This window comes from Pontibacter toksunensis, from assembly GCF_042686245.1.
Lineage (GTDB): Bacteria > Bacteroidota > Bacteroidia > Cytophagales > Hymenobacteraceae > Pontibacter > Pontibacter toksunensis.
Genome location: NZ_JBHUOX010000029.1, coordinates 1 through 57,671 on the forward strand (window position 1 = coordinate 1; position 57,671 = coordinate 57,671).

48 protein-coding genes, 3 tRNA genes and 1 riboswitch (1 of these 52 running past the window's edge) are annotated in these 57,671 nt (G+C 48.0%); of the genes, 23 read left to right on the top strand and 28 right to left on the bottom strand.

Features of this window, described 5'->3' with window-relative positions; all coding sequences use genetic code 11:
- Window positions 1-217: 217 nt before the first annotated feature.
- Complete coding sequence (locus tag ACFS7Z_RS23850; protein WP_377490717.1) at window positions 218-1,951, bottom strand: phospho-sugar mutase; 1,734 nt, start codon at window positions 1,949-1,951, stop codon at window positions 218-220.
- Between the two features lie 159 nt (window positions 1,952-2,110).
- Window positions 2,111-3,205 (bottom strand): 4-hydroxyphenylpyruvate dioxygenase, encoded by a 1,095-nt coding sequence (gene hppD, locus ACFS7Z_RS23855; protein ID WP_377490720.1) that lies wholly within the window; start codon window positions 3,203-3,205, stop codon window positions 2,111-2,113.
- 142 nt (window positions 3,206-3,347) lie between these two features.
- On the opposite strand from hppD, the gene ACFS7Z_RS23860 reads away from it, so the two are divergent.
- The 6 genes from ACFS7Z_RS23860 to ACFS7Z_RS23885 all read left to right on the top strand — a co-directional run bounded on the left by ACFS7Z_RS23860 (window position 3,348) and on the right by ACFS7Z_RS23885 (window position 7,965).
- The gene (locus tag ACFS7Z_RS23860) at window positions 3,348-3,746 is read left to right on the top strand and encodes a hypothetical protein (RefSeq protein WP_377490723.1); all 399 of its coding nucleotides are present in this window, start codon (window positions 3,348-3,350) and stop codon (window positions 3,744-3,746) included.
- Between the two features lie 332 nt (window positions 3,747-4,078).
- The gene (locus ACFS7Z_RS23865) at window positions 4,079-4,444 is read left to right on the top strand and encodes a methylglyoxal synthase (RefSeq protein ID WP_377490726.1); all 366 of its coding nucleotides are present in this window, start codon (window positions 4,079-4,081) and stop codon (window positions 4,442-4,444) included.
- A gap of 522 nt (window positions 4,445-4,966) precedes the next feature.
- Entirely contained in the window at window positions 4,967-5,500 is a 534-nt protein-coding gene (locus tag ACFS7Z_RS23870) for a hypothetical protein (protein WP_377490730.1), read from the top strand.
- 72 nt (window positions 5,501-5,572) lie between these two features.
- Window positions 5,573-6,148 (top strand): hypothetical protein, encoded by a 576-nt coding sequence (locus tag ACFS7Z_RS23875; RefSeq protein WP_377490733.1) that lies wholly within the window; start codon window positions 5,573-5,575, stop codon window positions 6,146-6,148.
- 74 nt (window positions 6,149-6,222) lie between these two features.
- Complete coding sequence (locus ACFS7Z_RS23880; RefSeq protein ID WP_377490736.1) at window positions 6,223-6,825, top strand: DUF4136 domain-containing protein; 603 nt, start codon at window positions 6,223-6,225, stop codon at window positions 6,823-6,825.
- 513 nt (window positions 6,826-7,338) lie between these two features.
- The gene (locus ACFS7Z_RS23885; RefSeq protein WP_377490739.1) at window positions 7,339-7,965 is read left to right on the top strand and encodes a hypothetical protein; all 627 of its coding nucleotides are present in this window, start codon (window positions 7,339-7,341) and stop codon (window positions 7,963-7,965) included.
- A 128-nt stretch (window positions 7,966-8,093) separates the two neighbouring features.
- On the opposite strand, the gene trpS is transcribed toward ACFS7Z_RS23885, so the two are convergent.
- The 7 genes from trpS to ACFS7Z_RS23920 all read right to left on the bottom strand — a co-directional run bounded on the left by trpS (window position 8,094) and on the right by ACFS7Z_RS23920 (window position 14,510).
- Window positions 8,094-9,068 (bottom strand): tryptophan--tRNA ligase, encoded by a 975-nt coding sequence (trpS, locus tag ACFS7Z_RS23890; protein WP_377490742.1) that lies wholly within the window; start codon window positions 9,066-9,068, stop codon window positions 8,094-8,096.
- A gap of 86 nt (window positions 9,069-9,154) precedes the next feature.
- On the bottom strand, window positions 9,155-9,751 hold the full coding sequence (locus ACFS7Z_RS23895; protein WP_377490745.1) for a copper resistance protein NlpE: 597 nt from the start codon (window positions 9,749-9,751) through the stop codon (window positions 9,155-9,157).
- 291 nt (window positions 9,752-10,042) lie between these two features.
- The gene (locus ACFS7Z_RS23900) at window positions 10,043-10,951 is read right to left on the bottom strand and encodes an EamA family transporter (RefSeq protein WP_377490748.1); all 909 of its coding nucleotides are present in this window, start codon (window positions 10,949-10,951) and stop codon (window positions 10,043-10,045) included.
- Window positions 10,952-11,180: 229 nt separating this feature from the next.
- On the bottom strand, window positions 11,181-11,936 hold the full coding sequence (locus tag ACFS7Z_RS23905) for a queuosine precursor transporter (protein WP_377490751.1): 756 nt from the start codon (window positions 11,934-11,936) through the stop codon (window positions 11,181-11,183).
- Between the two features lie 261 nt (window positions 11,937-12,197).
- Entirely contained in the window at window positions 12,198-13,115 is a 918-nt protein-coding gene (locus ACFS7Z_RS23910) for a ribonuclease Z (RefSeq protein WP_377490754.1), read from the bottom strand.
- A gap of 14 nt (window positions 13,116-13,129) precedes the next feature.
- On the bottom strand, window positions 13,130-13,507 hold the full coding sequence (locus tag ACFS7Z_RS23915) for an STAS domain-containing protein (protein WP_115567158.1): 378 nt from the start codon (window positions 13,505-13,507) through the stop codon (window positions 13,130-13,132).
- A 55-nt stretch (window positions 13,508-13,562) separates the two neighbouring features.
- A complete protein-coding gene (locus ACFS7Z_RS23920) occupies window positions 13,563-14,510 on the bottom strand; it encodes a phosphoribosylaminoimidazolesuccinocarboxamide synthase (protein ID WP_377490758.1) in 948 nt (315 codons plus the stop codon).
- 464 nt (window positions 14,511-14,974) lie between these two features.
- Window positions 14,975-15,082: riboswitch (SAM riboswitch) on the top strand.
- A gap of 265 nt (window positions 15,083-15,347) precedes the next feature.
- Between ACFS7Z_RS23920 and ACFS7Z_RS23925 the strand changes: the two genes are divergently transcribed.
- Entirely contained in the window at window positions 15,348-16,676 is a 1,329-nt protein-coding gene (locus ACFS7Z_RS23925) for an O-acetylhomoserine aminocarboxypropyltransferase/cysteine synthase family protein (RefSeq protein WP_377490761.1), read from the top strand.
- A 9-nt stretch (window positions 16,677-16,685) separates the two neighbouring features.
- A complete protein-coding gene (metX, locus tag ACFS7Z_RS23930; protein ID WP_377490764.1) occupies window positions 16,686-17,747 on the top strand; it encodes a homoserine O-acetyltransferase MetX in 1,062 nt (353 codons plus the stop codon).
- A gap of 237 nt (window positions 17,748-17,984) precedes the next feature.
- Here metX and ACFS7Z_RS23935 read toward each other — a convergent pair whose 3' ends face one another.
- A complete protein-coding gene (locus ACFS7Z_RS23935) occupies window positions 17,985-18,110 on the bottom strand; it encodes a hypothetical protein (RefSeq protein ID WP_377490767.1) in 126 nt (41 codons plus the stop codon).
- 201 nt (window positions 18,111-18,311) lie between these two features.
- Between ACFS7Z_RS23935 and ACFS7Z_RS23940 the strand changes: the two genes are divergently transcribed.
- On the top strand, window positions 18,312-18,980 hold the full coding sequence (locus ACFS7Z_RS23940) for a S8 family serine peptidase (RefSeq protein ID WP_377490770.1): 669 nt from the start codon (window positions 18,312-18,314) through the stop codon (window positions 18,978-18,980).
- An 86-nt stretch (window positions 18,981-19,066) separates the two neighbouring features.
- Here ACFS7Z_RS23940 and lysA read toward each other — a convergent pair whose 3' ends face one another.
- The 7 genes from lysA to bioB all read right to left on the bottom strand — a co-directional run bounded on the left by lysA (window position 19,067) and on the right by bioB (window position 27,246).
- A complete protein-coding gene (gene lysA, locus ACFS7Z_RS23945; protein ID WP_377490773.1) occupies window positions 19,067-20,209 on the bottom strand; it encodes a diaminopimelate decarboxylase in 1,143 nt (380 codons plus the stop codon).
- Window positions 20,202-21,533 carry an aspartate kinase gene (locus ACFS7Z_RS23950; protein ID WP_377490776.1) on the bottom strand — a complete coding sequence of 444 codons (1,332 nt, stop codon included), beginning with the start codon at window positions 21,531-21,533 and terminating at the stop codon, window positions 20,202-20,204. The genes lysA and ACFS7Z_RS23950 overlap by 8 nt, the downstream gene beginning before the upstream one ends.
- A 148-nt stretch (window positions 21,534-21,681) precedes the next feature.
- A complete protein-coding gene (locus tag ACFS7Z_RS23955; RefSeq protein ID WP_377490779.1) occupies window positions 21,682-22,890 on the bottom strand; it encodes a beta-ketoacyl synthase N-terminal-like domain-containing protein in 1,209 nt (402 codons plus the stop codon).
- A 94-nt stretch (window positions 22,891-22,984) separates the two neighbouring features.
- Window positions 22,985-24,301: an adenosylmethionine--8-amino-7-oxononanoate transaminase gene (gene bioA / locus ACFS7Z_RS23960; RefSeq protein WP_377490782.1), complete on the bottom strand. Its 1,317-nt coding sequence runs from the start codon at window positions 24,299-24,301 to the stop codon at window positions 22,985-22,987.
- Window positions 24,302-24,490: 189 nt separating this feature from the next.
- On the bottom strand, window positions 24,491-25,105 hold the full coding sequence (gene bioD, locus ACFS7Z_RS23965) for a dethiobiotin synthase (RefSeq protein WP_377490785.1): 615 nt from the start codon (window positions 25,103-25,105) through the stop codon (window positions 24,491-24,493).
- Window positions 25,102-26,235 carry an aminotransferase class I/II-fold pyridoxal phosphate-dependent enzyme gene (locus tag ACFS7Z_RS23970; protein WP_377490788.1) on the bottom strand — a complete coding sequence of 378 codons (1,134 nt, stop codon included), beginning with the start codon at window positions 26,233-26,235 and terminating at the stop codon, window positions 25,102-25,104. The genes bioD and ACFS7Z_RS23970 overlap by 4 nt, the downstream gene beginning before the upstream one ends.
- A 9-nt stretch (window positions 26,236-26,244) precedes the next feature.
- A complete protein-coding gene (bioB, locus tag ACFS7Z_RS23975; protein ID WP_377490791.1) occupies window positions 26,245-27,246 on the bottom strand; it encodes a biotin synthase BioB in 1,002 nt (333 codons plus the stop codon).
- Between the two features lie 417 nt (window positions 27,247-27,663).
- Between bioB and ACFS7Z_RS23980 the strand changes: the two genes are divergently transcribed.
- Window positions 27,664-28,473 carry a multidrug transporter gene (locus tag ACFS7Z_RS23980; protein WP_377490794.1) on the top strand — a complete coding sequence of 270 codons (810 nt, stop codon included), beginning with the start codon at window positions 27,664-27,666 and terminating at the stop codon, window positions 28,471-28,473.
- A gap of 99 nt (window positions 28,474-28,572) precedes the next feature.
- On the opposite strand, the gene ACFS7Z_RS23985 is transcribed toward ACFS7Z_RS23980, so the two are convergent.
- The 5 genes from ACFS7Z_RS23985 to ACFS7Z_RS24005 form a co-directional block, all read right to left on the bottom strand.
- Window positions 28,573-29,895, bottom strand: a complete 1,323-nt coding sequence (locus tag ACFS7Z_RS23985) for a toxin-antitoxin system YwqK family antitoxin (protein ID WP_377490797.1) — start codon at window positions 29,893-29,895, stop codon at window positions 28,573-28,575.
- Window positions 29,896-30,097: 202 nt separating this feature from the next.
- Complete coding sequence (locus ACFS7Z_RS23990; protein ID WP_377490800.1) at window positions 30,098-31,282, bottom strand: acetyl-CoA C-acyltransferase; 1,185 nt, start codon at window positions 31,280-31,282, stop codon at window positions 30,098-30,100.
- 172 nt (window positions 31,283-31,454) lie between these two features.
- Window positions 31,455-31,895, bottom strand: coding sequence for a PaaI family thioesterase (locus ACFS7Z_RS23995; RefSeq protein ID WP_377490803.1), 441 nt, complete (start codon window positions 31,893-31,895; stop codon window positions 31,455-31,457).
- A 197-nt stretch (window positions 31,896-32,092) separates the two neighbouring features.
- The gene (locus tag ACFS7Z_RS24000; protein WP_377490806.1) at window positions 32,093-33,064 is read right to left on the bottom strand and encodes an aerotolerance protein; all 972 of its coding nucleotides are present in this window, start codon (window positions 33,062-33,064) and stop codon (window positions 32,093-32,095) included.
- Window positions 33,061-34,032: a VWA domain-containing protein gene (locus tag ACFS7Z_RS24005; RefSeq protein WP_377490809.1), complete on the bottom strand. Its 972-nt coding sequence runs from the start codon at window positions 34,030-34,032 to the stop codon at window positions 33,061-33,063. The genes ACFS7Z_RS24000 and ACFS7Z_RS24005 overlap by 4 nt, the downstream gene beginning before the upstream one ends.
- 328 nt (window positions 34,033-34,360) lie before the next feature.
- On the opposite strand from ACFS7Z_RS24005, the gene ACFS7Z_RS24010 reads away from it, so the two are divergent.
- From ACFS7Z_RS24010 to ACFS7Z_RS24035, 6 genes are all read left to right on the top strand, one after another.
- A tRNA-Ser gene (locus tag ACFS7Z_RS24010) sits at window positions 34,361-34,447 on the top strand.
- A gap of 124 nt (window positions 34,448-34,571) precedes the next feature.
- Window positions 34,572-34,645: transfer RNA gene (locus ACFS7Z_RS24015), tRNA-Pro, on the top strand.
- Window positions 34,646-34,714: 69 nt separating this feature from the next.
- Window positions 34,715-34,788: transfer RNA gene (locus ACFS7Z_RS24020), tRNA-Arg, on the top strand.
- Between the two features lie 1,078 nt (window positions 34,789-35,866).
- On the top strand, window positions 35,867-36,778 hold the full coding sequence (locus ACFS7Z_RS24025) for an ABC transporter ATP-binding protein (protein WP_377490812.1): 912 nt from the start codon (window positions 35,867-35,869) through the stop codon (window positions 36,776-36,778).
- On the top strand, window positions 36,775-37,239 hold the full coding sequence (locus ACFS7Z_RS24030) for a hypothetical protein (protein ID WP_377490815.1): 465 nt from the start codon (window positions 36,775-36,777) through the stop codon (window positions 37,237-37,239). The genes ACFS7Z_RS24025 and ACFS7Z_RS24030 overlap by 4 nt, the downstream gene beginning before the upstream one ends.
- 75 nt (window positions 37,240-37,314) lie before the next feature.
- The gene (locus ACFS7Z_RS24035) at window positions 37,315-40,380 is read left to right on the top strand and encodes an ABC transporter permease/M1 family aminopeptidase (RefSeq protein ID WP_377490818.1); all 3,066 of its coding nucleotides are present in this window, start codon (window positions 37,315-37,317) and stop codon (window positions 40,378-40,380) included.
- 654 nt (window positions 40,381-41,034) lie between these two features.
- Here ACFS7Z_RS24035 and ACFS7Z_RS24040 read toward each other — a convergent pair.
- From ACFS7Z_RS24040 to ACFS7Z_RS24055, 4 genes are all read right to left on the bottom strand, one after another.
- Window positions 41,035-41,292 (bottom strand): hypothetical protein, encoded by a 258-nt coding sequence (locus tag ACFS7Z_RS24040; protein WP_377490821.1) that lies wholly within the window; start codon window positions 41,290-41,292, stop codon window positions 41,035-41,037.
- Window positions 41,293-41,423: 131 nt separating this feature from the next.
- Window positions 41,424-41,810 (bottom strand): response regulator, encoded by a 387-nt coding sequence (locus ACFS7Z_RS24045; protein WP_377490824.1) that lies wholly within the window; start codon window positions 41,808-41,810, stop codon window positions 41,424-41,426.
- A gap of 225 nt (window positions 41,811-42,035) precedes the next feature.
- Entirely contained in the window at window positions 42,036-42,473 is a 438-nt protein-coding gene (locus ACFS7Z_RS24050; RefSeq protein WP_377490827.1) for a sensor histidine kinase, read from the bottom strand.
- 70 nt (window positions 42,474-42,543) lie between these two features.
- On the bottom strand, window positions 42,544-42,888 hold the full coding sequence (locus tag ACFS7Z_RS24055; RefSeq protein WP_377490830.1) for a hypothetical protein: 345 nt from the start codon (window positions 42,886-42,888) through the stop codon (window positions 42,544-42,546).
- A gap of 507 nt (window positions 42,889-43,395) precedes the next feature.
- On the opposite strand from ACFS7Z_RS24055, the gene ACFS7Z_RS24060 reads away from it, so the two are divergent.
- From ACFS7Z_RS24060 to ACFS7Z_RS24070, 3 genes are all read left to right on the top strand, one after another.
- Complete coding sequence (locus tag ACFS7Z_RS24060) at window positions 43,396-44,235, top strand: SDR family oxidoreductase (RefSeq protein ID WP_377490833.1); 840 nt, start codon at window positions 43,396-43,398, stop codon at window positions 44,233-44,235.
- A 61-nt stretch (window positions 44,236-44,296) separates the two neighbouring features.
- The gene (gene uxuA / locus ACFS7Z_RS24065; RefSeq protein ID WP_377490836.1) at window positions 44,297-45,535 is read left to right on the top strand and encodes a mannonate dehydratase; all 1,239 of its coding nucleotides are present in this window, start codon (window positions 44,297-44,299) and stop codon (window positions 45,533-45,535) included.
- Window positions 45,536-45,573: 38 nt separating this feature from the next.
- The gene (locus tag ACFS7Z_RS24070) at window positions 45,574-47,547 is read left to right on the top strand and encodes a hypothetical protein (protein WP_377490839.1); all 1,974 of its coding nucleotides are present in this window, start codon (window positions 45,574-45,576) and stop codon (window positions 47,545-47,547) included.
- 127 nt (window positions 47,548-47,674) lie between these two features.
- Here the strand turns inward: ACFS7Z_RS24070 and ACFS7Z_RS24075 are convergent, their stop codons facing one another.
- Window positions 47,675-48,406 carry a LytR/AlgR family response regulator transcription factor gene (locus ACFS7Z_RS24075; protein ID WP_377490842.1) on the bottom strand — a complete coding sequence of 244 codons (732 nt, stop codon included), beginning with the start codon at window positions 48,404-48,406 and terminating at the stop codon, window positions 47,675-47,677.
- On the bottom strand, window positions 48,375-49,127 hold the full coding sequence (locus tag ACFS7Z_RS24080; protein WP_377490845.1) for a sensor histidine kinase: 753 nt from the start codon (window positions 49,125-49,127) through the stop codon (window positions 48,375-48,377). The genes ACFS7Z_RS24075 and ACFS7Z_RS24080 overlap by 32 nt, the downstream gene beginning before the upstream one ends.
- Window positions 49,128-49,700: 573 nt before the next feature.
- Between ACFS7Z_RS24080 and ACFS7Z_RS24085 the strand changes: the two genes are divergently transcribed.
- The 4 genes from ACFS7Z_RS24085 to ACFS7Z_RS24100 all read left to right on the top strand — a co-directional run.
- A complete protein-coding gene (locus ACFS7Z_RS24085; protein ID WP_377490848.1) occupies window positions 49,701-50,174 on the top strand; it encodes a TlpA disulfide reductase family protein in 474 nt (157 codons plus the stop codon).
- A gap of 7 nt (window positions 50,175-50,181) precedes the next feature.
- Window positions 50,182-50,796 (top strand): thioredoxin family protein, encoded by a 615-nt coding sequence (locus tag ACFS7Z_RS24090; RefSeq protein ID WP_377490851.1) that lies wholly within the window; start codon window positions 50,182-50,184, stop codon window positions 50,794-50,796.
- Between the two features lie 592 nt (window positions 50,797-51,388).
- Window positions 51,389-53,917, top strand: coding sequence for a TonB-dependent receptor domain-containing protein (locus ACFS7Z_RS24095; RefSeq protein WP_377490854.1), 2,529 nt, complete (start codon window positions 51,389-51,391; stop codon window positions 53,915-53,917).
- A 1,468-nt stretch (window positions 53,918-55,385) separates the two neighbouring features.
- On the top strand, window positions 55,386-57,671 hold part of the coding region annotated (locus ACFS7Z_RS24100; protein WP_377490857.1) for an SBBP repeat-containing protein (this coding region is incomplete at its 3' end). Its footprint extends 861 nt past the window's final position; 2,286 of 3,147 annotated nt are visible.

Sequence of the window (57,671 nt, forward strand, 5' to 3'; positions counted from 1 at the left end):
CACCCGAAGACGAAGGGGTGGTGCAGAAAAAAAATGAGCCCAACGGCATGGGCTCATGGAACACTACTTTAGGGCAGATGCCTGTCAGATAACCCTCAACTGTCAGAGCATATCTTGACTATTACAATTAATGTAAAACGAATCAAAAAAATGGCTAAACTGCCAGGTATGATATACCAGCAGTTTAGCCATTTGACATTTTTTGCAACAGAGAACCTTACTTCAGGTTCAGGTCCTTCAGCGTCTGCTCTATTTTCTGATTCAGCTGTTGGGCCGTCTCATCAAACGCCTCTTTAGAAGGCAATGGCTCATTCACGCTGACATAGAATTTAATCTTGGGTTCTGTGCCGGATGGGCGGGCCGATATCTTGCTGCCGTCTTCGGTCATGTACTGCAACACGTTTGAGCTTTCCATGTCAAGCTTACTTTCCTCTCCTGTGCGCATATTTTTGCGCGTCCCGAATTTGTAATCACTTATCTCCACTACTTTGGAACCGGCAATTGTTTGAGGCGGATTGCTGCGCATGTCGGCCATCATCTGCTGAATCTCCTCTGCACCACGCATGCCCTTTTTAGTGATGGATACAAGGTCTTCTTTATAGAAGCCGTATCTGGTGTACATCTCCACCATCATCTCAAAAAGACTTTGGCCATTGTCTTTAGCCACTGCTGCCATTTCAGCAATAAGTGCACAGGCAGAAATGGCGTCTTTATCGCGGACGAAGTCGCCGGCCAGGTAGCCGTAGCTTTCTTCGCCACCGCCAATGTATGTTTCCTTGCCCTCCAGGTTACGGATGATTTCAGCGATGTATTTAAATCCGGTCAGGGTTTCATACATCGTTACATTGTAGCTGTCGGCAATTTTCTTGATAAGGTCCGTCGTTACAATGGTTTTTACCACGTACTCTTTGCCTGTCAGTTTACCGGCTTTCTGCCATGCCTGCAGCAGGTAGTTGATGAGAAGAGCGCCTGTCTGGTTACCGTTAAGCAGCACAAACTCCCCCTCCAGGTTTTTCACGGCGATACCCACACGGTCAGCGTCCGGGTCAGTGGCCAGCACCAGGTCAGCATCCAGTTCGGCTGCTTTTTTCATAGCCAGCGTCATGGCCTCTTTCTCTTCAGGGTTCGGGTATACCACCGTCGGGAAGTTGCCGTTTGGCTCCGACTGCTTTTCTACCACTTGCACGTTTGTGAAGCCGAAGCGCTTCAGTATCTCCGGCACAAGCGTGATACCGGTACCGTGGATGGGTGTGAAAACAATTTTGAGGTCATGCTGGCGCTTGATGGCCTCCTGCGAAATAGATAGTCCCAGCACTTCTTTTATATAGGCTTCGTCTACCTCAGTGCCAATCATCTCGATGTTCTCCTGCTTCGGCTCAAACTTCACCTCATCAATAGAAGTGATTTTGTTTACCTCAGCAATGATGTTTTTATCATGCGGTGCAGTTACCTGTGCCCCATCATTCCAGTAAGCCTTATAACCATTATATTCCTTCGGGTTGTGCGATGCCGTAATCACGACTCCACTCTGGCAACCCAGGTGGCGTATGGCAAAGGATAGCTCTGGCGTAGGGCGCAGCGCCTCGAACAGGTATACTTTGATATCGTTGGCAGAAAAGATGTCGGCTACGATGCGGGCAAACTTATCCGAGTTATTGCGGCTGTCGTGAGCGATTGCCACTTTTATCTGCTGATCAGGGAAGTTTTGTTTCAGGTAATTGCAAAGTCCCTGTGTGGCCATTCCCAGGGTGTAGCGGTTCATCCGGTTGCTGCCCGCCCCCATGATGCCGCGCAATCCGCCGGTACCAAACTCCAGGTCCTTGTAAAAGGCATCAGAAAGCGCGTCATGCTCGTTGCGCTCCAGCATGTCGTTTATTTCTGATTTAGTGGCTGCATCATAGTTTCCGGATAGCCACTGGTCAATTTTAGTTCTTATAGCATTATCAATCATAGTTTTTATACTTGAGGATTTTACGCTTTGTTATGTAGACAAAATAATCACACCAGCCTTTTTGCACCCGAGGCACGTTCAAAAGAACTGGTGTGATGTATAGCAATATCAAAATAAAGGAATTTAGGCCAAACTACACGGCATTTACTTAAATTCTTCTCAAAGGTTGCCCCTTAACTCCTGCTCCCGCTCAATAGATTCGAAGAGTGCCTTGAAATTTCCTTTTCCAAATGACTTCGCTCCTTTGCGCTGGATGATTTCATAAAAAACAGTTGGCCTGTCTTCTACAGGCTTTGTGAAGATCTGCAGCAGGTAACCTTCCTCATCCCGGTCTACGAGAATATTCAGCGCCTTCAGCGACTCCATTTCTTCGTCGATGTTGCCTACCCGGTCGAACAGGTCATCATAGTATGTTTCCGGCACATACAGGAACTCCACGCCACGGCGCCGGAGCTCTGAAACTGTATGCAGGATGTCATCAGTGGCGATGGCAATATGCTGTACACCGGCGCCCCGGTAAAACTCCAGGTACTCATCAATCTGCGATTTCTTCTTGCCCTTCGCCGGCTCGTTTATCGGGAACTTTATATAGCCGTTGCCATTGGACACCACCTTCGACATCAGGGCCGTATACTCCGTACTGATGTCTTTATCGTCGAACGTAATCAGCAGCTTAAAGCCCATTACATTTTCATAGAACTCCACCCACTCATTCATGTGGCCCAGCTCCACATTGCCAACGCAGTGGTCCACATACTTCAGACCAACCGGTTCTACCTGCAGTTCAGTGGATTTGGCTTTATAGCCCGGCATAAATGGGCCGCTGTAGTTTTTGCGCTCTACAAAGGTGTGAATGGTTTCGCCATAGGTATGAATAGCGGCAATTTTTACCTCGCCATGCTCATCCTGCAGCGTTTTAGGCTCAATAGCTGGCTTTGCGCCACGTGCCACGGTGTCATTAAAGGATTTCTCCGCATCGTCCACCCACAGGGCAAGCACCTTCACGCCGTCTCCGTGCTGCAGCACATGCTTCGATATATCCGATGTCGGGTCAAGCGAGGTAGTGAGCACAAACCTTACTTTATCCTGCACCAGCACATAGGAGGCGCGGTCGCGGATGCCTGTTTCCGGTCCGGCATAAGCAATGAGATTAAAGCCAAAGGCTGTCTGGTAGAAATGAGCGGCCTGCTTGGCATTGCCCACATAAAACTCAATATGATCGGTGCCGTTGAGTGGCAGGAGGTCTGTTGCCATAGTTTTAGGGGTTATCAGGTGATTATTGTAAAAATACTGCTTTTATGGATTTATCAAAATCTGAGCGGCATCGGGTTAAATTATCATTCGATTACTTGCAATTGCTACAGCATGTTTCCAACTTTGTAAAAAACACGATCACATGAATGTAAATGCTCTAAACGATGCTATCGTTGCGATCCTGGGGAAAAAGCAGGAACTCAGTACCATGGATTATAACGATAAGCGCTATGATGATATTGAAGAGGAGTTGCACGACCTTGAGGATGACTTCAATGAGGAGTATGGCGATTACCTCGAAGATGTGTTGGAAGATGTGCATGGTAAACTGAAATCAGACGCTGATATTCTTCTGCCAACCGCTTACCTGGCCAGCACACTGGACCCGGAGGCTGCCCTCGAAGAGGATGAGCAGGAAGGCGTATGGGTTGAGTCTGACTCTTTTCCGGGGGTGGAGATGCGCCTCGTGATTGTTGCTAACCCGCCTCGTATACTTTTGATTCTGCAAGACCAGGAGCGTGTGCTCTGGACGGCAGAGTAAGCCGCTGAACAAAGCTAAAAAGCAGCATATAGAATAAAAACCGCTGTTAATTTTACCGCATCTTCTACTGCTCTTGTGCAATGGAAGGTGCGGTAATTTTTTGCTGTTATTCGTGCCGTATAACCTTCTTTGGAAGCATTAGAACAGCAAATCTAAATCAGGAATAGCACTGGTGTTAAGTTATCCATTCATTATCAATGTGTTAAATAAACCTGTTCAAGTTTATTATTTATTGATTTTTATGATGCTTTACATATCTTCGCTCTAATTTAAACAGAACAAGCCGACGCTTCTGAAACCTGATTGCCTGGCTTTAACTTAAACCGGAAAAGATGATGACCATTGCATTAGTTGCGCATAACAACAAAAAGACAGACCTGCTGAACTGGGTCAAAGAAAACCATAAGGCACTCGAAGGGCACACGCTCATCGGAACTACAAATACTTCACGGCTCATAAACGACCTGCTGGACCTAAACGTGCAGCCATTCGGCCACGGACCAAGCGGGGGTGACATTCTGCTGGCAGCACGCATACTGCAGGGCGAGGTACATAAAATCATCTTCTTTATAGATGTGGAAACACCTCACGGTCACGAGCACGACATTCAGACGCTGATTCGTACCGCCGTGCTGAACAACATTCCGATTGCCCTGAACCGCGCCTCTGCCGACCTTATTGTGCTGGAGCGGGGTTAAGACCTTTATTGCTGTTTAGTGTTTCAACTTGATGCACTTGCCATAGCAGTAGCTGAGGCGGGTGCTTTTTTTATGCTGTTGAAGCAGGAAAATATGTTTTTTCATACATCAGGAAGGTCCTTGTTTCAGGCTTCGAACAACTAAGCAGCCACACCCGGTACAATGGCTGGTACCTCTGTAAATATTGCACTTAATAAGAGCAGAAACAGCAGAAACCGAATTGACTTTTTCTAATACTCTTTTGTTGTATCACTACATTTCTAGAAATAATTCTGATTTACGAAAAATTTTATTCTGCCTTAAATCAGGCAATAATACACTATTAGAATTCTACAATGGTTTACAAGTGTAGGTATATAGATGCTGCTTCTGTACTTCGGTTAATACAATCAAGAGAATAATATATTGTGCTGTTACAAGCTGCTATGTAAGCCAACAATGATGTTTTATACTAAACACAGCTGCCATGTCGTCGTAGAAAAATATAGAAGATGTATATTATTAACTTACAACTATTTAGCTATGAAAACTACAGAAATGAGCGTGTGGAGAAGGATAGGGACAGCTCTTTGCCTGTTCCTGATGTTTGGCCTGATAGCCTGTGACAATGAAGATGACAATGATGCCGAACTGTTTGACGGCGACAGGTTCTACACAGACTTTAGTGCAGCCAATCTGTATGGGGATTGGGATGCTGATGATGATGATTTCCTCGACGAGGATGAATTCACGATGAGCTTCTACGAATCCTGGGACGTTGACAACGATGGAATGCTGGAGGAAACCGACTGGGACATGGCAGTGGCCGACTTTGGCTTAGTGGGAGCAGACTGGGATGCATGGGATGTAGATGCCGATGGTATGCTGGACGAGGACGAATTCAGAACCGGCTTCCTCACCTACGACTACTACGATACGTGGGATGCAGATAACGACGGTTTGATAATGGATCGGGAGTATGCAGACGGTGTTTTCGGTATATGGGATGATGATAACGACGGTGTACTGGAAGCAGCAGACTATGACATCTGGTTCAACAGATACTACGGCGTTTAATCCAGGCTCCTGAAAAGGAACAGAAATACCCATCTTTAATTTATTTTAAACTTAATCTAAATGAAGACGACTATGAAAGAGAATAAAAAAAGAATATTGAAGAAAATAATGAATGGCCTTTGTTTCACACTTGCAGCCGGACTGTTGGCCTGCTCCGGGGAAACCGCCACAGGTGTAGAGGACAATACTGTTATAGCTGAAACAGAAGAAGTGGTGACAGCAGACACCTGGGATACAAACGAGTTCAACTCCACTTTTGCCTCTACCAACTACTATGAGGACTGGGATTTGAACGATGACAACCTGCTGGATGAAAATGAGTACTACAGCGGCTTCTACAGCACCTGGGATGTAAATAATGACGACCGGCTGGACGAGAACGAATGGAACACAGCCGTAAATGACTGGGGAGTTGAGAACGAGACCTGGGCTGAGTGGGACACGACCGGCGACGGCATTTTAGATGACAATGAGTTCAGAACCGGCTTTGCCGATACAGGCTGGTATGATAACTGGGACGCTGACAATGACAATTTCCTGGGAGAAAGAGAATATACAGATGGTGTGTTCGGACTGTGGGACGATAACGCAGACGGCATGCTGGATGAGAATGAGTATGATGCCTATAACACGTACTACGGCGTCTAGTAAATACACAACTTTATAAAAGCACCTTTTAGAGGTGCTTTTATTATTTTTTATATAGATAAACCTAATAAGATATGAGAAACAGAAAGAACATCATACAGTTATTGATTTGCGCCTTCTGCTTTGCTGCCTTTGCTGGCTGTGCGCCAACCGTAAGCGTTACCACAGATTATGATCGCTCTGCAAATTTCAGGCAGTTCCAGACGTTTGGCTTCTTCCAGGAGAACCCTGAAGCGGAGCAGGACATTAACACCGGCACCTTTAATTCAGACCTGGATCGATACCTGAAAGCTGCCATACGCCAAACGCTGACCAAGCAGGGGCTTCGCTATGAGGCATCTAATCCGGACCTGAAGGTAGCCTATGATGTTTCCGTTCAAACAGAAACAGAAGTAAACACCAATTACGCTTTTGCACCAGGCTTCGGGTATGGCTACAGCTACTGGTACGGCTACCGTTATAACTATGGGTTTAACACTTTCCCTGCTACCTACCGGACAATCAACCAATACAAAGAGGGTACAGTGGTCATTGACCTTATCAATACAGAGACGAATGAGTTGGTTTGGCGCGGAGTAGGGGAAGGAGCCGTTGACATGACAGCGGGCATCAGCCAGGAGCGCATCAACACCATTGTCACAGACATCCTGAAAGAATACCCACCAAGGAGCAACTGATACAGCTTATTAATACTGAGTCAACACAACAGGGACTATCATTACTGGTAATCCCTGTTTTTATATTAATACATACGTCACAACAAAGCGTGCTATAAGGCGATTTTGAATGATGCACTGCTTGCAGATACTCCTGAACATAAGCTTTATTTACCTTTCATCTTGTGTGGGTTTCAATATACCTCTTTGAAAATGATATAATATAATTTATCGAGGTAACATAGATGAAGATGTTCAGTTAAATTGAGGATTATTGCATAGTCATGTTTAATTGGTTTGATGAATTTAACTTAATAGTATAAATATTTTGTTTGAATGATGTAATTATAGTGATGGTGTATTAGAATTTAAATAAGAGGAGGTATATGGCTTAAAGGCGTTTACGAATTTTAGCGTATGATATACTAAACAGAAACTGCGCTTCCCTTATCTTAGTTGTCATATATAGTCTTGGGGCAGTTTGATTTCGTAAAATAGAACATTAAATGAACGTTACGATAAATACATAAGGCTATGAAAACGAATAAGATAAACATAAATAATTTTTTAGGTACAGGGTTATGCTTCGCTTTACTGGCAGGTTCTGTTGCCTGTACTACTGATAAAGCTGATACTACAGAAGGAGAAGTTGTTGAGTCAACTGAAACTGTAGGGCAGGAGATAGAAGACACCTGGGACAGGAACCGCTTTAATTCTACCTTCACATCGAATGATACTTTTGCAGAGTGGGATGATGACGATGACAACATGCTGAACGAAAATGAGTTTAGCAACAGCATGTACAGGACCTGGGATACAAACCGGGATAATAACATTGACCAGAATGAGTGGGATACTGCAGCGCGGGATTATGGTATGACAGGCCGTAACTATACTGATGTAGACGCTAACAAAGATAATAAGGTAGATGAAAATGAATTCCGTACCGGAATGGCGAATGACACCAATAATAACTTCTACAGCAACTGGGACAGAAATCAGGATAAGATGATAGATCAGCAGGAGTATTCTGAAGGTGTATTCGGGCAGTGGGATAACGACAAGGATGGTTCCCTGACTGACACCGATTATAACGACCGTTACAACCGCTACTACGGAAACAACACCGCAGGTACGACAACCGGCGGTACAGAACAATAAACTGAAGAGTGTCTAATTTCCGGAGAGCATAAGCGAACGGTTTAAACCTCTTTACAACATAGGATTACAAATGAAAGGGGCAGCTGAAATTCTTCAGCTGCCCCTTTCATTTGTAAAATTTAGCGGTCTTAATACCCTAGCTTCTGGCGTACCCGCTGTAGCACAGGTCCAGCTATAGCCTTGGCTTTCTCTGCACCTTCATGCAGTTTCTTGTCTATTTCCGACAGGTTGTTCATATAGTGGTTAAACAACTCACGCTCCTTCGCATACTTACGGATGATGAGCTCATACAGTGCCTGCTTGGCGTGGCCATAACCGTATCCTCCGGCCTCATAATTACTGCGCATCGCTCCAATTTCTTCCGGTGAGGCCAGTAAGCTGTAAAGCTTAAATACGGTATCGTTTTCAGTGTCTTTTGGCTCTTCCAGCGGTGTACTGTCTGTGATGATGCTCATGATGATTTTGCGCAGCGGCTTGTCGGCTTCAAAAATATCAATGATGTTGCCGTACGACTTGCTCATTTTTTCGCCATTCAGGCCGGGCACTGTCATCACAGTTTCGTCTACCTTAGCTTCCGGAAGCACAAATGTTTCGCCGTATACATGGTTGAAGGCGCTTGCGATATCGCGGGTGATTTCCAGATGCTGGATTTGGTCTTTTCCAACCGGTACATAATTGGCGTCATATAAGAGTATGTCGGCAGCCATTAAAACAGGGTACGTGAACAAACCGGCATTTACATCAGCCAGTCCTCGTCTGTTTGACTTATCTTTGAAGGAGTGCGCATTGGCCAGCATCGGGAACGGGGCATAGCAGTTCAGGTACCACATCAGTTCCGTTACCATCGGCACATCAGACTGGCGATAGAACAAGTGCTTATCTGTATCGAAACCGAAGGCAAGCCATGCAGCCGCCACAGAATAGGTGTTGTGCCGCAGCACCTCCGCATCCCGGATGGAAGTGAGGGAGTGCATATCAGCGATAAAGTATAAAGACTCCTGGTCAGAGGCTTTCGATAGCTCCACAGCAGGAATGATAGCACCCAGCAGGTTGCCTAAGTGTGGGCGGCCTGTGCTTTGAATTCCTGTAAGATAACGTGCCATATGTAGTGGTGTAATTGTTCCGGCTGCAAATTACGGGAAAAAGCCGAAAATAGGCCAGCCAAACTTTTGCATTCCACCACAGGATGCTACTGCCGCTTCAGTATGAAGTTTTGCTGCCCCTTTATCTCCGCCTGCTGCCGGTCTAGTAATTTTACCTCTGTTTCACTAACCTGCAGGAAGTACATGGGGTCAATTTTGCCTGATGTAGGGATAAGCTGCAGCACAACCGCATTCGGGTCCTGCTTGTTCCCTTTGGCCAAGAACCACTTGCCCGAACTCGTCAGTACGTTTTTGTCAGCTGGTTTTCCCAGGTAAGTCTGCTTTAGGGAGAAGGAGCGGTTGGAACCGTTCGCATCACCGGTTAATTCGAGTTCTGAAATTATACCCTGGCAATCAGAGCAGGGAAGGGTGCCGGTAAAGTACCCTGCTGGGGCAGCCATTGCTGGTGCAACTGCTTTACTCTTTGTCTTGCCCTCAGCCTTAGCAGTTGCTTTCGCTGGTGATGTCTTCGCTGGTGATGTCTTCTTCGCTGTGGCTGCCTTAGCAGCAGGCTTAGTGGCTTTTTTATTGCCTTTTGCTAATGACTTCCGCCACTCCTCATAGCTCTGTACTTCCTGTGCTTGTACCTGTTGCTGGCTTAGTGCCACTGAGAATAGGACTAATAACGCGAATATTGTTTTCATGTATCGCTCTATAGATTGGATGTAACAAGTTTATTTACCACAGCAGTTATACAGTATGTGATTGATGCGGCCAAGTATAACATAGGATACAAATTTGAAGCCATATTACTTCACCAGCCGGCACGCTGATTATTTAACTTGAATTTCGCTGAATTTATTGTGCTATAAATCCAGATCTGTGTTGCCTGGTCTGCGAAATATGTTCGTATCAGATACACTTCAGGCGAAGAAAATAATTCCTCCTGGTGCTTTTTTATTGTATTGTTTTGGTATAACCTATGAGTAATGCTGCTATGCCAGCGTTACTGCTTTGCTTCTTTTCTGGCGAAGCGAGTTTATGTTAGAAAGCACAATGGCAGCTAAAATCAGTGCTACCCCTAGCCACTGCACTGCCCATACCTCTTCTTTTAATATGATGTTGGACATAAGCACGGCCACCGGTAGTTCGGCAGCACTTAGGATGGCACCTAATCCCAAACCTGTTTCAGGCAGGCCGTAAGAATAAAAGAGCGGAGGAATAACAGTACCGAATAAAGCTAACACCAGTCCCCACTTAAATAGCCCGCTTGTTAAAGCACCGTTCGTCAGAAACACGGGAGGAAAGATGATGAATATGAGTACGCAGGCACCTGTCAGGATCAGTGCGCTCTTGGTAGCAGGGTGCAGGTGATTGCCTACTGCGCCGTTTATCATCAAAAAAATGCTATAGCAAAAAGCTGCCAGCAGCCCGTAACCCATGCCTGCTAAGTCAAAATCAGGTAAGTCCCCGGAAAACAAACGCCCTGCCATGGCTGTGCCTATCAGGATCAGGGCAACTGTACCCAGCTGTACCAGGGAGGGTAATTGGCGCTTGTGGATAGCCTCTAAAAGCAGGCTCATCCAGGTAAACTGCATCAGGAGGAGGATCGCAATGGAAGCGGGCACAGTCTGCACCGACTTATAGTAGAAGATGCTAACCAGGCCGGTGCTGGTTCCCATCACCACCAGTTTGAGTTTTTCCCTGAACGTTGTGCTGCTGCTTTTGCTGCTAAACAGCTTTCGCAACAACACAAGAGTCCAAAGAACAACCAACCCAAAAAATACCTGGGCGCCCGTTACATCGCCCAAGGTAAAGCCTTCTTTATATGCTAATTTTACGAACGTTGACAGAATGCCAAAGCTACACGCGCCAAGAAAAACCAGAACGATTCCTCTGAACATAATCGTCTCCTTCAAAAATAAAACCTTAAAATAATAGAAATAGAAGAGGCTGCTGCCCCCGATTAAAGAGAAGGGCGCACTCTTACAGGTCGTGTAAAACGTAGCCTGTAATAAAGATCTGTGTATGTGCTAAGTAGTCTGGCATTTTATTTTGCAAGGCCGCAAATGTAAGCACAACAAAGCCTTTTAACCAACTTTATGTATAGATTTCTAAGATAGAAAGTCTCCTCTAGCCTTCAACCTGTGCCTCTTCCATTAGTTTTTCAGCCTCTCTTTCACCTAAATAGCTATCGATGAGGTAATGGGCAACATAGAGAAGCGGTGTGAGCACGATGGCTATAGTAAACTTATAGATGTAATTAATCAAGGAAACTGAGAGCACCTGTTCCATAGGCCAGTTGCCGAAGAGAAAAAAGGCTACAAACAGTACCACAAAGGAATCTATAAGCTGTGACGCCAATGTGGAGCCAGTTGCTCGGAGCCATATCTTTTTGCTGCCCGTAAACCGGCGCAGCCAGTGAAACACGGTGGCATCTAAGAACTGCGAAAGCAGGAAAGCTACCACGGAACCAATGATGATCCCCAACCCCTGACGGTACACACTATTGAAGGCGATGTTTATATTAAAAGGATTGCCTTCTGCATCCGTACTGTTCACATCTAACCAGAAAGGAGCAGGCGGCAGGCCTGTGACTATAGTAATAACGAGGAAAGCATAAAGAATAAGCAGCACGGTGAGTATACTGACTTTTTTAACACCAGCTTTGCCGAAATACTCATTTATGATGTCGGTGGTGATGAACACGACTGGCCAGATGATAACCCCTGCTGTCAGGTTAAAATCAAGTTTTGCTCCACCCAGTACGGGTATCTGGGCGCCAGGCAAGCCAAAAATAGCCTCCCCTGAAAAAATCTTCACCCCAATCAGTTCAGCCAGCAGAGCATTCGATATAAAAATACCGCTCAGCACCAGGAAAAGGTGCATACGCCTTTTTTCAGAAGTAGAAATTTGCTGCTGCATTGCGGAGTAAATTAAAGGTAGGTTTAACCCAGCTGCAAGTTAATATTAATAGGTAAATCTATCGTTGTGGATATATAGCCTGTATTGCGAAGGGCTTCATTGAGATGCATTTAATAGCGGTACAATCAGAGATGTTTAGGATCGAATTAACTGCTGTAGAGGTAAACCTCAGAAGTCCTTAAGAATGCATAACCTAACAGAAACTAGCTTAGAATGCTATAAGCGCTACTCCCGGATACATAAAATACTTCCTTCTGTAGCCAGGTCAGTTTGTGGAAAAACTTCCTGTGCCTCTGTAAGCAGAGGTGTGAGGTCTTTGTAGCGAACGGAAAAGTGGCCTATGAGCAGACGACGTACCTCTGCCGCCGCAGCTAATTCTGCCGCCTGACGGGCTGTACTATGAAAGGTGTAGTTTGCCCGCTCACGCAAATCATCTGTAAAAGTAGCTTCATGGTAGAGCAGGTCCACGTAGCGGACATATGGGAGTAGCTCAGGCTTGTAGCGGCTATCGGAGCAGTAAGCATAGCTTCTGCTGCGTTTTGGCTCCATGGTCACGTCTCTGTTGTAAACCAGAACATTGCCCTGCTCATCTGTCACGTCTTCACCCCATTTCAGGCCAACCAGTTGCGGAGGTGTGAGATTAGGGGGGAGCTTTTCTTTGATTAGAGGGCGTGCCTTCTGCTTTTCCCGGAACAGGAAGCCACAGCAGGGCACCCGGTGCTCCATCGGAATGGTGTATACCGTTATCTGCTTGTTCTCATAAATCTTTTTATGGCTGGTAGTGTCCAGTTCCTGAAAGATAAGCGGAAAGCAGAGGTTGGTGCCTGAGTACTTAAACTGTAAGCTTAGGATTTCTATAAGGCCGGGAGGACCAAACAAGTATAACGGTGTGTGGCGGCCCTGAAGGTGCATGGTGGACAGGAGGCCAGCTAGTCCAAAATAATGGTCACCGTGGAGGTGACTGATGTAGATATTGCAGATGCGCTGATGCTTTATCTTGTATTGCATCAGCTGCATCTGCGTTCCTTCACCGCAATCAATCAAATGGTACTGATTGTCTATGGTAAGTACCTGTGCGGTATGGTGTCTGTTTGCCGATGGTGTGGCCGACGAACTGCCCAGAATCCTGAGTTCGAAATCCACAACGGGCGGTATACTTAGTCTTCCTTGTTAGTCAGGTCCTGCTCAATTTCGTGCAGGAACACACGGTCAATGGCTTCCTCTACTGTTGGCAGAATATTAAGCACAGACTCTAACTTAGAAATTGTAATTAATTTCATAACGTGGTCCTGTAAACCAGTCAGAATCAACAGGCCACTAGATGAGTTGCAAAGGCGGTTGGCGATTAAAATAGAACTAAGGCCTGAAGAGTCTGTATATTTTACGTTGCTCAGGTCAAGAATCAGATTGGTGATGCCCTCTGCGTTTAACTTCACAAACTCAGATTTCAGGTCTGGCGCTATGGATGTGTCCAGCTTCTTCTCATCTATCGTGATAATTGTATAGTTTTCTTTCTTATCAATCGTGTACTTCATATGATCTACCTATAAGGATTTAAATGCGAATGTACCAAAATCTACTTTAATATACTTAATGTTTGGTGTTAAAATTATCACTAACAATATGCTGTTCTATCCGTGATAGCACATTTTCATAACTGTTCTTCTCAAATTTCTGGCCTGTAAATACCTCATACAGCTCGATGTAACGTTCTGAAATGCTCAGTACTATCTCATCCGTCATTTCTGGTACCATTTGCCCGTTTTTTCCCTGAAAGCCATTTTCAATCAGCCACTGCCGCACAAATTCCTTTGATAACTGCCGTTGTGGTTCTTCCTGCTTCTGCCGCTCTTCATAGCCATCGCTGTAGAAATAACGGGAGGAGTCGGGGGTATGGATTTCGTCTATCAGGAGTATTTCTCCGTTGTATTTCCCGAACTCGTATTTTGTGTCAACCAATATCAGGCCATGTTGTTTAGCTAATTCAGTGCCACGGGCAAATAATGTGCGCGTATATTGCTCTAATTTAAGGTAATCCTGCTCTAATACAAGGTTTTGCGCTAAAATTTCTTCTCTCGAAATATCTTCATCGTGCCCCTCATCGGCTTTGGTGGTTGGCGTTATAATCGGCTCCGGCAGCCTGTCGTTTTCACGTAAACCTTCCGGTAGCGTCACGCCGCACAACATGCGCTTGCCTGCTTTGTACTCGCGCCAGGCATGCCCTGCCAGGTAGCCCCTGATAACCATCTCCACCTTAAAGGGCTTACACTTATAGCCGATGGTTACATTCGGGTCTGGGGTGGAAATCACCCAGTTCGGCACAATGTCGGAAGTAGCCTTCAGGTTAAGGCTGGCAATCTGGTTCAGCACCTGTCCTTTGAAAGGAATGGCCCTTGGCAGTACCACATCAAAAGCAGAAATACGGTCAGTGGCAACTATGGCCAGTTTGTCTTCAAAATAATACACATCGCGAACCTTGCCTCTGTAAAAGCCGGTTTGGCCGGCAAAGGAGAAATTGGTTTCTTTTATGGCCTCCATAAATACAGTGTTGTTTTAAGCAGGCAAAGGTAATTATATTTTAGCCGCCCGGAAATATTTCTGCAGGTTGCTGCCAGCTGCCTGATAAGCCTAAAATATAGGCACGGAATAATATTGTATTATACTGAGATGGCGGGTTTGGGTTTTAGATTATCGAAGCTATCTTTTATATGCTAAGCAGATAACAGCTTGCTGCTTATCCTGCGCCTTCTGCAGGGGGCTGAAACTCTCTTTTTCAAGCATCAACAGAATAGTATAACTGTAGCGGCAAAAAGCATGTTCTTCTCTGCCATTCCGTTACATCACCTTGCTGGCTTCAGTGGTAAAGCAACTAAAATAGTGTGCTGCCGTAGGACTGAAAGAAATCGCGGACAGAGAGGATCTAAAAATTTTATATTTTATTTGGATTTGCTCCTTTGGCGCTTTATAATTGCAACATCAAGTCAATTATCCCATCGGGATTTGATTTATAAAGAAGAGTGGAGAGACAGGCTCTGAGAAACTCTAGCAACCTAACTAACGAGGTTAAGGTGCTAAATCCTGATTCCGGAACATCCGGAAGAATATAAATTGATACGATCATGAATAAGGGAATCAATTCAAGACTACATTTTTTATCATCCTCCCTGGCAGCCTTTCTGTCGCGGCAACTTTTTTTAGCCCGGCCTGCAAAACACATGCGCAACTCCCCGTGTGCCATGCGTTGCTGTTGTTGCTAAGCTAATCCTTTCGCTATACCTTATCGGTCACAGGCATACCCCCTGTAACACCATTTTCTTCTAACATTTTCGGACTTTTTCTTCAAACCAATCTTTATAATCTATAAACTGAACAGCCATGTCTAACACACTCCACTTCGAAACACTACAGCTACACGCAGGCCAGCAAATCGATCCGACCACACAGTCTCGTGCCGTACCCATTTACCAGACCACCTCCTATGCCTTTAAAAATGCAGAGCACGGGGCTAATTTGTTTGCCCTGAAGGAATTTGGCAACATCTATACCCGCATTATGAACCCGACCACAGATGTGTTCGAGAAGCGGATAGCTGCCCTTGAAGGCGGAGCTGCAGCTGTGGCAGTGGCATCAGGACAGGCCGCACAGTTTCTTGCACTGAGCAACATTATGGAGTCCGGTGATAACTTTGTGTCCACAAAGTTTTTGTATGGCGGTACTTACAACCAGTTTAAAGTATCGCTGAAGCGCCTGGGTATAGAATCGCGCTTTGCTAAGAACGACGAGGTGGAAAGTTATGAGAAGCTGATCGATGACAAGACGAAGGCAATTTATTTAGAAACAATTGGCAACCCGCGCTTTAATATTCCGGATTTTGAGGCAATTGCTGCGCTGGCACGAAAGCATGATTTACCGCTTATCGTGGACAATACTTTTGGCGCTGGCGGTTACCTGTTCCGCCCGCTGGAGCATGGGGCCAACGTGGTGGTGGAGTCAGCCACAAAATGGATAGGTGGCCATGGTACCAGCATTGGGGGTGTGATTGTGGATGGCGGTAACTTCAACTGGGGTAACGGCAAATTTCCGCAGTTCTCTGAGCCATCGGAAGGCTACCATGGCATGAAGTTCTGGGATATATTCGGTACAGACGGGCCTTTCGGTAACATCGCTTTCGCCATACGTGTCCGTGTAGAAGGCCTGCGCGATTTTGGGCCGGCTCTTAGTCCGTTCAACTCTTTCCTGTTGCTGCAAGGCCTCGAAACACTTTCGCTGCGCCTCGAAAGGACGGTACAGAATGCGCTGGAACTGGCACAATGGCTGGAGCAGCATGAGCAGGTGGAGTCAGTGAATTACCCGGGGCTGGAGAGCAGCAACTACCATGGACTGGCGAAGAAGTACCTGAAGCGTGGCTTTGGGGGCGTGCTCTCGTTTAAAATTAAAGGAGGAGACAGACAGCAGGCAGAGGCTTTTGTGAACAGCCTGAAACTGGTGAGCCACTTAGCCAACGTGGGTGATGCCAAAACTCTTATCATTCACCCTGCCTCTACCACGCACCAGCAGCTGTCTGATGCCGAACAACTGGAGGCTGGTGTAGAGCCAACGCAACTGCGGGTGTCAGCAGGTATTGAACACATTGAAGACATTAAAGCCGATTTTGAGCAGGCTTTTGCTAAAGTACAGGAGGTTCAGTCGGAGCCCGCGTTATAACAATAGAATATGCTATCACATCACGTTTTTGAATACAATAACACTTTTACGCTGGAGTCGGGTGCCACATTGCCCGGCTTCCAGCTTGCCTATACAAGCTATGGTACGCTAAACCCACAGCGCAGCAACGTGGTGTGGGTGTGCCATGCCTTGACCGGCAGCTCTGACTTTACCGACTGGTGGTGTGACCTCTTCGGGGAGGGAAAGCTGTATGACCCGCAGGAGTGGTTTGTAATCTGCGCCAACACACTGGGTGGCTGCTACGGTTCTACCGGGCCGTTCAGCATTAACCCGGAAACGCAGCAGCCGTATTTCCATACCTTTCCGCAAGTTACTAACCGTGATGTGGTATCTGCTTTCGATCTGCTGCGGCAGGACCTGGGGCTGGAACAGGTGCATACCCTGATAGGAGGGTCTCTGGGAGGACAGCAGGCACTGGAGTGGGCCTTGCTGAAGCCTGATGTATTCGAGCGACTGATTCATGTGGCCTCCAATGCACGCCATTCTCCCTGGGGCATCGCCTTTAACGAAACGCAGCGCATGGCTATCCGCCAGGACCCCACCTGGGCAACAGCAAGTGAGACAGCCGGATTAGAGGGTTTGAAGACAGCCAGGGCGATTGCCATGTTGTCGTACCGGCACTACAACACGTATGCTGCAACGCAGCAGGAACCTGGCAACAGCATCACCGATGATTTCCGGGCTTCCAGCTACCAGGTGCACCAGGGCGAAAAAATAGCTAAACGCTTTAATGCTTACACCTATTGGCTGCTTTCCAAAGCAATGGATTCTCATAACGTTGGCCGCGACAGGGGCGGGCTGGAGCGGGCACTGGCGCAGCTAAAAGCACGGACACTTATCGTGGGAGTGAACACAGACCTCCTGTTCCCGGTGGGGGAGCAGCAGTTTTTGCACGAGCATGTAGCTCTGTCCTCCTTCTACCTCATTCAGTCCGACTATGGGCATGATGGCTTTCTGGTGGAGTTTCCTCAGCTAAAGGAGGCCATTGTAACTTTCTACGAAGAAGAGGAGAGGCTGGAGGAGCTGTCTTACGAACGCGAAGAGCGGTAGAACGGAGTGGAGGTGTAGCATAGCAGGCTTTATAATGCTGCTGTTGCGTGTTCATTAAATACAGGGTACTCTATAAACTACAACGGAAGAAGCAGTTTATAGAGCTGGTAAAGCCTGCTGCTTTCAAGGCAGAAAAGTGTATGTAAAATTTGTCTTTACCTTCTGCCTCTGTTACACTTTTTTAAGATTAGCAGAAGCCTCTTTGGAGCATCCGTGGTACTCACAACCTGACCTGCACTATAACTCTAAAGTGCAGGAGCAGTCAACTGTTCCGCGGGCAGGATCTTCAGAAGCGCCGGGAGCATGGTTCAGAAGAAGCGCAAGCAACTGAATGGCAGGCTCTGGCAGATCTTTGGAGCTCATTTCTATAGTAACAGAATAACTATAATGAACAGCAAAAAGTGATATTTGTTCTTATTAATTGATATTGTGCAAAATATTGGAAAAATTGTAGTATTTGCTTAATCTGCACTAATAAATATCTGTATTAACAGACTTTTTTTTAGCTTTAAAATAGGTTTGACCGTACTATAAATATCAGAAGGCGATATAATTTGTACGGATATGAAAAGAACCATTATTCCTATTTTCACCTACCTCACTCTACTCTTAGTTTTTACATCCTGCAGGCAGGACGGACCTGCACCAATACGAAACATAAAAGCTGGTCCAAATTTATTAAAAGCACAGGCAGGACAGGCATTTACAAACTATACATATTTCACTAATCAACAGCAGAAGACGCTTGGAAATGTGTATACGAAAGTCGTGTTGGTTTCTTTTGTGAGCGGCTTGTCTGCTGAGCAGGAGCAGCAAACATTGGCGCAGTATGGGTTTGTTAAAAATAAAAGCGGGCAGTTAGCAACGGGCGTAACGCTGCTGCACAGCATTGAACTGGTAGATGGCTTGAACTGCAACCAGGTTGAACAGGCTTTGCAGCATTTGGCACAGGACCCTAACATCAGCTATGCGGCACCTTATTTCAGAGACGGCAATAGTTTGGTTGGTGTCAGCAACCAGGTTATTGTTACCATGGAAAAAGGAGAATCTGCTGCACTCCAGCAACTCGCGGAACAGTACAATGCTCAAGTGCTGAAATCACTTGGAAATGATGTGTATCTATTAAAAGTAGACGATTCTTCTAAAGGCAATGCATTAGCCTTTGCAAACTACCTGCACGGTCAGAAAGGTATTGCGCAGGCAGAACCAGACTTCATCGTATCGCTGGATTAAATTGAAGGTAGGTAAATAAACAGGTACAAAAAGAAAGCCCGGCTTCTGATCAGAAGCCGGGCTTTCTTTTTGTACCTGTTTATTTCTTAAAGGTATACTGCCTTTGCTTTGTTGCGCAGATTATACGAAGAGGCCATCACTTCACCATATGCACCTGCTGTACGTATGGCTATCAAATCACCTCGCTGAGTTTCAGGAAGCATAACAGCTTTGCCAAAGCAGTCTGACGACTCACAGATAGGACCCACCACATCGTATCGGGCCTCTGTTTTATCGCTTGTCAGGTTCTCTATCTTATGGTACGACTGGTACAGGGCGGGGCGTATAAGCTCCGTCATGCCAGCATCCAGAATAGCAAAGTTGGTGTTCTGGCCATTCTTAATATAGAGTACCTTTGATATCAATGTTCCGCATTGTGCCACCAGTGCACGTCCCAGTTCAAAATGCACTTCCTGCCCCGGACGTACATCGAGGAACTGGTTGAAAAGTTCGAAGTAAGCTTCAAAATCAGGGATAGGCTGTTGCTCCGGGTGATAGTAATCCACACCAAGGCCCCCGCCAACGTTGATGTGCTGCAGCTGTATATTGTGCGCCAGGAACCACTCCTGAAACTCATTCACCCGCGTGCACAGGTTTTTGAATACCGTAAGGTCCGTAATCTGGGAGCCGATATGGAAGTGGATGCCGATAAGCTCCAGGTGCTTCAGTTTCTGCAGTTGCTCCAGTACACTTTCCAGTTCCCAGGCATTTATACCAAACTTGTTTTCCTCGAGGCCAGTGGTAATGTACTTGTGCGTATTGGCGTTTACATTAGGATTAATCCGCAGTGCTATACGCGCCATACGGCCTTTCTTTTCCGCCAGTTCGTTCAGTACCTCCAGTTCATGGCTAGATTCGCAGTTGAAGCAGAAAATATCCTGATCCAACGCGTAATTAATTTCTTCATCGGATTTACCTACGCCTGCAAAAACGACATCTTTCGGTGCAAAACCGTTTTCGATGGCTGCTTTTACTTCATTTCCGCTTACGCAGTCAGCCCCGAAGCCATACTCACGCATGGCGTCCAGCACAGGTGCGTTGGCGTTTGCTTTCAGGGCATAATGCACGTGGTAATTATACTTGTTGGCTTCCTGCATGGCGGCTTGCAGCGTCTGGCGCAGCAGGTTCAAATTGTAGGCATAAAAAGGAGTAGGCTGTTGTTGTAACTCCTCTAAGTTCAGGTTAAGCATTATGTGCGTTTCTCTCAAAAATTCCTTCGTTCAATTTTGTCAGGGCCTCTACCTTGTTGCTGGTGTCTATCAGCAGGCTGATGTTGTTCTTGCTTCCGCCGTAAGAAATCATGCGTAGCGGAATCTCGTCCAGCGCCTCGAATATCTTCAAGGCAGAGCCACTGCGTGCAGAGATAAAATCACCTACTACACAAATTATCGTTTGCTCCTTATCCACTTCCACCTGCCCAAACGTCTCCAGCTCTGCAATTATTTCACTCAGGAACTTATCGTTGTCAATGGTTAGGGAAACAGCTACCTCTGACGTTGTGATCATGTCAATTGGTGTTTTGTAGCGCTCAAACACCTCGAATACGCTACGCAGGAAACCATACGCCAGCAGCATACGCCCCGATTTTATTTTAATAGCGGTTATACCGTCTTTAGCGGCCACTGCTTTTATGCTGCCACCTGTGCTCTCCGAGGAGATGGTGGTGCCCTGTGCCTCAGGTTCCATGGTGTTAAGCAGTCGTACCGGTATGTTCTTCTGTTTTGCCGGTGTCACGCTGCTTGGGTGCAGAATCTTAGCCCCGAAGTACGCCAACTCTGCCGCCTCATCAAAAGACAGTTCTGCAATAGGGTAGGTGTTCTTCACGATGCGCGGGTCGTTGTTGTGCATGCCACTGATGTCGGTCCAGATCTGGATTTCGTCGGCATCTGCAGCAGCGCCTATCAGGGAGGCAGAGTAATCAGAGCCACCACGCTTCAGGTTATCGATTTCTCCAAAAGCATTGCGGCAAATGTAACCCTGCGTAATGAACAGCTTGGCATCGGGATACTGCGCCAACTCAGCCTTCAACTGCTTTGCGATGTATGGTGCGTCCGGCTCTTCGTTTTCATCAATTTTCATGAAGTTAAGGGCAGGCAGCAGTACAGACGGAATTCCATTCTCCTCGAGGAAGAACTGGAACAGCGCCGTTGAAAGCAGTTCCCCCTGCGCCAGCACCGCACGCTCTTCATGAATGGTGAACAAGTCCTGCGTAAAAGCGCGAAGATGATCAAAATGATTCTTTAGAAGTTCGTTCGCCTGTTTCTTCTTCTCAGTGGAGGTGTAGAGTTCCTCTACCACCTGTTTATATTTATCGTGCAGCGCATCAATCAGCGCGTTCGCTTCCTTGTTTTTATTCTGGTACAGCGTTTCGGCTATTTGTACCAACGCATTTGTGGTGCCCGACATAGCAGACAACACCACCAGTCTAGGCTCATCGCTCTGGATGAGCGAGGCAACTGCCCTCATTCTCTCAGCAGAACCAACAGAGGTGCCACCGAATTTCAGAATTCTCATTTATGTAATTGAAAAATGAAAGATTGTTATAGCGTAAAATTAGCAAAAAAGCAGCGCAATAACTTAGGTAATCTACATTATACCAGCAAAAAAAGAGGCTGGCTAAATTAGCGGCTTAGAATTTTCAACCTTAACAGAGTCTTTCTATTTATTTCCTTGACAGAATTACACTAGCAGCGTTGCCTCCAAACCCAGCGGCATTTACCATGACACGTCTAAATTGGGAGGTGCTTTGACTGGGTAGAAGGGTGTGGAAAGGAATAGAAGGGTACTGCTGGTGTTTCAGAATATGAAGTGCGTATTGTAAGCTTAGGGCACCTGAGGCACCGAGGGTGTGGCCCAGTAACCATTTGTTTGTTGTGATGGCTGGAGCAGTTGCGCCGAAGACAGCCTCTATGGCAGCCAGTTCTGCTCTGTCGCCGGCACGGGTGCCGGGGGTGTGGGTAATAATGAGGTCTATGTGGCGGTTGTGCTCCGGTAGCTGCGCCAGAGCATGCCGCATCGACTTCTGAAAATTAATACCTTCTGCAGATATACTGGTTTTACTTGCAATTTTTTCAAACCCTACACCAATAGCTTCTACTACCACATCGCCTGCCTTTACCTCTTGGCTCATTACCTGCTCCAGAGCAAAAACAGCGGCTCCTTCGCCTAAAACAAAGGTATTCTGCTTCTCAACGGCATAAGGCTGACAAGGGTATGGCTGTTCAGCCAGCTTTGAGTAAATGCCAACGGCTTTCATCTGGGACAGCGTGAAGGGGGTGAGCGGCGCCTCGGTGCCTCCCGCCAGAAACCTCTTCGCCATACCAGCCTTTAGCCAGGCCACACCGTTGGCCACAGCCATTAATGCGGTGCTACAGGTAATAGAGTGGCTGATTTGCGCGCCGCCAGCATTCACGGCATGTGCCACCCAACTGGAGAGGTTGCCTAAGGTGGTGGTAGGGGAGGAACTGGAAGAAAGCGCACCTTCGTTACTTTGCTGATAGCCACTGAAATGCTGTTCGAATAAACCCGTGGCACCTCGAGATGAACCAATATTGACACCTAAATCATCGGCAGGAGCAGTACCTTCTTTGAGCCAGCCTGCTTCCGCAGCGGCCTGCCGTGCGGCATAAATGGCCAGCAGCACCGAGCGGTCGAGTTGCCTGTAGTTGTGGTCTGACTGGAGTAGTTTTTCAAGTTCTGCTTCGGCTGAAGCAGGAAGGGCGGCAACCGGTACAACCTGCCCGTGATGCGACACAGTGGAAAAAACCGGTGTGCCCGCTGCGTAGGCGGCAGCAACGGACGCTGCATCATGGCCTAGTGGGGTGATAAGGCCTGTTCCTCTGATGATGATATGTGATTTCGCTGCTTCCAAACCCTGGCAAAGGTAAAAGATTATTGGCAGACTGTGTGCCTTTGCTCAGAAAGGAACTGATGGACTTTCAAAATCAGGCTCTACCTGTTCCAGGTTAATCGTGCAGCATTGTATGGTCCGGTGGGGGGTAAGGTCTGTTGCCGGCCACAACCTCCTGCATACCTTCTATGGTTTGGTATACCTGCCGGAGTTGGTCCGGTGTGATGCAATAAGGCGCAATGATATAGATGATATTGCCAAGCGGACGAAGGATAACACCATGATCCAATGCAAAGCTGTAGAGCGTATCCCGGAGGTCGCTGAAGTAGGAGGTGGTGGTATCCTCAAACTCCACTGCCAGGATAGTTCCCTGCTGACGCACCTCCCTGATGTAGGGCAGGGGCTTCAGGCGTTGTGCAAAGGCAGCGTGCTGGCGGCAGATGCGGCTGATGTTCTCCTGTGTCTCTGGTTGTAGTAGTAAGTCCAGGCTAGCCAGGCCCGCAGCACAGGCGACTGGGTTACCGGTGTAGCTGTGGCCATGGAAAAGCGTTTTGCTTTTGTCTTCATGCAGAAAAGCCTCGTAAATTCTCTCGTTGCAGGAGGTCGCGCCGAGTGCCATGGTGCCTCCTGTCAGCCCTTTTGAAAGGCATACTATATCCGGTTGGTGCGCCAGGTAATCGGAGGCAAAGGTGCGGCCGGTACGGCCGAATCCTGTCATTACTTCATCAGCTATGGTGAGGATGCTGTGCTGCCGGCAGATTTGCAGGAGGCTATCCAATACTTCCGGTGTATACATCACCATACCTGCTGTGCCCAGTACCAGTGGCTCATAAATGAAAGCAGCTATATCTCCGCCAAGGGCGTAAGCCTCTAGTTGCTTTACTGTCTCTTCCTCCTTTCCACAAACAGGCACATCCACAAAAGCAACCTCAAACAGGTATGACCAGAAGGGAGCTGTAAACGTACTGCGTGCGCTCACAGCCATGGCACCAAATGTGTCGCCGTGGTAGCTGTCGCGGAAAGCGATGATTTTCTTTTTAGGGGTTCTGAGGTTGTTCCAGTACTGGATGGCCATCTTCAATGCCACTTCCACAGCCGTGGAGCCGTTGTCTGAGTAAAACATGCGGCTCTGGCCCTTTGGCAGGATTTGCAGCAGGCGCTCAGCTAATTCCACTGCAGGCGTGTGCGTAAACCCGGCAAAGATTACATGCTCCAGCGTTTGCAGCTGCTCCGCCACTTTACGGGCAATGTATGGGTGCGCGTGCCCATGCAAATTCACCCACCACGATGACACGGCATCAATATATCCTGTACCATCTTCCGCGTACAGCATAGCACCTTCTCCACGAACAATCGGAACGGGTAAGGCAGCTGTTTTCATCTGCGTGTAAGGGTGCCAGATTACATTTCTGTCGCGCTCGGCTAAAGTCATGTTTTTATGTATGTTGATGCTGAATTTCAGGTTTTACACGAGCTGCTGCACACATGCTGTTTATGCTTCGGGCAGCAACTGCCGGGATTTTTCACCACAAGAATGCTGGCTAATGAAGACAGCAAGGGCCGTTTTGTGTTTAACCCAAGGTTAAAAGTGTAGAGTTCTATCCAGATTCCGATTCCTTTTTTACAAATAAGACTTAAATTCCTCAGCGTATGCCGCTACAGCTTCTTTGCAAAACTCTGCTTCCTGCCGGATAGACGGTAGTTTGCGCAGTCCGGTATACTTCACTATAAAGTCCTCGGAGGCAGCGTTCTCTTCGCCGTTGAAGATGATGCCGGCCACCTGAACTTTCCGGTAGCGCAATACCTCCGCCGTGAGCAAAGTATGGTTAATGCTGCCCAGGTAGTTTCGCGAGACTAGCACTACCTCCAGCCCCAACTGCTGCACCAGGTCCAGCATCAGGAAGCGCTTGTTGAGGGGCACCATCAGGCCTCCGGCGCCTTCCACTACGAGGTTGTTCTCTGTATGCGGCAGCTTCATACTATGCACGTCTATCTCTATCCCTTCTGCAGCAGCGGCGCGGTGTGGGGAGGCAGCCATTTTCAGGCGGTAAGCTTCCGGGTGAAACACGGAGGCAGCGTTAGATACCAGGCTCATAACAGTGTCGGTATCTGTAAAGTCCAGGCCACCTGCCTGCACAGGTTTCCAGTAATCGGCCTGTAGGGCTTCAGTCAGGATGGCGGCAGCAACTGTTTTGCCCACATCCGTTCCGATGCCGGTAATAAAATAACTTTTCATAATCCTTTGGCTATGGCCTTCACGAGGCCGTCAATTTCCTGTAATGTATTATATGCATGTACTATTACCCGAAGCCGCTCCTGGCCTTTCGGCACTGTCGGGCTCAGCACGGGGCGCACATCAAATTGCTCTGCCTGTAAAAACGAAGCAAACTCTTTCAACTTCGCGGTTCCACCATCCTCCATAAAAACAGAAAGAATGACACTTTCTGCGGGAGTACAGCGGATGCCATGTATCTTATTCAGTTGCTCAGATAAATGGCGGGCCAGCAACTTTACCTGCCGGCGCTCTTTTTCCAGTTCCGGCAGCAGGCTATAAGCGCACTTTAGTGCTACCAGCGCATGTGTCGGCAAGCCGGTGGTATAGATAAAGGCACGGCTGTAGTTGATAAGGAAATCGCGCAGCACCTGCGGCCCTACCACAGCAGCCCCGTGTGCGCCCATTGCTTTGCCATAGGTGATTACCTGGGCAAACACCTGGTTTTCCAAACCCAGTGCCACCGTTAATCCCTCACCCTTTTCACCGTAGAGGCCCACAGCATGTGCCTCATCCACTATCAATGCGGCATTCGCAGCCCCGCACAGTTGCGCCAACTCTGAAAGCGGTGCCTTATCACCCTCCATAGAGTACACCGATTCCACCACCACAAAAACCTGCCCTAAAGCAAGCCTCAGCTTCTGCTGCAGGTCCTGCACATTATTATGCCGGAAACTGTAGCTTTTCGCGAAGCTAAGGCGCAAACCATCTTTCATAGAAGCATGACTGGCCTCGTCGTAAAAAACGGTGTCGCCGCGCTGAGGCAAGGCAGACAAAAGACCGACGTTAGCCACATAGCCGGAGTTAAACAGCAAGGCTGCCTCCCCACGGTGATACTGGGCTATCGTTTTCTCTGATTCTTCGAATAGCGTATTGTTGCCAGATAAGAGCCGGGAGCCGGTTGCCCCCAACGGTAAGTGGCTGTACTGCTGCTCTGTTTCCTTTATAAGTGCCCGAAGTTTTTGGGAGCGGGCCAGGCCTAGGTAATCGTTAGAACAGAAGTCGGTGAGGCCGGAGGTTGTTTTTAGCTGGCGCAGGTTGTCCTGCGCCGCCCGGTCCGCCAGCTTTTGCTGTAATCGTTTATGCAGGTCCATAGGCGGCTGTTACACCGTCTCTGGTTGTATTTCTTCTTTGAAAGATTTTCGCGGGGACAGGCCCAGCAGTTGGAACATAGCTTTGTCCTGGTCGAAATCAGGATTAGGCGTGGTCAGCAGCTTTTCTCCTGTAAATATGGAATTTGCGCCAGCAAGAAAGCAAAGCGCCTGCTCTGTGACGTCCATCTGTTCGCGGCCAGCCGAGAGGCGTACCATTGTTTTCGGCATCAGGATACGGGCTGTGGCAATCATACGCACCATTTCCCAGACAGATACACGCGGCTGATTTTCCAAAGGTGTCCCTTTTACCGGTACCAGCGCATTAACCGGCACCGATTCCGGATGCTGCTCCAGCGTAGACAGGGTATACAGCATGCCAATACGGTCTTCGTCTGTCTCTCCCAAGCCGATGATGCCGCCGGAGCAAACAGAGATGCCCGCTTTCCGCACATTGTTGATGGTTCCTAAGCGGTCATCGTACGTGCGGGTTGTAATTATTTTGTCATAGTGCTCTTCGGATGTGTCGAGGTTATGGTTGTAGGCGTACAGGCCGGCTTCTTTCAGCCGCTCTGCCTGGTACTCATTCACCATACCCAGTGTACAGCATACTTCAAGGCCAAGTTCATTTACGCCTTTCACCATGTCCAGCACCTTATCAAAGTCGCGGTTGTCGCGCACTTCGCGCCAAGCAGCACCCATGCAGAAACGGGTAGAACCGCCTTCCTTCGCACGGCGTGCTGACGCCAACACCTGCTCCTGTTGCAGCAGCTTATGCACGTCCACGCCTGTATTGTAACGGGCTGCCTGCGGGCAGTAGGCGCAGTCTTCAGAACAACCACCGGTTTTCACAGATAAAAGCGTACAAACCTGCACCTCGCCAGTTGCCTGGTACTGCTTGTGCACCTGGGCTGCTTCCACTATCAACTCCAGTACTGGTTTATAATAAATTGCTTTTATCTCCTCCAGACTCCAGTCGTTTCGGAGGTCTGTGTTCAGTCCGTTTTGGCTCATGCTGCTCGTGTTTAGGTTACGAAGGTAATTTGAAGATTTAGGAATTAAAAATCAAAGATATGGGCAGGTTTAGTGGATAATAAGCTAAGTAGTTCAGCAGGTGGTGGTTTTCTGTGGAAAAATTGGTTTGTGAATTTGTTGACATTCTTATGCTACAGGGCCTTTCTGAATTTTTAGCTACGGTCTGTGCTGCTTGCTCGGTTCATGGTGTTTTTTAAGCCATGCAAGTAACTTTTTATATGCTTTATTGAACTTGGCTAATTAGCTGGGCTTGACATTTAAAGCATTAACACAGCGTTGGATATGCTACGGATTGAAGGCGATAGGATATACTTCTGATAATAAAACTGAACTATTTAAAATATAACAGTATATTAGATTAATTCTAACTGAAGCTTCATTTGAAAATCTTCGCTTATGTTATCCACTCAATCAGTACAACCTATCGAAAAGCGCCCAAAGGGAATCAGAATTTCACCAATGGTGATCACAAAAACGCTGGCATCCATTGTTGTTTTTCTAATCATCGCGTACGTGGCCGGCATGTATTATGAACATCGTTTTCATCCCCAGTACCCAACACTTGCTTATCAACTGGTGCGGACTTTCGACCTGAATTGGGAAGAGAATGTACCAGCCTTTTTTTCAACTGTTATATTGCTCCTGGCGTCGTTACTGCTGTATGCAATCTATTATCTGAAAAAAACTCATGATAATGAAAAGAGAAAATGGGGTGTACTGAGTTTTGTGTTTCTTTTTATGGCTGTTGATGAGAACCTTCAAATTCATGAGTACATGAGTGAAGTTGTAAGACCAATGCTCTTCAGCGATTTTTCTGGGTTACTTTATTGGGCGTGGGTGGTGCCTTATGCAGTATTAGTGCTGGCAGCAGTAGCGTTCTTTATGCCTTTTGTACTGGGGCTACCTACAAAAACCAAAGTACTCTTTATTTTTTCAGGTGCTATGTTTGTGGCAGGGGCTATTGGGATGGAGCTTTTTGAAGGATACTTTTATGTCAGGTACGGGTATACTCACATCTACAACCTGGTGCTTTATTGTTTGGAAGAAATGCTGGAGATGAGCAGCGTGGTGATTTTTATCTATGCTTTGCTGGACTACCTGACATTGTTGATGGCGCATTTTTATTTTGGTCACAATGAACACCAGGTAGGGATGGCGGAACTTGAACACAAGTCCGAAACATCTGATATGACTGTTACACCTTAAGCCTGGCCTCCTTGTCCAGACCTAGAAGAACGATTTACACATCAGAATCTATCTTAAAAAAAGCACCCCTCTCAGGGTGCTTTTCGATATTTTGCAGGTTTAGTTTGCCTTCTCCTCCTCCTGTACCTGGCCGTTGCGGTATACAACCGTCTTCAGTAGTTTTCCTGCCTCATTGAAGTACTTCCAGCTACCTGTTTCCTTGTTGTTTCGGAACTGACCTGTAACCTCCGTTTTGCCGCTCTCAAAGACCTGCTTGTATGGGCCAAAACGCAGCCCGTCCTTATGGTTGGTTTCAGACTTTAGCTTGCCCGACGGATAAAATTCTGTACGGACGCCTACTGCCTTATTCTTCTCATACTTTACCGTTGTTTTAACTGCACCGTTCTCATAATAGGTCAGGCGGTCGCCGGTAAGCAGGTCGTCTTTGAACGTTTCACTTACCTGTACCTTTTTACCAGGAGCATCGAAATATATTTTCCAGGTGCCGCTGCGCTTCTTGTCTTTGAACTGCTCCTCAGCCTTTATATTGCCGGAGGCGTAGTAGGAGGTAAGCTTGATGTCGCTGCCGTCATTGCTGTAATTAGCTTCTTCACGCAGGCTGCCGTCTTCATAGAAGAATTGCGTCAGCCCGGAAGGGTTGCCGTTTTTATAGTTAATCACACTGCGCGGTTTGCCGCTTTCGAAATATGCTTTTGATGGCCCGTGCATTTTGCCTGCCACAAAGCCTCCCTCTGTGCTTATATTCCCGGATTTATAGTAGCTCTTGAAAGTCCCATCCTTCTGTCCGGCCACGTTGTTTACCTCCGTTTGCAGTTGCCCATTGTCGAAGTAGGTTTTGTAGGAGCCTTCCAGCATACCGTTTCGGTATACAGCATCTGTTTCCAGGTTACCATTCGGGTGATAGGTTTTGGCAGGTCCATTTTGCTTGCTGTCCTGGTAGGTTATTTCTGATTTTGGTTTACCGGTAGGGTAATACTCGCGCACCAGCCCCTCCGGGAAACCGTTCACGAACGAGGTTTCTGTCTTGAGGGTCCCATCAGGGTAGAAGGTTTTAAATGCCTTGCTCTGCTTATCATTTTCGTAGCTTCCTTCCTGCAGCAGCCGGCCGTCTGGCTGGTACGCCTTGAACGGTCCCTGCTTTACATCCATAATATACGTTAGCTGGAGCTTTGGACTGCCACTCGGGTAAAACTCTGTATAAATACTGTCTTTTTTTCCCTCCACAAACTTCATCAGCGCTTCGCGCTCTCCGGTAGGGTAGTAGCGGTTGTAATAACCTACAATAGCGGAATCCGGCATGATGTAGTACTCCTCCTTTACCAACGTATGGGCTTCGTCGTGGAAGGTGGTAACTTTTGTCTGTGCTGTGGCAAAGTTTTGCAGCAGGCACAGTGCAGCGGACAACAGCAGTAATTTATACATGAGTGGTTTTAGCAGTTTGGTATATGAAAGCGCCTGAATTAGCTTTTGCACAGTACGTTGAAAGGAACAACAACAAACAGGCGCTAAGGATTCAATCAGGTGCAGCTTCCCGGCTAAGCTTTATGATATGCTGATACCTAAAAAAAGAAGCCTTACGCAATGAACGTAAGGCCTCCTGCAAATTGTATGCCCGAAGGCTATCTTACATTTTTTCGATTACGATTGAAGAGGCGCCGCCACCGCCGTTGCAGATACCTGTCACGCCGATTTTACCACCTTTCTTGTCCATCACGTTGCACAGGGTAACCAAGATGCGGGCACCAGAGGCTCCGAGGGGGTGGCCGAGTGATACAGCACCACCAAACACGTTCACGTTGCCACCCTCCAGGCCTAATTTCTGGTTATTAGCGATGGATACCACAGAGAAAGCTTCGTTTATTTCGTAGTAATCTACTTCAGACGCATCCACACCGGCATGCTTCAGGGCTTTTGGTATAGCCAGCGAAGGGGTGGTGGTAAACCAGATGGGGTCCTGCTCTGCATCGGCAAAGCCCAGTATCTTCGCAACTGGCTTCAGGCCAAGCTCCTCAGCTTTCTCCTTGCTCATGAGTAGCACTGCAGCAGCACCATCATTCAGGGTGGAGGCGTTGGCAGCGGTTACTGAGCCTTCTTTATCAAACACCGGGCGCAGGCCAGGTATTTTGTCGTAGTTTACTTTTCTGAACTCTTCGTCCTCCGACACCACAATCGGATCTTTACCACGCTGTGGAATCTCCACGGGCACGATCTCATCCTTCAGTAAACCGGCTTCAGTCGCCTCAGCTACTTTTTTGTAGGAGTTGATGGCATACTCATCCTGCATCTCGCGGGTAATCTTCATTTCGCGGGCGGTGTTTTCAGCGGCATTTCCCATATGGAAGTCATTGTATACATCCCACAAACCGTCTTTCAGCAAGCCGTCTGTCATCTGGCCGTGGCCAAGCTTGGCACCAAAGCGGGCTTTCTCCAGGTAATAAGGCACATTCGACATGCTCTCCATACCACCTGCCACAATCACATCTTTATGCCCCAGCATAATCGCCTGCGAAGCGAACATGATGGCTTTTGCACCAGAGGCGCATACTTTGTTCACCGTGGTACACTCTACTTCGTGTCCGAGCCCGGCAAAAATGGCGGCCTGTCTGGCAGGCGCCTGGCCTACGTTGGCAGAAATCACGTTACCCATAATTACCTCCTGCACAAGGCTCTTATCTACACCTGCTTTTTCGAGGGCTCCTTTGATGGCGGCGGCACCCAGCTGTGTTGCCGAAAGGCTGGCCAAAGCACCTCCGAAACTACCAATCGGGGTTCTGACAGCCGAAATAATATATACTTCTTTCGTTTGCATAGTTTTATAATTGCTTTTTTGTCAGGTGAAGTTACCATGTTTCAGGCGTAAAACCAAACGATCGTTAGGCAATGGCAGCTGCCCTTATTTCAATCCCGGACCTAAGCTTTAACATTAAACCTACCATCCACTTAAGTGTTTTCCCAAGTCTTTTAAACACTCCCGGCTTCTGTCAGTCCGCATACCCATCCAGGCTCTCCAGCGGCTGATTTGTTTTCATAAACTGTCCTGTTCCGAAGGCTACTTCTTTTCCCCGGTCATTGTAAAGTGTCGATTCGGCTACATAAAGGTTTTTGCCAGTTGAACGAAGTGTGCCCACAGCTTTAAGATTGCCACCTGTAACGGGGCGCAGCAGGTTTAACTGGAAGGATGAAGTGACTACAAAAACATCCTGTACGACAGAGGCCACGGCAAAGTAGGCGGCGTCATCAAGTAGTTTGAAGTAAATAGCGCCGTGCATGGCATTCGCGCCATGAAAATATTTTGGCTCTATTGGTAGTGTCAGTTCCGCTCCGGAATGGCTCACGCTGATGCTGCTGCCACTAAAAAACTCCTGCACTTTTGCCTTATGGTAGAGCCGCTCCAGCCGGCGGTAATGTTCTGTTGCTTCCATGGTTTCTATCTCTTCTGATTGCCCGGCAAGTATAAGCAATCTGTAACAGAATCAGCAGGCAGCTTTGTAAGAGTTAAAAACTGTGAAGCAAGAATATGGGGTAGGAGGATCCGGTATAGCAGTAACAGTGGGGAAAAAGCCAATGTTTTTGCATCTGAATCAGGCATACGGAGCAGCAAGAACCAGAACATTACTTTTTACCAGTTCGGTTTAGTGCGGTCCGGTGACTTCGTTGATTTTTTAGGCAGTTGTTGAATGTACTGAAGCTCGGCACTCCGTATAGCATCCAGCAACAGCCGTGCCTTTTCAGGGCTCATGTTTACTTGCTGAAGCCGTGCCCTCCGTGTTTGTGCCCGTTGATCATCTTCTGAAACTCCCTCCGCACTGTTGCTGCGTGGCCACTGCTGCGCATCAGTCTGCCCGTCTGGGTTCATTCCTTCTGTTTCACCCTGGGAGCTTCCGCTGCTCTGTTCTCTTTCCTGGTTGCCTGTTTGCTCACTACGGTTATTGTTCTGGATGCCCGAACCGTTATTACGGGGTTGTGGCTCACCACTTGTATCAGGCTGCGGTTTTTCTATTTCTTCCTCTGTATCGCCGTTAGCGTCCGGGGTATTTTCAGGCTGTGGTTCCAAAGCCTCTTCTGCCGGAGGGGGAGGCGCGATACTATCCTGTTCCGCCTGGGTTTCTGCGGGTGCTGGAAGTTCATCTGCAGCAGTGTCTTCAGTTGCTTCTGGGTGTAGTGTGAGGTGCTTTTTCAGGAGCTCAAAATTGTATCGGGCGGCCTCGTTTTGCGGCTCTGCTATCAATGCCCCTTTGTAAAGCGCGAGCGCCTGCCTGTACTTTTTCTGTTTAAAAGCAATGTTGCCGAGCTGCAGGTGTGCAACTGCTTTAAGGTGCTGTGAGGGGTGGTCTGCCAGCAGGCGGTACTCTGCTGTCGCCTGCGGCAACAGGCCTGCCTGATAATAAGCATGAGCCAGGTTCAGCTGCAACTGATTATCCTTTACCTCCAGGTCGTGGAGCAGGTATTCATAGGCGGCAATGGCCTCCGTATAATCCTGTTGCTTATAGGCTGTGGCGGCGGTTTTGGCATACTCGTTCAGGCGTGAGATGGTATTTAACCCACCGCTCAGCAAGGAAACAAGGAAGAAGACGAATAGTATCGGCTTCATATGCGAATCAGTTTGATAGTCATTAAAACATCCAGCACGATCAGGACCAGCGCCAGCGCCAGCGGGTAAATATACTTATTTGCCGTCACATCAATGGTTTTACTCTCCCGAAGCTCGCCCTCAATGTTGTTGATGGCGCTGACAAGCCTGCTCACCTCACTTACCCGGTCGCTTACCTCAAAGTACTGTCCCCCGGTTAGGCTAGCCAGCTGCACGAGGGGCTCCGGGTTCAGGTAAGTAGTCACGGTACGGTTCTCACTGTCCTGCAGGTAACCACGGCCTACGGGTATCCGGCTGCCATCGGTGGTGCCGATACCAAGAGTATACACCCTGATATTCTGCTCCCGCAGCTGCTCTGCCAAGGCCTCAACTTCTCCCCCAAAATCTTCTCCGTCACTAATCAGTACCAGCAACCGGGCTTTCTGTTCGTCGGCCTCCGGGTTATTGTCCTGCCGCAGTTTTTCTAAAGTCAGCTGTAGCAAGGGTGCATAGTCGGTGCCGGAGTGGGGCAGGAGACTGGTGCGGAGCGTCTGGGTGTAAAGCTGCAAGGCCCTTTGGTCGTAAGTGAGCGGACTCTGAACAAAGGCTTCGTCTGAAAAAACCATTAGGCCGACTCGGTCGGAGTTAAAGCGAGTAATCAGACGCTGGATTTCATGCTTGGCTTTCTCCAGTCGTGATGGCTGCACATCCGTAGCATTCATCGACTGCGACAAGTCTACAGCGATGTACAGGTCTTTGCCAATGGTCCTGATTTCTTTCTTCATTGCTCCAAAGGAGGGACCGAGTATGGCGATGATAATGAGCAGCACATACAGGTGACGCAGCACGAACTTAACCCACACAATGTGGGGCCGCTGACGAAAGAAAAGCGCTACCCGCCGTACACGCAGCAAATAGCCTACATAGAGTCCAAAGAAAAGGACGCCGAAGAGTATTTCGAGCAAGGTGATCGTTTGGTACCAGGTCATTTCTTATCTAGAGCGGCAGCCTGAATGGTGTCTGTACTTCTGAAGTTGCCATTACAAATATACTTGTTTAGCCTCCACAGCAGGGCAGGAGAGGCTTCTTTTTTAAACTGTATCCTGTTTTACAACGAGTGGATTCCTGTTTTCTGCTTTGGTTATTGTAGGTAAATATATTTTTCAAAAACCATGCCCGCAGCAAGCAGAAAGAAATCAGCTAGTTAACCTGGGTTGCCGGAACAAAATGAAGAGCGTTGGCTTAAATTTTCAGGGCAGCTATTGCAGCATAAAGGGTAATGTAGTATGTTTGCAATCTCATTAGCAGAATGAGCCCGGAGAGGTGGGTGAGTGGCTGAAACCAGCAGTTTGCTAAACTGCCGTACTCGTAAGGGTACCGGGGGTTCGAATCCCCCCCTCTCCGCAAGTGAATGAATAAAAAAAGTTGCAAAAACATTTTGAGACTTCGGAAAACTTCACTTATCTTTGCACCGCAATTAGTTGAAACAGCAACACCAAAGCTGTTTAAATTGAAAGCAAAAACAGTTCGGGGTGTAGCGTAGCCCGGTATCGCGCCACATTTGGGATGTGGAGGTCGTAGGTTCGAATCCTGCCACCCCGACTAAAAAATTTCGGAAGCAATTCCGAAATTTTTCGTTTAAGGGATAGGGGAAACTCTTTCAAAAACGATGGTCTCGTAGCTCAGCTGGATAGAGCAACTGCCTTCTAAGCAGTAGGTCTTTGGTTCGAATCCAAACGGGATCACATTGAATACAAATAAAAACCCTCTCTACTGGCTGTAGAGAGGGTTTTTATTTTGATTTGCTATACATGTAGAACAAGCTGTTCTACATGTTTTAGATTTTGTTCTACATGTGAAACTTTCGAATTCCTTCGAAAGTTTATATAAATTTTAATGCCACTTATACTAAGAATAGCCTTTTAACTATTAACAGGATTGGTATAGCAGCAGAAGGGGCAGCACAGGCTGATGCTGACAATTTTTTTGTAGAGAGGAAACAATGAATGCTATGTGCTGAAATTATCAATTAATAAGAATTGAGATTCTATTTTTTCTAAACAATCACTGTGAAATCATGTTGCCAAAGTAGCCAACTTTATGGGGTTAAAACAGTCATCAATCTTTTTGCCCTGATGGTACTGCGGTACAGGAAAAAACACACCCTTATTTGTTATTGATTTTGCTTTAGGTGCATGTTCTTCCTTTATGATAGATGGACTACCTTTGTATGAATTTATATGGCCGTCTTCGTCGGTTATCGCCTAGAAACCATCAAATAAGTCCTTATTCCTGTCAAGTAGTACTTCCCTAGCAACCTCTCTATTGAACATCCTATGTTTGTACGACGTCCCTTAGATACACTTTTCCCTTTTGTTGATCAGAGAGATAAATTATTTGCTATATAGGTTCAAAACCTAAACACCATTAAGGCGCTTACAGCGGCTGAAGACAATAAGAAAGCACCTAAGCTTCTGTTTATGACTTACCAAGTACAGATTTGATTTATATCACAGCTGTGGGAGAGCGTCTACTTTTAGCAGATGGATTACCAAGGCACTATTGCTGGGGCAAAGGATAGCTACTGTTTGTATTTAGCTGTTCTACACAGCCATGTGAACTTCCTTCTATTGACTGTCTCACTTCTACCGTATGAAAGCTACTTTTGACTTTAGCAAACTTAGACTATTTCGTCATATCTTTTAAGCCTTTCGTCACATTTAGTTGATGTCCTTCTACATTTTGTATACCCTTGCTCATAACAGATCAGGGTGCTACAATTTTATGCATCACTATTACCATAAGACTATATAAAATACAACTATGAAATTAACAATCAAAAACATTTCCAAGGCTTTTCCGAACGGAATCCAGGCGCTAAAAGATGTTAGTCTGTCCATTCCAGCAGGTATGTACGGTCTGCTGGGACCTAACGGCGCAGGCAAGTCCACGCTCATGCGCATCCTAGCAACACTACAGGAGCCGGACCAGGGAAGCATTCAGCTCGGTGATATTGATGTGCTGCACCAGAAGGACGAGGTGCGCAAGACGCTTGGCTATCTGCCCCAGGAGTTTGGAGTATATCCGAAAGTAAAAGCGGAAGATTTGCTCGATCACTTCGCCGTACTCAAGGGAATCGCCGGCCGCCTGGCGCGTCGTGAGGTCGTAGAGGCGCTGCTCCGGCAGACAAACCTTTGGGAGGTGCGCAGGCAGAAGCTCGGCGGCTTTTCTGGCGGTATGCGGCAACGGTTTGGGGTGGCAGTAGCTCTGCTGGGAAACCCGAGACTGATGATTGTGGACGAACCTACGGCCGGGCTGGACCCGGCTGAACGCGTGCGTTTCCTGAACCTGCTCAGTGAACTGGGTGAGAATAGCGTGGTGATTCTCTCCACCCATATTGTAGAAGACGTAAGTGAGCTGTGTACCCGGATGGCCATCATCAACCGGGGTGAGATTCTGCTGGAGGCCGAGCCGCTACGGGCTGTAGAGGAACTGCATGGGCGAATCTGGACCCGGGTAGTTGAGAAGCGCACGCTACTTGAGTTAGAGCATGAGCATAAGATTATCTCCACAAAGCTGCTCAGCGGGCGCACCATGGTACACATCTACAGCAACGAGAGGCCCGGCAACGGCTTTGAGCCAGTGGAGCCTGACCTGGAAGACGTGTACTTCAGCACCATGGCGGGTTACTTTGGACATCGCTGTGAGCAGCCGGAGAAGGAGGTAGTGTCATGAAGTTCTGGGAGTTCTTCCGCTTTGAGCTTACCTATAGGGTTCGCAGCGTCTCGACCTGGATCTACTTTTTCGCGTTCCTGGGCCTCTCCCTGTTGATGGTGGAAAATGTCCTGGTACAGGAGGCGAAGGGAAGCGGCAACACAGGAAACAACTTCCACGTCAATGCGCCTTTCCTGATTTCCTTTGCTATGGTCTTTTTAAGCATGATCGGTATGGCTGTTACGGCAGGGCTGTTCAGCGATGCCGCCGTACGGGATTTCCAGACGCGTATGTACCCGCTCTTTTTTACTGCTCCTGTCAGTAAGGCTGCCTACCTGGGCGGCCGCTTTCTGGGGACCTTCGTCATCAACGCGCTGCTAACAATGCTCTTGCCCCTGGGACTGATACTTGGACTGCAGCTACTGGACCTGGAGCCAGAACTGCTCGGCCCTTTCCGACTCGAAGCTTTCCTGCAGCCTTAATTTGCTATCTTGCTGCCCAACATGTTCGTCACCGCAGCGATTCTGTCCGCCATCGCGGTGCTGAGCCGGCGTGCATTGGCAAGTTACGTCGGCGGGTTGGTCCTTTTTCTTGGCAGCCTGTTTGCCGCAGAGGCACTAGTAGAGCAAACGGCACTCCGGGAGGTGGCGGCGCTCATAGATCCCTTCGGTTTCCTGGCGGTACGCGAGCTGATCACTTATTGGACACCCTTTGAGCGGAACACGCAGCTTGTCGAGCTGAGTGGTGTGCTGCTGTGGAATCGGTTGATTTGGGTCACTTTTGGTGTTTGCATGCTCGCCTTCCTCTATGTCCGCTTCCGGTTTGGGCACGAAGCAGAGCGGGGAACTAAAAAACAGAAGGCCACTTTAAGCGGCCAGGAGGTGGTACTGGAACGGACAACTCCCCTGATTGTACCGTTTACTGTGAAGGCCTATACGTTTGATGTGCGGGTCCGTCAGGTGCTTACCATCGTGCGGCGCTCTTTTGGGGAGATTTTCGCCAGCCGGTTTCTGCTCTTTATCGCGGTGGCATGCCTCCTCTTTCTCTTTGTTGCCGGCTGGGATGCTTGGGTCGTTTTTGATACCCCCACCTGGCCCGTTACCTATGTGGTTGCCCGGGAGGTTTTGGGGCAGCTTCCCCCTCTCATTTACATCTTGGTGGTCCTTTTCTCCGGGGAGCTGGTCTGGCGCGAGCGGGAGGTGGGCATGAGCGAGATTACGGATGCGATGCCGGTGCCGAACTGGGTCCTGCTCTTTGGAAAGTTCGGAGCACTCATCCTGGCGCTCGCAGCACTGCAGGCTGTGCTGATGGCGGGAGGTATCCTGTTGCAGGCGCTCAAGGGCTACTACAATTTTGAGCTCGGGCTATATGTGCAGATTCTTTTCGGAATACAGTTGGCCGACTACGCACTGTGGGCGGCGCTGGCGCTGCTCGTGCACGTGCTTGTGGACCAGAAGTATATTGGCCATCTGGTTTTCGTGCTTTATTATGTCTTCTTCAGCTTCGGAAGGCGCCTGCTGGGAATCGAGCATAATATGCTGCTCTATCCCGCTGCCCCCGGCTGGACCTACTCGGACATGAGCGGTTTCGGGCCTTTTCTCTCACCTTACATGTGGTTCAAGCTCTACTGGGGAGCCTGGGCGCTGCTTTTCGCGGTGTTAGCCAACCTCTTATGGAGACGTGGCTGGGAGAGTGGCATGCAGCGCAGGCTGCGAGAAGCGGGTACGCGTTTTACGCGTCCCGCCGCACAGTGGGCGGCTGTTGCCGGTTTGCTCCTGCTCGGGTTTGGCGGGTTTGTCTTCTACAACACCAACGTGCTCAATGATTATCGCCCCTTTGATGAACGGATAGCGCGACTTGCTGCGTACGAGCGGCGCTATAAGGAGTATGAGGATGCCCCGCAGCCACGCATCGCCGGCTCCAGCTACCATGTTGAGATATACCCTGAAAAGCCTGCCATCGCACTGCGCGGCACCTATCTCCTCCATAACCTGACTGCTGTACCGATAGACTCTGTCCACTTAATGGTCGATCCTGCCATAGAGCTAAGGGAGGTCAGCTTTGACCGTCAGGGCAGGCGGGTGCTGGAGGATAAGGTGCACGGCTATCACATTCTCGCACTCGAAAAGGCACTCGCGCCCGGGGATTCTCTGCGCTTGTCTTTCAATTCATACTTCAACTCACGTGGGTTTACCAACAGTGGGGCCGCTGCAGCGCTGGTGCGCAACGGCACTTTCATAGACTACGACCGGCTGCCGGTTATGGGCTATCAGCCGGAGCGCGAACTCAAAAACAAAGCGCTGCGCGAAGAACAGGGACTCGCACCACGCAAACCCACGCCATCGGTGTACGATGAGGAGGCGCGACGAACCCCTCCCCGTTATGCAGAATGGAATCACTCCGAATCGGTGATTGGTACAGACCTGAACCAGATTGCGGTCGCACCCGGCTCCCTGCGCAGGACATGGACGGAGAGTGGCCGACGCTACTTCCACTACAAGACAGACGTGCCGGTCAAAAACGTCTATTCTTTCTTCTCGGCGGACTATCAGGTGCTGGAAGACAAATGGAAGGATGTTCAGGTGCAGATTTTTTACCACCAGGCTCACCAATTCAACCTAAAGCGCATGGTCCGGAGCGTGAAGGCTTCACTGGACTACTACACGGAGCATTTCGGACCGTACCGCTACCCGCAGATTCGGATCGTTGAGTTTCCCCGACATGAAGGGGGATATGCCCGGGCCTTTCCCGGAACAGTGGCGTATTCTGAAGCCTTAGGTTTTATGGCGCGGGTGGAGGACGGTATTGATTATCCTTTCGTGGTTACGGCGCATGAGGTGGCGCACCAGTGGTGGGGAGGGCAGTTCGCGGCAGCCGACGTGCAGGGCAGGCGCGTGCTACATGAGACGCTGGCGCACTACAGCGCGCTGATGGTCATGGAGAAGACCTACGGCCCCGGGAAGGTGCGCCAGTTGCTCGGCCAGTTCCAGCACCGCTACCTTGTCGGCCGCCAGAACCGTGGGCACCTGGAAGTGCCGCTTCTGCTGTCGGACGACCAGGATTACATCCACTACGACAAGGGGGCTGTGGTGATGTATGCCTTGCGCGACTACATTGGCGAGGAGCAGGTCAACACCGCGCTGCGGCGCTTTCTGGAGAAGCACCGCTACAGCCAGGCACCCTATCCTACGACGCTTGACTTACTGCAAGAACTGCGCACCATTACGCCTGATTCACTGCAGTACCTGCTCAAAGACCTCTTTGAGGAAATCACGGTCTGGGACATGCGTACCAGGCAGGTGCTGGCCGAGCCAGCAGACGGGGGGTACCGTGTAACTCTAGAGATGGAGGGTGCCAAGATGAAGGCAGACAGTATTGGTCGCGCAAGACAAGTTACTATGGATGACCTGGTCGAGATAGGCCTCTTTGCTGCTGCCGGAGAGGGGGAGGAGCGGGGCAAGCCGCTATACCTACGAAAACATCACCTCCGTAGCGGCAGGCAGACGATTACGGTCACAGTTCCGCAAATGCCGGCAAGTGCAGGTATTGACCCGTACCACAAGCTAATTGAATGGACGCGGGAGGACAATGTTATAGAGATAACGCCGGGAAAAGGGGAGTAGCACATTTGTCTGAAAAGAGTAAGAAGTACAAAAAGGTTCCTCTAAGCTAGCCGCAGCCTTTATAGGTCTGCAGGGCGAATTCAGTAGTTTTGGCACTTGATATTATTATGTTGGGGTTATGCCTTTATGCGGTCGCATCTTCTGCCGCGCGAAATCTCGGTAGAACAGTGCATTTTTTATCAAGGCCCATAACGACAATTATGTACAATAGAATCTTGAGCAAGCAGAAGCTGTAAACACCATCATGCTTTGCGTAGCAGGTGTTATAAGCGGAATTGCCCCATTACCCTGAATTGCTCCCGTTCCTTTTGATACATTCGCGGGAGGGGCCGACAACTTCACTGGCTCCGTTACCTAATAGGCAGCATATTGGTTGGTCTATACCAAAAAAGCTTCTTGAACGCCTAACAGCCCGCTATAGCATCCTTCTGCTTTTATGCTTCTCAATGTAGGTGATTTGCTCGCGGACCAGCTCGCCTAACCGCTTCAGCAGCCTGAACTTGATGGCCTGGCATTCCAGTACCTGTTGGATAGGCAGGTCCTGTTCTATCTTCTCATCAAGGTGCTTAAGGCGATGAAGTATCTTGTTTCTGTCTAAGCTTTCTTCATCGCTGTCCTGAAAATGTTTCCTGGTAATCCTGTCATAGATGGATTTTAGTTTTTAGAGGAGCTGCAGAAATCGGCTGGCCTGAGCAGCGCCGAACTCCGGATCGTGCTGCTCAGTTCCTCCACGCACGCCCTTGATGTGGCAAAAGCAAAGGAATACCCGGTCATTGATTTCATCCAAAAGCCCCTTACCCTGGAGAAGCTGTCCCGGTTTTTGTGACAACCACCTGCAGCCTGGCCCTGCGCTACGGTCATGCCCTGGGTAGAGAGGAGCTTACATCCACGGATAATGACTGAAGGGCTCAAACCTTATAAAACAGGAGAGACTCCTCCCAAATGGAAGAAGCCTCTCCTGTTTTTCCTAATATCGCTTATACCTCAGTTATACGGCAGCACTATTCTTTGGTTAAAGAGCTATAAAGCAAACAGGCAATGCATCAGTAGATAATGCTCCGCAGCTTTTCCTTTGTGAGCGGCTTTTGCAGAAACGTTGCCGCCAGCTGGTTCTTGCCTTGCGCTATCTCCACCGGGTTGTGGCTTGCCGTGAGCAGCACAATCCTGGTGTCAATCAGGTTCACATGGCCGTTTTGTCCAACTTCTTTCAGAAAGTCAAAGCCGTCCATGACGGGCATGTGGATATCGAGCAGGATAAGCTGGGGAAGCTTTGCCTGCTCCTTTGCTTCTCTCAGCATTTCTAAGGCCTCTTGCCCATTTTGTGCAGTAAGGATGCGGAAACTGCTGTCCATGCCGCTGAGCAGGCGCCTGGTCAGGAAGACGCTGGCTGCATCATCATCAATAATTAGAATGCTATCAATTGGCTTCATGGAGTCGGGAATACTGTGGTTATACCAGATAGCCTATCTACCTATAAAAGTTCAAAGTTAATGGATGTGATGTAATGTGCTCGTAGTAAAAGTACGTACATGAATCCCAATATTTACGTAATTTCAAGGCAGTGTCCGTTCTCCCTATTTTTTAGTCAGGTAAATGCCTGAGCATTTTCTCATTTGCCTTATCATACCCATTTCCTTTAAAGTGCAGCCACGCCTTTATTTGTCGTGGCCGGCTTTTAGGTTGCCGCTATCCCGGAAGAACACCCTGAAAGTGGCCCCCTCATTCACCTTGCTTTCAACCTCAATCCTTCCGCCGGCATTCTCAACTATCTTCTTGACGATGTACAAGCCCACACCCGTGCCCTCTACGTGGTCGTGGAGGCGCTTGAACATACCGAACAGTTTGCTTTTATCTGTGAGATCCATCCCCAGGCCGTTGTCCTTCACGGACAGCACCTGGTAGTTTTCCTGCAGATAGCAATCAATTTGTATCAACAGCTGGCGCTCGGGTGATCGGTACTTCAAAGCATTTGAAACTAAATTATAGACAATGCTCCGGGCATTTTTGGAGGAGAAGTCGATAAGCCCGCATTCCTGTATGGCCACCTGAATTTCAGCACCCGCTTGCTTAATCAGCAGAAATAGATCTGTCAAACAATGTCCTGCAACAGACACCAGGTTTCTAAAAAGTTCATATTAAAAAGCGGTGCTTGTTCACCGCTTTTTAATATGCAACTGCAAAACTGTAGTTCATCGGGAGACCGCAGGAAGTCCAAGGCTTCTGCCAGGGCACGTTTCTCTGCTCAGGCTGTGCCTGGTACTGTCGGGTATCTTTCAGTTTCCTTGCATTCAGAAACACCCTTGCCCAGGCCTCATGTGTCTCCCGCTCTTCCATTGTAAAAGCGTCGCAGAAGATCCAGGCACCGTGCGGTAAATCTTCAACTCGGGCATCTTCACGCGCTTGGCTGTTTTGTAAATCTTGAAGCCAACAGTGTACTTTGCTCCCTATTGCCTGCTTCCGTGGTACGTTGAGGTAGTTGCCATAGAAATTGCTTAGAGGCTGTGACAAATGGATAAGCCTTGATGATGAAGAAAGTGCGTCAGGTCCTGCACACGCCTGCGCTTGTTCGTGGACTGCAGCGCCTGGACTCCTTTGCTGCTAGCTACCTTCACTGCGCTGTCTGGTGATATAGTCGAGGTGCTTGTCTTCGGTTCTGTATGAGCAAACATTCAACATTAGGAAACGGGTCAGGGCTTTCAGAAAAGCAATGAAGCTGATTGGGACGGTAATAGGGTAGGGGGGCAGGTGTCCAGTATCGAGAACAATAAGTATCAGCCCTTCCTGGAGGGGGCCATCAGGCTGGCCACACATACCTAGACCTAGATGTAAATTCGCTATTGACCGGAAAGGAAGGGATGCTTATTTCAAAGGAGTAATACAGCGGCGAATGCTGGCAGCTACTGCAGGTAGAGAAAGAGAAGCTATAGGCCGAACTCAACAAATCTAATGCACAGGAGACCCTTCTCTTAAAGCACGGCATCTATGATACAATAATTTCCCTTAAACAAAATCAACATGCTTTATAACTTAGCTGGAAAAGTAGCGGTGGTGACCGGTGGCGGTGGTGTGCTGTGCCGTACCATGGTAATGGCCCTGGCCGCCCAAGGTGCCAAAGTGGCCGTGCTGGACCTGGAGGAAGAACTGGCCCAACAGGTGGCCGACGATATTAAGGCTGCAGGTGGCGTGGCCATTGCTGTTGCCTGCAACGTGCTGGAGGTGAATAGCCTCAGGGAAGCTCACCGGAAAGTGCGCCAAAACCTTGGCTCCTGCGATATCCTTATAAACGGTGCCGGTATTAATCACCCTAAAGGCACTACTTCCCACACCCATTTATTGTCAGATGATCTGGAGGTGACAGAAGGCATTAAAACCTTCTTTGACCTTGACCCTGAAGGCATCAAGTTTGTCTTTGACCTCAACTTTATCGGTTCACTGCTGCCTACCCAAGTTTTTGCCAAAGACATGGTAGGCAGGGAAGGGGGCTCCATCATTAACATCTCTTCGATGAATGCCTTCCGTCCGCTTACAAAGATTCCGGCTTACAGTGGCGCCAAGGCGGCAGTTTCAAATTTTACACAGTGGCTGGCAGTACACTTTGCCAAGGTGAACATCCGGGTGAATGCGCTTGCTCCCGGCTTTTTCCTTACCGAACAGAACCGCGCGTTGCTCACCACCGCCGATGGTAGCCTCACCGACCGTGGCAACACCATTTTAAGCCACACCCCCATGGGCCGCTTCGGCTCACCGGACGACCTGGCCGGCACACTGCTCTGGCTTTGCTCGGATGCCTCTGCCTTTGTGACGGGAGTGGTCGTTCCCATTGATGGCGGCTTTTCGGCATTCAGTGGCGTTTAAGGCCTGCCGTGGGAGTAAAACATAGATCAGTAAATATAAAAAGTTTAAATAATCAAGATTTATGCAGTTAGAACAAACCTGGCGGTGGTACGGTCCCAAAGATCCTGTATCGCTTTGGGACGTAAAACAGACCGGCGCTACTGGCATCGTAACTGCCTTGCATCATGTTCCGAACGGACAGGTGTGGAGCAAAAAGGAAATCCTGAAGCGCAAAGCCGAAATGGAATCTATTGGCCTTACCTGGTCTGTAGTGGAGAGTGTGCCAGTGCATGAGGATATCAAAAAGCGTTCGGGCAACTACAAGGCGTACATCGAAAACTACAAGCAGACCCTGCTGAACCTGGGCGCCTGCGGCATCGATATCGTGTGCTACAACTTTATGCCTGTACTGGACTGGACGCGCACCAACCTTGAGTACTCTATGCCCGACGGCTCTACAGCCTTGCGTTTCGAAGCAGACGCCTTTGCCGCTTTCGAACTTTACCTGCTCAAGCGCCCGGGTGCTGAAGCCTCTTATTCCGAAGATCAGAAGGCGAAGGCTTGGGCTTATCTGGGAACCTTATCTGAAGAAGGAAAACAACTGCTGGTCAGAAACATTATTGCCGGTTTACCTGGTGCCGAGGAAGGATATACCTTGGAAGAGTTTCTGAAAGTGCTGGCTACCTATGACGGCATTGGTACAAAGGAACTGAAGGGGAACTTATTTTACTTCCTGCACCAGATAATTCCGGCTGCCGAACAGGCAGGTGTGCTGATGTGCATTCATCCGGACGATCCGCCTTTTCCTATTCTGGGGCTGCCGAGAGTGGTGAGCACTGAAAAGGATATTCAAGAGCTTTTCGCTGCAGTAGACAGCCCGAACAACGGCCTTACCTACTGCACTGGTTCCTTTGGCGTGCGAGCAGACAACGATCTGCCGGGCATGGTAAAACGCCTGGGCCACCGCATTCATTTCGTGCACCTGAGAGCAACCCGCCGCGATGCAGAAGGCAGTTTCCACGAAGCCGACCACCTTGATGGAGACGTGGATATTTATGCCGTGATGAAGGCCTTGGTAGAGGAGCAGCAAAAGCGCATTACAGCCGGAAGAAAAGATGTACGCTTGCCTTTCCGTCCCGACCACGGTCATAAAATGCTTGATGACCTGCAGAAGAAAACCAATCCCGGCTACTCAGCCATCGGCCGTCTGCGAGGATTAGCCGAACTGCGCGGCCTTGAGCTGGGTATTCGCAGAAGCCTGTTGAACAGCCAGAAGTGGGATGTTGAGAAAGCACTAACACCTGCAGAATCAATCCTGTGAGGATAGGCTGCTTCATTCAAATGAAGCAGCCTATCCTAGTGAGATTATTTTCCCTCACTGAGTTCTTCTCGTTGTGGCCGCGTAGTAAGGAGCAAGACTTTCGGCAACGGCTCCGCATGGCGGGCAGACGCTTTACGAGAAATACAGTAGTTACCGCCGCCGTGGCATTGGTACTTGTGCTAACCTTTGGAGGCATGATCGTTTACAACATGTACTTGCTTGACACAAGTGATGCTTACTCAAGCGGGGAGGAGGAGTGGCGGGTCGAGTACGAGCTGCGCTATGGTAAGTATATGGGCATTCCGCAGCCTCGGGTAACAGCTACAAGCCTACAAGTCGAGATCTATCTCGAGCAGCGGGTAGTAGAGATCAGCGGGGCCTATCAACTCGTGAATAAGAGCGAATTGATGATCGATTCAGTACACGTAGCGACAGCATTGGGTGGCGAGACACGGTCGGTAAGATTGAACCTGCCTTTGAAAAGCGAATTTGTAGACGAGAAGCTCGGCCACCGGACCTACGTGCTGGAGAAGCCTCTCAGTCCTGGAGATTCATTGGGGATGGAGTTCAGGGTGCGTTACAACCCACTTGGTTTTTCCAGCACAGGTAAAGACCCTTCTGTAGCGCAGAATGGCACAAACTTCGGAGATTGGTTGCTTCCTGTCATGGGCTATCAGTCAGGCCGCGAGTTCCTTGATGCCAAACAGCGACAGCTACATGGGCTCAGGCCGCGCCCAGAGGTTCCACCACTTGATGACTCATTTGCGCTCATGGATGTTGCAGGTCAGGGGTGGGTTAAGTTCGAGGCCGTTGTAGGCACTGACGAAGGGCAGATGGCTATTGCGCCCGGTACACTGCGCAAGACGTGGACGCAGAACGGACGACGTTATTTTCAATATGGTTCTGGCGAGCCAATCAGAGGTAAATTTGGATTCTTCTCTGCCGCTTATGCAGTACGTAAGGGGCGGTGGAACGATACCGAAATCCAGGTCTTCCACCACCCCGGACATACCCTCAACGTAGATCGCATCATCCGTGGAACTCAGGCTTCGCTCGGCTACCTTACCCGGCAGTTCGGTGCCTATAAGCATCGCCAGATTCGGTTTGTGGAAGTGCCTGGCAACAGTCCAACCCTTTTTGCCTTTCCCACCAATATTTATTTCCAGGAGGGGTTTGCGCTCCTCAAGGCAGAGGAGGACCCAAGAGGTATAGACCTGCCGTTCGCAATTGTCGCACAAGAAGTGGCGCACCAATGGTGGGGCCATCAGCTTGCACCAGCAGAAGTCGGAGGGGCAGCACTGCTCACGGAGACGCTGGCCTGGCACTCAGCGCTCGAGGTGGTAGAGGCCAGCCTAGGCCCTAAGCACTTCGAAGGACTTATGAGTATGCTGAGAAGAGAATACCTGGCACCGCGCACACGGGCTTCAGAACCACTGTTGCGATCCATAACGAAGCTGCAGGTATACCGCAAGGGGCCTCTGGCGATGTACGCCCTACGTGAATACATAGGCAAGGAGCAGGTAAACAATGCCCTGCGGCGCCTGCTCGAAAAACACGGACCGGGTATAGCGCCTCTTTCGACCCCGCTTGACCTCTACCGTGAACTGAAGGCAGCCACCCCTGAGTCCCTCGATTACCTGGTGCACGACCTTTTCGCTGCAAATACCTTTTGGGATTTTGGAACAGAGTCGGCAACAGCCAGGAAAACCAATGCTGGAAACTGGGAGGTGACACTTGATGTGTGGGCGCGTAAAATGGTGATTGATGCTGAGGGTGTAGAGAAGGATGTACCCCTGAACGATTGGGTGCAGATTGGCCTGTTTGCTCCTGCCAACGAACTCAGCGGGTCGGATGAGCCTGTTTACATGAAAAAACATCGCATCCGCTCCGGAAGACAGAAGATTAAGGTGACGGTACCAGCCAAACCAGCCCATGCCGGTATCGATCCACGTTTCCTTCTCTTTGATTGGGAGATGAATAATAATGTAACGGATGTAAAAATTGAAGATTAATTCCTCTTTTGAAACCAGGGAACCTATACGACCTGAGAAAAATAGAAGTAGCGTAAGATACAAGCATTCGGATCAAAAATAAATGACATGGAAAGAGCGTTAGCTAATTCCAGCCTTCTAAAACATACTAATCGTTAAAATCTCTTAGCATTTTATAAAAAGTATCTGCATAGGTATCACTGATAGGAATAATTTGATCAGCTATTCTGATCCTGTTTTTTTCAATGTGTTCAATTTTATCGATGGCGACCATAAAGGATTTATGTACACGGGCAAATTTTTTGTCAGGTAGCAGTTCCTCTACCTTTGCAAAGCTTAGTAAGGTCATAATCTTTTCTTTAGCGGTGTGGATACGCAGGTAATCTTTCATCCCTTCAATAAATAAAATATCGCGGACAGCAATTTTCTGAATACTGTAACCTACTTTTATAAAAACGTATTCCTGCTCGTGTTTAGGTGCCGCGTTCGCTTCTATTTGCTCCAGCTGGTGCTGGGGGTTTGATTCCTGGTAGAGGCGTAGTACTCCCTTGTAAAAGCGTTCAAACGAAATAGGCTTTAACAGGTAATCCTTTACCTCCAGATCAAATGCCTTCAGTGCATATTGGTCATAGGCGGTTGTGAGGATGATCATCGGCTTTGGATTCAGCATTGGAATAAAACTCAGTCCGTCCAGGTCCGGCATATTGATATCCAAAAATAGCAGGTCGGGCTTGTCTTCGCTCATGTGTGCAACTGCCTCAAGAGGGCTCTCAAAGCTGCCTTTCAGCTCCAGAAATGAAACTTTTGCCATATACTTTTCCAGTATTTTCTGAGCCAGGTGCTCATCATCAATAATATAGCAGGTGAGCTTCTTTCTCATTAACTTGTGTCTGAAGATTGGTGATTTTTAACTCCACTGTGAAAACCTCATCTGTTTTGTTGATGTCAAGGCTATGCTGATTCGGATAAAGTAATTGCAGCCGTTTTTGAACATTCGCTAATCCAATGCCACCTGGTTCTTCCAATAAGTTAGCTCTTTTATTTCCTATTGGGTTCTGAAAAGTGACAACAAGTAAATTTTCTTCTATTGCCACTCTCACCTTGATAGCACCTGGTTTTAATCGGGGCGGACTATGTTTGTAGGTATTTTCCAGAAGATGGATAAATAACAATGGTGCTATATGGCAGGTCTCCGTATTTCCCTCCACCTGAAAGTTTACAACGGGTGTTGATTTATACCGGAACTGCTGCAGGCTAATATAGTCCTGCAAATAATTGATTTCTATGGAAAGTGGTACTGCAGAAGCGTTCGATTCATAAATCATGTAGCGCATTAAAGATGACAAACGCATCATTGCCTCAGGTGCGGCGGGATCCTGGGTATATACTAATGTATGGATGTTGTTGAGCGTATTGAACAGGAAATGTGGATTGATCTGTGACTTCAGATAGACGAGTTCTGTATTGATAGCCTGTTTCTCCAACTGCTCTTTCTTTAACGTATTGAGGATAAGGTTCTGCAGAATGACGACTAAAGAACTCACAATGATGAAAGCAAAAACAATCGGCATACTATCAACATAGTAAACCAGCAAATCCATCCATGTACTGATTGTTTCCTTAAAAAAGTACGCAAAAATCAGAAAGGGAAGGGGCCCCGTCAACAAGAGCCCGGTCAGGTGCGGGAAGTAGGCTTTATACTTTCTTTTATTCAGGTATTTTTTAAATATGAATAAATGCGCATAAAAAACATATAGCCCGATCAATAATGCCTGAGGCGTGCAGGGCCTGTCATTAATCAAAACCTCCCAGGTAAAATTCACAAAAGCAATGATCCACGGAATGATGTGAATAAGCGCTAATATTCTTTTAATTCTATCCATAAGACAAAGCTATTTTTTCCTGCCATTCCCCTTTGGTCTAATCTGCAAGAGCCAAATATAATCTACAAAATCAGTATTTGAATCTGTAAAGTGCTTTGGCAGAAGCAAAAGTAGTATTTGTCGATTTTTTTCAGTAGTGGTATATCGCTTTTTGCTTTCTGCATCGGTACCTGTTCTTTTGTTTTAGTGATTAGCGGGAAAGGTGAGAGGGCCTCACTTTACCAATCAAGAAGGTGAACAAATGGAAAGATCTGAAAGGACGTTTAGCAAGACAATTAAATTCTCTTACCTATGAAGACGCTTGTAATTTTAAGTATAATTTTTTTTATGGCTACTTCCGGTTTTTGTCAGAAAATAGAGTTACTGACGGTAGACCGCCTGAATGAGAGGATAAACCAGGGAAAGGATACTACCTACATTATCAACTTTTGGGCAACCTGGTGTGCACCTTGTATAAAAGAGCTTCCGCATTTAGAAAAACTGCAGCAGGAGAAACGCCGGGAAAAACTAAAAGTACTTTTAGTAAGTGTAGATGCTAAAGTCCGCTTGGCAAAATCTGTACTTCCATTCATAAAGAAGCGCGGACTACAGAACGAGGTTTTTCTTCTGGATGAGACAGACCAACAAGTCTATATAGACAGGATAGATAAATCCTGGAGCGGGGCCATTCCTGCAACTCTTTTCGTGAAAGGTAAAAAACGAAAATTTCTTGAAAAACAATTTACATATCATTCATTGCTAACGGAGTATCAATACTTTAAATAACAAAAATATGGAAATCTTTAAATTAATCAGTTTACTCAGTTTATTCTTATTTGTTGGCTGTGCTGACGAGGCACAGAAGGAGATCACCACGATTGAACCCGGTGCAACTGCCCCGTCCTTCAACCTTAAAAATATTGACGGGCAGTTGGTATCGCCTGAAAGTTATCCCGATGCCAAAGGATTTATCGTGGTATTTACTGCCAATACCTGTCCCATTGCAAAAAAGTATGAAGACCGACTCATAGCATTAGGTAAAAATTATAATTTCAAGGGCTATCCGGTTATTGCTATTAACGCCAATACCCCAGGCCTTCTTGCAGGGGACGGCTATGAGAAGATGCAGAAAAGGGCAAAAACCAAAGGTTTTACTTTTCCTTACCTGTATGATGAGGGGCAAAAAGTAACGGATCAATACGGTGCCCGGGTTACGCCACATGTATTCTTACTGAAGAGAGAAGGCTCCGGGCTGAAAGTAGTGTATACAGGAGCAATAGACAATGATATCGAGAATGAAAATCCTGACAAGACCTTATTTGTGGAAAATGCAATTACTTCACTGGAAGCAGGAAAGCAAATTGAGGTAGCCTCCACAAAAGCGATTGGTTGCGCTGTTAAAAGGTAGTTCTTAGGTGGCATTCCCAGCCCTTCCGTTCTAATTTAATAGGCTAGTATACTGTCAATCTACAAAACTACTCTTTTTCTCTGAAGGCAGGCTCACCAGTCATGATTTTCCAAAAGGAAGCTTATCTGTTTTTTTGCTCAATGAAATGCATTAATCAGTGCTAGGTACAGCATAAGGAATCAACTAAACTACTGCTTCCAATTTTTAGGATGATTTATTTTTTAATCTAAAAGATGGTGGAATTAAAAAGGATTTTGACCAGTCCATCACTTTTTCCTGGCATTCCATCACATTTAGTTTAGGTAGCGGTAATTGTTGCTTAAGCTTGCTGAAGATAAGGAAAACGGGAACAAAAGACCTTGTAACCTGGGATTGTAGGAGGGAAGAGATTCAGGAGAAGAGAGCCTTTTGCTACAGCAAACTTTATCTGAGAATGCTGATGTAGCTTTTGCTACAGGCTTTTCTGGAAAAGAACAGAGTACAAGTAAAACTATGAAAAAATGAATAATCGCCATGAAACAAAACCTACTCCCTTATCACCCTCAAAAAGTGATTTTTTTACAGTAAACAACTACGCTATAATCTTTTAATTATGAAAAAATTAATACTTTTGGCTGTAGCGGGTTTTCTCGCTGCACAGGCAACTTTTGCCCAAAATGTAGCTACTCAAAACAATAAGGCTGGTCCTGTAAAAGTTACCACACCACCAGTTACGAAAGGCAATGGTAAAGTAACGGGTCTTGTGATGGATGCCCTAACCAAAGCCCCTGTAGAGTACGCTACAGTTGCCATTACAGATAAGGCAACAGGTAAAATCGTGAATGGCTCCATCACAGATGAAATGGGCAGGTTTAGTATTCATGGACTTTTCCCGGCTAATTACCTTCTTCATGTAACTTTTCTGGGCTACGAAAAAGCTACCCTGGACAATGTCTCCGTTGGCAATGGGAAAGATGAGGTCAGTGTTGGGACAGTTGCCTTGAAATCTGCCGCCAGAACGTTGAAGGAATTAACCGTTGTAGGGGAAAAGCCTTTAATAGAAGACAAAATAGACCGCATGATTTACAATGCCGAGAAAGATATAAACCCTGGGGCAACGGCGGCCGATGTGATGGCCAAAGTTCCCGGTCTGAGCGTGGACCTGGAAGGAAATGTGCAGTTGCGCGGCAGCTCTAACATCCGGGTGCTCATCAATAACAAACCTTCCGCTGTAATGGCCAGCAGCGTAGCCGATGCCCTGCAGCAGATACCTGCCAATCAGATCCATTCTGTGGAGGTGATCACCAGCCCATCGGCTAAATATGATGCTGAAGGCACAGCAGGTATAGTCAACATCATCTTAAAGAAAGACAGCGGCCTACAGGGTTTAACAGGAAACGTTTCTGCCAACCTGGGCAATCTCAACAGCAATGCCAATCTGGGCCTCAACTACCGGAAAGGCAAAATCGGAGTAAGCACTACAATGGGATACGCTATAAGCGATATGCGTGGTAAGAACAGAATTGAGTCTGTGTTTGGCCCGGGCTCCTCCATCTCCAGTAGCTTGCAGCAGCTAGATATGAACCGGGTGATGTCCTCCAAGTTACTGCAGATTGGAGCAGATTACAGTCTTAGCAAATCCAGCTATTTAGCGGCAGGCATAAAAATGATGATTCCGGATATTGAGTTTAAAACAACACAGCTCACGACCAATACCTTTAGGGATGCTTCTGATTCCAGGAACACCCGGGTAGGCAGCAATGGCTTTGACGGAATCAACTATGATGTCAACCTCGACTATACCAGGTCTTTTAAAAAGCCGGGGCAGGAGCTTTCGCTGCTGGGACTGGTAAGCAGAAACACCCGCAACAACGAAAGCTTTATGACCTTATACCAAAGCAATCTGCTCACTCAACAAGAGCAGAACCTCAACGATGCCTACAACGAAGAAGTAACCTTCCAGACTGATTACACCCATCCCTTAAGCAAAACCCAGACCTTAGAGGTAGGTAGCAAAGCCATCTGGCGCTATGCCGAAAGTGACTATCGCTTCCTGATAGCAAGTCCGGCTTCATCCCCCTTTATCCTATTACCGGAAAGAACAGATATGTTTACCTACAACCAGAATGTACTCTCTTCTTATGCTATTTATGGTACCAAACTCAACAAGTATAACCTGAAAATGGGCTTGAGGTATGAGTATACGCAGATTGATGGAGATTTTATTTCTGATGGTACAACAGTAGCGCAGGAGTATCATAATCTTTTTCCCAACCTTTCAGTTTCCAGAAACTTAAGTGAAAACCAGACAATCAAGTTCAACTACTCCAAGCGTATTCAGCGGCCGCAGCTGTCTTTGTTAAACCCTTACGAGAATGTAAGTAACCCAAACAACGTGGTGCGTGGCAACCCTGACCTGGAAGCGGAATTTACAGATTCTTATGAACTGGGCTTCAGTACTTTCTCCAAAGCAGGAACATCACTAAATGCCTCCCTGTACTGGCGACAGACAAACAACGCGATCCAGACGCTCGTTCTGCCTTACAGCGGTACTGACCCTGACTCTGTAGGTAGAGTAACAACTACTTTCGGTAATGTGGGGAAAGAAAGCTTCTCCGGGCTTAGCCTGTCTGGCAGTATTAAGTTTCTGGAGAAAGGAAAGATCAGCAGTAACGTAAACCTGTTCTATACATCCATTCAGGGTGGTAGCCAGCAGTTAACGAGATCCGGCATGGTTTACAATACTAACCTGAATGTGTCCTACAGCTTTAACAAAGGCTTCAGTGCACAAATGGCCGGCACATATAATTCCTCAAAGGTAACGCTGCAAGGTAAAATGTTGCCATTTGCAGTCTACAACTTTGCAGTAAAAAAGGAAGTGTTGAATAAAAAAGGAAGCATATCCCTGAACGTGAACACCCCTTTTAACAAATACGTGACAATGGAGAAAATCATGAAAACATACAATTCCGAAAACGTACTTGTACTGGATCAGACCAACGCCCTGAGTATCAATATGAGACAGGTAAGACTGAGCTTTAACTATCAGTTTGGAAAGCAGGATGCGAAAGCAAAGCCACGCCGGGTAAAGAAAGTTAACAATGAAGATGCCAAAGAAGGGGATGACACCTCTATGCAATAGCCTTTGTTTTCATTACCTTATTCTAAGGTACGAATGCTGTTTTAGGTTTCGGTACGTTCCTGCACCCTTGGCATAAAAGCTATAAATTTAATTGGTTAGTTTTTGTTTTTTCGTCAACAGCCGCTTTATCAATCGGGTAAAGTGGTTGTTGCCATTATGTAATGTTCGTTATTTAGTTACCGTTTTTACCATTATGGAGCTATTGTGACAACCGCTTTTGCGTGGAAAAGGAAGTTATCGCATAACGGGAACTAAGAAGCCTATTCTTTCAAATTCATTTCATCACAGTTATACAGGCTTTCTTCATGTTTTTTATTTTACTCAACTCATTAAATTATCATTGCTACATAAACGATTACACTATAAAGAACTTTGTTGTTAAGACTTTTCAGCAGACCGTTTGAAGCACATTTTATAGCTATGAATTTACTTTCAACCATACGAATAGTTTTTGTAGCCACCTGCACAGCTGAGGAAATTTGGGCTTGATCGTATTTGCAGCCTTGAACCGGTCAATAATCTAAGCTTTAAAGAACCTATAGGCTAAACCCAGAGGACTACTTTAAGAATGCCATTGGTATATCCTTTGAAGACGGCAAGGTAGAAGAGGTGGTGCTTTCCTTTTAGCCCAACGACAGAAACTATGTTAAAACTCAGCACCTTCCCAAATCCCAAGGAATTCTAGTCAATGATGATAAAGAGCTTAGGGTAAAACTGAATGTAGTGATCAATTATAAATTAATCTCCACCATACTAAGCTTTGGGAAAGGTTTTAGGGTAATATGTTCTGCACTTCTGAGGCAGCAAACAGCTGATATACTGTTGGAATGTTGCCAGTTGTATACTCCCTGTACTGTGGAAGGATAATCCCACTTACTATAAGTTAAAGGAAGCTATCAATATTCAAATCTTAATCTTCACGTGCTAAGGGGGTATGCCACAGCTAACGGAATAGAAAACGCCTATTCTACATAATCTTTCTTATTTTACAGTACATAAACGGTCGTTTAAGATGTGTAATGGCAAGGTGGATAGGTGCCACACTGCCCGTCATGACAACACCTCTTGCCCGCTGGGGTTGCACACTGGATGTGTTATTTTTGCAAGTAAAAGAAGCGGCTAAAGATTAAATGAGCTTAAAGAAAAACAAGCTTAGCTTCTATGATATATTTCATCGATATGTTTCATCCAGCATAGGAAGGCAAAGCTAGCACAAACAGTTAGCAATTCCAGAATAAGACAGATGCACCGTTAAGAAATTTCTCTTTTTAAGTATTATGAATAAAATGCAAATAAAAGCAAGCAAATTATAAGAGATTCCGTACTTACTAATAAGCCCTCTCCAGCATCACATTTAATTTTTATTACGCCAGCACCACCCTCGGCACACCTCCTTTGCCTGCCCGCCTGCAGGAGCCTCAGTTTACATCAGCATCAGGAAGTATTCAAACCAGTAGTATCAAAAGCTATGAAAGCAACTTTATCTTACCCAGTGCTACAGCTACTGCTGTACCTGCTTTGTATGCCTGCAGTGGCGCAGCAGCCAACATTGGAGTGGGCGCAGCGCTACAATGGATTGGCTAACACAGAAGATAACGCTGTATCCGTATTCGCCGACGAGGCTGGCAACAGCTATGTAACGGGCACCAGTACGGGAATACTGCCAAAGATGACCACCGTCAAATACTCCCCCTCCGGAGAGCGGCTGTGGGTGGTGCAGTTCGAAAATAACACGGTTGCCATCGCTACGGCCCTCGATAACAGCGGCGCGCTCTACGTCACGGGGATTAGTCATGATGAGTACAACAATACAGACTACACTACCATCCGCTACGATGCCGCCACCGGCAGGCAGGTGTGGGTGCAGCGTTACGACGGCCTGGCCGGCTTCAGTGACAGACCCACCGCCATCGCTGTCGACAACCAGGGGGGCGTTTACGTGACCGGCCACAGCTATGATGAAAGCTTTGTCCTTGGCTACGCCACCGTCCGCTACGACGCTGTAACAGGCGAGGAGACCTGGACGCAGCGCTACAACGGCAATGGCCCATCCAGCTACTATAACCAGGCGAACGCTATCGCCGCCGACAACGCCGGCGGCATCTATGTCACCGGGTACAGTATCGGAAGCGATGACGGGAGCTCAGACTATGCCACCGTCCGCTATGATGCCGCCACCGGCGAAGAAACTTGGGTAAGCCGCTACGGCACGGGAAACTTCAGCGAAGATCAGGCCAGCGCCATCACCGTTGACATGGCCGGCGGCGTCTATGTCACCGGTTTCAGCATGGGCAACGGCTTCAGTCCCGACTACGCCACCGTCCGCTATGATGCCGCCTCAGGGGGGGAGTCTTGGGTGAGCCGTTATGAAGGGCCCAACGACAGCAATGACCAAGCCACAGCCATTGCCGCCGACGCTAACGGCGTCTATGTCACCGGCTCCAGTAGCGATGGCAGTTCCGGCTCCGCCTACCTGACTGTTCGTTATCATGCTGCCACGGGCGAAGAAGCCTGGAGTCAGGCTTACGAAGAATTAAACGCCAGCAACAGTGCCAGGGCCATTGCCGTTGACGGTATGGGTGGCGTTTACGTAACCGGCTCCAGCGTTAACGGCGTGGCCGCTTATGCCACCGTCCGCTACGACGCTGCCACAGGTGAACTAACCTGGGTGAGCCGTTATGAAGGGCCCAACGACAGCAATGACCAAGCCACAGCCATTGCCGCCGACGCTAACGGCGTCTATGTCACCGGCTTCAGCGGAGGTGACTTCGCTACCATCCTTTACAGTGCCGGCAGTGGCGCAGAGACGTGGGTACAGCGCTTTGACCAGATTGGCAGCACCCATGACGTTGCCTTATCTGTGGCCGTAGACGAGGCGGGGAACAGCTACGTGACCGGCACCAGCCAGGGGACCATCCTACAAATAACCACCGTCAAGTACTCCGCTTCCGGGGAGCAGCTCTGGGCTGTGCAGTTCGAGAGCCACTCATTCGCAGCGGCCATTGCAGTTGACAAAAGCGGAGGCGTCTACGTCACCGGCTCCACCTATGGCGGGGAGTTCTTCAGCCTCGACTATGTCACTGTACGCTACGACGCTGAAACAGGCGAACAAACATGGGCTAGCCTCTTTGGTTTACCCAACAGCGATGACATCGTCAGAGCCATTGCCGTCGACGCTGGCGGCGTCTACGTCACTGGTTCCAGCGTTACTGAAAGCTTCAATACTGACTACGGCACCGTCCGCTACGACGCTGTCACAGGTGAGCAGACATGGGCGCAGCACTTCAATGGCCCTGCCAGCGGCGAAGACCAAGCTACGGCTATCGCTGTTGATGCCAGTGGCGGCGTCTACGTTACCGGATACAGCTACGTCAGCGACTTCAACGTCGACTATGGCACCGTCCGCTACGATGCCGCCACGGGCGTGCAGACATGGGCGCAGCTCTACAACGGCCCTACGGGCGGCGATGACCGGGCCACTGCCATCGCCGCCGATAATCAGGGCGGCGTATATGTCGCCGGCTCCAGCAACGGCAGCGATGGCAGTTACGACTACGGCACCGTCCGCTACGATGCCGCCTCTGGCGTGCAGACATGGGCAAGCCATTACAATGCAGAAGATCTCAGTTATGAAGAGGCCGCAGCTATAGCGGTTGACAACGGGGGCGGCGTGTACGTGACAGGCTCCAGTTACGGTGACCTGAGTGCGGACTACGGCACCGTCCGTTACGATGCCGCCACGGGCGAGCAGACA

Coding starts and splice junctions, on each gene's coding strand:
- ACFS7Z_RS23850 (WP_377490717.1), bottom strand. CDS start 1,951: ATGATTGATAATGCTATAAGAACTAAAATTGACCAGTGGCTATCCGGA.
- hppD (WP_377490720.1), bottom strand. CDS start 3,205: ATGGCAACAGACCTCCTGCCACTCAACGGCACCGATCATATTGAGTTT.
- ACFS7Z_RS23860 (WP_377490723.1), top strand. CDS start 3,348: ATGAATGTAAATGCTCTAAACGATGCTATCGTTGCGATCCTGGGGAAA.
- ACFS7Z_RS23865 (WP_377490726.1), top strand. CDS start 4,079: ATGATGACCATTGCATTAGTTGCGCATAACAACAAAAAGACAGACCTG.
- ACFS7Z_RS23870 (WP_377490730.1), top strand. CDS start 4,967: ATGAAAACTACAGAAATGAGCGTGTGGAGAAGGATAGGGACAGCTCTT.
- ACFS7Z_RS23875 (WP_377490733.1), top strand. CDS start 5,573: ATGAAAGAGAATAAAAAAAGAATATTGAAGAAAATAATGAATGGCCTT.
- ACFS7Z_RS23880 (WP_377490736.1), top strand. CDS start 6,223: ATGAGAAACAGAAAGAACATCATACAGTTATTGATTTGCGCCTTCTGC.
- ACFS7Z_RS23885 (WP_377490739.1), top strand. CDS start 7,339: ATGAAAACGAATAAGATAAACATAAATAATTTTTTAGGTACAGGGTTA.
- trpS (WP_377490742.1), bottom strand. CDS start 9,068: ATGGCACGTTATCTTACAGGAATTCAAAGCACAGGCCGCCCACACTTA.
- ACFS7Z_RS23895 (WP_377490745.1), bottom strand. CDS start 9,751: ATGAAAACAATATTCGCGTTATTAGTCCTATTCTCAGTGGCACTAAGC.
- ACFS7Z_RS23900 (WP_377490748.1), bottom strand. CDS start 10,951: ATGTTCAGAGGAATCGTTCTGGTTTTTCTTGGCGCGTGTAGCTTTGGC.
- ACFS7Z_RS23905 (WP_377490751.1), bottom strand. CDS start 11,936: ATGCACCTTTTCCTGGTGCTGAGCGGTATTTTTATATCGAATGCTCTG.
- ACFS7Z_RS23915 (WP_115567158.1), bottom strand. CDS start 13,507: ATGAAGTACACGATTGATAAGAAAGAAAACTATACAATTATCACGATA.
- ACFS7Z_RS23920 (WP_377490758.1), bottom strand. CDS start 14,510: ATGGAGGCCATAAAAGAAACCAATTTCTCCTTTGCCGGCCAAACCGGC.
- ACFS7Z_RS23925 (WP_377490761.1), top strand. CDS start 15,348: ATGTCTAACACACTCCACTTCGAAACACTACAGCTACACGCAGGCCAG.
- metX (WP_377490764.1), top strand. CDS start 16,686: ATGCTATCACATCACGTTTTTGAATACAATAACACTTTTACGCTGGAG.
- ACFS7Z_RS23935 (WP_377490767.1), bottom strand. CDS start 18,110: ATGAGCTCCAAAGATCTGCCAGAGCCTGCCATTCAGTTGCTTGCGCTT.
- ACFS7Z_RS23940 (WP_377490770.1), top strand. CDS start 18,312: ATGAAAAGAACCATTATTCCTATTTTCACCTACCTCACTCTACTCTTA.
- lysA (WP_377490773.1), bottom strand. CDS start 20,209: ATGCTTAACCTGAACTTAGAGGAGTTACAACAACAGCCTACTCCTTTT.
- ACFS7Z_RS23950 (WP_377490776.1), bottom strand. CDS start 21,533: ATGAGAATTCTGAAATTCGGTGGCACCTCTGTTGGTTCTGCTGAGAGA.
- bioA (WP_377490782.1), bottom strand. CDS start 24,301: ATGACTTTAGCCGAGCGCGACAGAAATGTAATCTGGCACCCTTACACG.
- bioD (WP_377490785.1), bottom strand. CDS start 25,105: ATGAAAAGTTATTTTATTACCGGCATCGGAACGGATGTGGGCAAAACA.
- ACFS7Z_RS23970 (WP_377490788.1), bottom strand. CDS start 26,235: ATGGACCTGCATAAACGATTACAGCAAAAGCTGGCGGACCGGGCGGCG.
- bioB (WP_377490791.1), bottom strand. CDS start 27,246: ATGAGCCAAAACGGACTGAACACAGACCTCCGAAACGACTGGAGTCTG.
- ACFS7Z_RS23980 (WP_377490794.1), top strand. CDS start 27,664: ATGTTATCCACTCAATCAGTACAACCTATCGAAAAGCGCCCAAAGGGA.
- ACFS7Z_RS23985 (WP_377490797.1), bottom strand. CDS start 29,895: ATGTATAAATTACTGCTGTTGTCCGCTGCACTGTGCCTGCTGCAAAAC.
- ACFS7Z_RS23990 (WP_377490800.1), bottom strand. CDS start 31,282: ATGCAAACGAAAGAAGTATATATTATTTCGGCTGTCAGAACCCCGATT.
- ACFS7Z_RS23995 (WP_377490803.1), bottom strand. CDS start 31,895: ATGGAAGCAACAGAACATTACCGCCGGCTGGAGCGGCTCTACCATAAG.
- ACFS7Z_RS24000 (WP_377490806.1), bottom strand. CDS start 33,064: ATGAAGCCGATACTATTCGTCTTCTTCCTTGTTTCCTTGCTGAGCGGT.
- ACFS7Z_RS24005 (WP_377490809.1), bottom strand. CDS start 34,032: ATGACCTGGTACCAAACGATCACCTTGCTCGAAATACTCTTCGGCGTC.
- ACFS7Z_RS24025 (WP_377490812.1), top strand. CDS start 35,867: ATGAAATTAACAATCAAAAACATTTCCAAGGCTTTTCCGAACGGAATC.
- ACFS7Z_RS24030 (WP_377490815.1), top strand. CDS start 36,775: ATGAAGTTCTGGGAGTTCTTCCGCTTTGAGCTTACCTATAGGGTTCGC.
- ACFS7Z_RS24045 (WP_377490824.1), bottom strand. CDS start 41,810: ATGAAGCCAATTGATAGCATTCTAATTATTGATGATGATGCAGCCAGC.
- ACFS7Z_RS24060 (WP_377490833.1), top strand. CDS start 43,396: ATGCTTTATAACTTAGCTGGAAAAGTAGCGGTGGTGACCGGTGGCGGT.
- uxuA (WP_377490836.1), top strand. CDS start 44,297: ATGCAGTTAGAACAAACCTGGCGGTGGTACGGTCCCAAAGATCCTGTA.
- ACFS7Z_RS24075 (WP_377490842.1), bottom strand. CDS start 48,406: ATGAGAAAGAAGCTCACCTGCTATATTATTGATGATGAGCACCTGGCT.
- ACFS7Z_RS24080 (WP_377490845.1), bottom strand. CDS start 49,127: ATGGATTTGCTGGTTTACTATGTTGATAGTATGCCGATTGTTTTTGCT.
- ACFS7Z_RS24085 (WP_377490848.1), top strand. CDS start 49,701: ATGAAGACGCTTGTAATTTTAAGTATAATTTTTTTTATGGCTACTTCC.
- ACFS7Z_RS24090 (WP_377490851.1), top strand. CDS start 50,182: ATGGAAATCTTTAAATTAATCAGTTTACTCAGTTTATTCTTATTTGTT.
- ACFS7Z_RS24095 (WP_377490854.1), top strand. CDS start 51,389: ATGAAAAAATTAATACTTTTGGCTGTAGCGGGTTTTCTCGCTGCACAG.